Annotated in this window: 43 protein-coding genes (2 of these 43 cut by a window edge); 16 read left to right on the top strand and 27 right to left on the bottom strand. The window is 45.8% G+C overall.

Going from position 1 to position 57,671, the window contains the following annotated elements; all coding sequences use genetic code 11:
* Positions 1-2,155: the 3' portion of a Tex family protein gene (locus tag ACX5KA_RS08135; protein ID WP_168533755.1), read on the top strand. The gene continues 194 nt to the left of window position 1, outside the view; the window shows 2,155 of its 2,349 coding nt (coding positions 195-2,349); the start codon falls outside the window, past its left edge; its stop codon occupies positions 2,153-2,155.
* 441 nt (positions 2,156-2,596) lie between these two features.
* On the top strand, positions 2,597-4,375 hold the full coding sequence (locus tag ACX5KA_RS08130; protein ID WP_458730844.1) for a C1 family peptidase: 1,779 nt from the start codon (positions 2,597-2,599) through the stop codon (positions 4,373-4,375).
* A 119-nt stretch (positions 4,376-4,494) separates the two neighbouring features.
* Here ACX5KA_RS08130 and ACX5KA_RS08125 read toward each other — a convergent pair whose 3' ends face one another.
* From ACX5KA_RS08125 to bioH, 3 genes are all read right to left on the bottom strand, one after another.
* Positions 4,495-5,433, bottom strand: coding sequence for a putative metalloprotease CJM1_0395 family protein (locus tag ACX5KA_RS08125; RefSeq protein ID WP_039221420.1), 939 nt, complete (start codon positions 5,431-5,433; stop codon positions 4,495-4,497).
* Positions 5,434-5,447: 14 nt separating this feature from the next.
* On the bottom strand, positions 5,448-5,765 hold the full coding sequence (locus ACX5KA_RS08120; protein WP_039221417.1) for a hypothetical protein: 318 nt from the start codon (positions 5,763-5,765) through the stop codon (positions 5,448-5,450).
* Positions 5,766-5,942: 177 nt separating this feature from the next.
* Positions 5,943-6,752 (bottom strand): pimeloyl-ACP methyl ester esterase BioH, encoded by an 810-nt coding sequence (bioH, locus tag ACX5KA_RS08115; RefSeq protein WP_039221412.1) that lies wholly within the window; start codon positions 6,750-6,752, stop codon positions 5,943-5,945.
* 98 nt (positions 6,753-6,850) lie between these two features.
* Between bioH and ACX5KA_RS08110 the strand changes: the two genes are divergently transcribed.
* Complete coding sequence (locus ACX5KA_RS08110; RefSeq protein ID WP_039221410.1) at positions 6,851-7,564, top strand: ComF family protein; 714 nt, start codon at positions 6,851-6,853, stop codon at positions 7,562-7,564.
* Positions 7,565-7,621: 57 nt separating this feature from the next.
* On the opposite strand, the gene ACX5KA_RS08105 is transcribed toward ACX5KA_RS08110, so the two are convergent.
* Positions 7,622-10,279, bottom strand: a complete 2,658-nt coding sequence (locus ACX5KA_RS08105; protein WP_168533749.1) for a M14 family zinc carboxypeptidase — start codon at positions 10,277-10,279, stop codon at positions 7,622-7,624.
* 160 nt (positions 10,280-10,439) lie between these two features.
* Between ACX5KA_RS08105 and nfuA the strand changes: the two genes are divergently transcribed.
* The 4 genes from nfuA (at position 10,440) to ACX5KA_RS08085 (ending at position 13,689) form a co-directional block, all read left to right on the top strand.
* The gene (gene nfuA, locus ACX5KA_RS08100; protein ID WP_039221404.1) at positions 10,440-11,018 is read left to right on the top strand and encodes a Fe-S biogenesis protein NfuA; all 579 of its coding nucleotides are present in this window, start codon (positions 10,440-10,442) and stop codon (positions 11,016-11,018) included.
* Positions 11,019-11,491: 473 nt separating this feature from the next.
* The gene (locus tag ACX5KA_RS08095; RefSeq protein WP_084081872.1) at positions 11,492-12,196 is read left to right on the top strand and encodes an aspartate/glutamate racemase family protein; all 705 of its coding nucleotides are present in this window, start codon (positions 11,492-11,494) and stop codon (positions 12,194-12,196) included.
* Positions 12,197-12,283: 87 nt separating this feature from the next.
* Positions 12,284-12,667, top strand: coding sequence for a VOC family protein (locus ACX5KA_RS08090; protein WP_458730843.1), 384 nt, complete (start codon positions 12,284-12,286; stop codon positions 12,665-12,667).
* A gap of 287 nt (positions 12,668-12,954) precedes the next feature.
* Complete coding sequence (locus ACX5KA_RS08085) at positions 12,955-13,689, top strand: class I SAM-dependent methyltransferase (protein ID WP_458730842.1); 735 nt, start codon at positions 12,955-12,957, stop codon at positions 13,687-13,689.
* A 97-nt stretch (positions 13,690-13,786) separates the two neighbouring features.
* Here ACX5KA_RS08085 and ACX5KA_RS08080 read toward each other — a convergent pair whose 3' ends face one another.
* The gene (locus tag ACX5KA_RS08080; RefSeq protein ID WP_458730841.1) at positions 13,787-15,133 is read right to left on the bottom strand and encodes an MATE family efflux transporter; all 1,347 of its coding nucleotides are present in this window, start codon (positions 15,131-15,133) and stop codon (positions 13,787-13,789) included.
* Between the two features lie 121 nt (positions 15,134-15,254).
* Here ACX5KA_RS08080 and ACX5KA_RS08075 point away from each other — a divergent pair, with 121 nt between their 5' ends.
* Positions 15,255-16,481, top strand: coding sequence for a polysaccharide deacetylase family protein (locus tag ACX5KA_RS08075; RefSeq protein ID WP_458730840.1), 1,227 nt, complete (start codon positions 15,255-15,257; stop codon positions 16,479-16,481).
* Between the two features lie 80 nt (positions 16,482-16,561).
* Here ACX5KA_RS08075 and ACX5KA_RS08070 read toward each other — a convergent pair whose 3' ends face one another.
* Genes ACX5KA_RS08070 through ACX5KA_RS08045 form a run of 6 tightly spaced genes read right to left on the bottom strand, consistent with a single transcriptional unit; the run spans position 16,562 to position 21,161 of the window.
* On the bottom strand, positions 16,562-17,149 hold the full coding sequence (locus ACX5KA_RS08070; RefSeq protein WP_039221389.1) for a GNAT family N-acetyltransferase: 588 nt from the start codon (positions 17,147-17,149) through the stop codon (positions 16,562-16,564).
* 1 nt (position 17,150) lies between these two features.
* A complete protein-coding gene (locus tag ACX5KA_RS08065; RefSeq protein WP_014977801.1) occupies positions 17,151-17,795 on the bottom strand; it encodes an SCO family protein in 645 nt (214 codons plus the stop codon).
* Positions 17,792-18,709, bottom strand: coding sequence for a heme o synthase (gene cyoE, locus ACX5KA_RS08060; protein WP_039221385.1), 918 nt, complete (start codon positions 18,707-18,709; stop codon positions 17,792-17,794). The genes ACX5KA_RS08065 and cyoE overlap by 4 nt, the downstream gene beginning before the upstream one ends.
* Positions 18,702-19,919: a COX15/CtaA family protein gene (locus ACX5KA_RS08055; RefSeq protein ID WP_458730839.1), complete on the bottom strand. Its 1,218-nt coding sequence runs from the start codon at positions 19,917-19,919 to the stop codon at positions 18,702-18,704. Before ACX5KA_RS08055 ends, cyoE begins: the two co-directional genes overlap by 8 nt.
* 5 nt (positions 19,920-19,924) lie before the next feature.
* Positions 19,925-20,464 (bottom strand): hypothetical protein, encoded by a 540-nt coding sequence (locus ACX5KA_RS08050; RefSeq protein WP_014951380.1) that lies wholly within the window; start codon positions 20,462-20,464, stop codon positions 19,925-19,927.
* Positions 20,457-21,161 (bottom strand): SURF1 family protein, encoded by a 705-nt coding sequence (locus ACX5KA_RS08045; RefSeq protein WP_458730838.1) that lies wholly within the window; start codon positions 21,159-21,161, stop codon positions 20,457-20,459. The genes ACX5KA_RS08050 and ACX5KA_RS08045 overlap by 8 nt, the downstream gene beginning before the upstream one ends.
* 45 nt (positions 21,162-21,206) lie before the next feature.
* Between ACX5KA_RS08045 and ACX5KA_RS08040 the strand changes: the two genes are divergently transcribed.
* Positions 21,207-21,416: a DUF2909 domain-containing protein gene (locus ACX5KA_RS08040; RefSeq protein ID WP_458730837.1), complete on the top strand. Its 210-nt coding sequence runs from the start codon at positions 21,207-21,209 to the stop codon at positions 21,414-21,416.
* Between the two features lie 15 nt (positions 21,417-21,431).
* Here ACX5KA_RS08040 and ACX5KA_RS08035 read toward each other — a convergent pair whose 3' ends face one another.
* The 7 genes from ACX5KA_RS08035 to ACX5KA_RS08005 form a co-directional block, all read right to left on the bottom strand.
* Positions 21,432-22,325: a cytochrome c oxidase subunit 3 gene (locus ACX5KA_RS08035; RefSeq protein WP_136782458.1), complete on the bottom strand. Its 894-nt coding sequence runs from the start codon at positions 22,323-22,325 to the stop codon at positions 21,432-21,434.
* A gap of 23 nt (positions 22,326-22,348) precedes the next feature.
* Entirely contained in the window at positions 22,349-22,936 is a 588-nt protein-coding gene (locus ACX5KA_RS08030; protein ID WP_458730848.1) for a cytochrome c oxidase assembly protein, read from the bottom strand.
* 147 nt (positions 22,937-23,083) lie between these two features.
* Complete coding sequence (gene ctaD / locus ACX5KA_RS08025; RefSeq protein WP_039221368.1) at positions 23,084-24,727, bottom strand: cytochrome c oxidase subunit I; 1,644 nt, start codon at positions 24,725-24,727, stop codon at positions 23,084-23,086.
* Positions 24,728-24,737: 10 nt separating this feature from the next.
* Positions 24,738-25,901 (bottom strand): cytochrome c oxidase subunit II, encoded by a 1,164-nt coding sequence (gene coxB, locus ACX5KA_RS08020; protein ID WP_458730836.1) that lies wholly within the window; start codon positions 25,899-25,901, stop codon positions 24,738-24,740.
* Between the two features lie 581 nt (positions 25,902-26,482).
* A complete protein-coding gene (gene lexA, locus ACX5KA_RS08015; protein ID WP_039221362.1) occupies positions 26,483-27,109 on the bottom strand; it encodes a transcriptional repressor LexA in 627 nt (208 codons plus the stop codon).
* A 112-nt stretch (positions 27,110-27,221) separates the two neighbouring features.
* The gene (locus ACX5KA_RS08010; protein WP_458730835.1) at positions 27,222-30,782 is read right to left on the bottom strand and encodes a hypothetical protein; all 3,561 of its coding nucleotides are present in this window, start codon (positions 30,780-30,782) and stop codon (positions 27,222-27,224) included.
* A 175-nt stretch (positions 30,783-30,957) separates the two neighbouring features.
* A complete protein-coding gene (locus ACX5KA_RS08005; protein ID WP_458730834.1) occupies positions 30,958-33,246 on the bottom strand; it encodes a sensor domain-containing diguanylate cyclase in 2,289 nt (762 codons plus the stop codon).
* A 341-nt stretch (positions 33,247-33,587) separates the two neighbouring features.
* Here ACX5KA_RS08005 and plsB point away from each other — a divergent pair, with 341 nt between their 5' ends.
* Positions 33,588-36,041: a glycerol-3-phosphate 1-O-acyltransferase PlsB gene (plsB, locus tag ACX5KA_RS08000; protein ID WP_039221355.1), complete on the top strand. Its 2,454-nt coding sequence runs from the start codon at positions 33,588-33,590 to the stop codon at positions 36,039-36,041.
* Between the two features lie 280 nt (positions 36,042-36,321).
* On the opposite strand, the gene ilvA is transcribed toward plsB, so the two are convergent.
* Positions 36,322-37,869 carry a threonine ammonia-lyase, biosynthetic gene (gene ilvA / locus ACX5KA_RS07995; RefSeq protein WP_039221353.1) on the bottom strand — a complete coding sequence of 516 codons (1,548 nt, stop codon included), beginning with the start codon at positions 37,867-37,869 and terminating at the stop codon, positions 36,322-36,324.
* The gene (ilvD, locus tag ACX5KA_RS07990) at positions 37,869-39,719 is read right to left on the bottom strand and encodes a dihydroxy-acid dehydratase (protein WP_136782450.1); all 1,851 of its coding nucleotides are present in this window, start codon (positions 39,717-39,719) and stop codon (positions 37,869-37,871) included. Before ilvD ends, ilvA begins: the two co-directional genes overlap by 1 nt.
* Positions 39,720-40,147: 428 nt before the next feature.
* On the opposite strand from ilvD, the gene ACX5KA_RS07985 reads away from it, so the two are divergent.
* Positions 40,148-40,765 carry a trimeric intracellular cation channel family protein gene (locus ACX5KA_RS07985; protein WP_039221349.1) on the top strand — a complete coding sequence of 206 codons (618 nt, stop codon included), beginning with the start codon at positions 40,148-40,150 and terminating at the stop codon, positions 40,763-40,765.
* A gap of 204 nt (positions 40,766-40,969) precedes the next feature.
* A complete protein-coding gene (locus ACX5KA_RS07980) occupies positions 40,970-42,484 on the top strand; it encodes a YifB family Mg chelatase-like AAA ATPase (protein WP_458730833.1) in 1,515 nt (504 codons plus the stop codon).
* 20 nt (positions 42,485-42,504) lie between these two features.
* Here ACX5KA_RS07980 and ilvY read toward each other — a convergent pair whose 3' ends face one another.
* Entirely contained in the window at positions 42,505-43,377 is an 873-nt protein-coding gene (gene ilvY / locus ACX5KA_RS07975; RefSeq protein ID WP_039221882.1) for an HTH-type transcriptional activator IlvY, read from the bottom strand.
* 157 nt (positions 43,378-43,534) lie between these two features.
* Between ilvY and ilvC the strand changes: the two genes are divergently transcribed.
* A complete protein-coding gene (ilvC, locus tag ACX5KA_RS07970; RefSeq protein WP_039221344.1) occupies positions 43,535-45,013 on the top strand; it encodes a ketol-acid reductoisomerase in 1,479 nt (492 codons plus the stop codon).
* Positions 45,014-45,156: 143 nt separating this feature from the next.
* Here ilvC and ACX5KA_RS07965 read toward each other — a convergent pair whose 3' ends face one another.
* Both ACX5KA_RS07965 and ACX5KA_RS07960 read right to left on the bottom strand, forming a co-directional pair.
* Positions 45,157-46,407 (bottom strand): multidrug effflux MFS transporter, encoded by a 1,251-nt coding sequence (locus ACX5KA_RS07965; protein WP_205622716.1) that lies wholly within the window; start codon positions 46,405-46,407, stop codon positions 45,157-45,159.
* 137 nt (positions 46,408-46,544) lie between these two features.
* Positions 46,545-48,530, bottom strand: coding sequence for an alpha/beta hydrolase family protein (locus ACX5KA_RS07960; RefSeq protein WP_458730832.1), 1,986 nt, complete (start codon positions 48,528-48,530; stop codon positions 46,545-46,547).
* Positions 48,531-48,805: 275 nt separating this feature from the next.
* On the opposite strand from ACX5KA_RS07960, the gene ACX5KA_RS07955 reads away from it, so the two are divergent.
* Together ACX5KA_RS07955 and ACX5KA_RS07950 are read left to right on the top strand one after the other, a co-directional pair.
* Entirely contained in the window at positions 48,806-50,644 is a 1,839-nt protein-coding gene (locus tag ACX5KA_RS07955) for an autotransporter assembly complex protein TamA (protein ID WP_458730831.1), read from the top strand.
* Positions 50,641-54,525 (top strand): translocation/assembly module TamB domain-containing protein, encoded by a 3,885-nt coding sequence (locus ACX5KA_RS07950; protein WP_458730830.1) that lies wholly within the window; start codon positions 50,641-50,643, stop codon positions 54,523-54,525. Before ACX5KA_RS07955 ends, ACX5KA_RS07950 begins: the two co-directional genes overlap by 4 nt.
* A 42-nt stretch (positions 54,526-54,567) precedes the next feature.
* On the opposite strand, the gene ACX5KA_RS07945 is transcribed toward ACX5KA_RS07950, so the two are convergent.
* Together ACX5KA_RS07945 and ACX5KA_RS07940 are read right to left on the bottom strand one after the other, a co-directional pair.
* A complete protein-coding gene (locus tag ACX5KA_RS07945) occupies positions 54,568-55,188 on the bottom strand; it encodes a hypothetical protein (protein WP_458730829.1) in 621 nt (206 codons plus the stop codon).
* Complete coding sequence (locus ACX5KA_RS07940; RefSeq protein WP_458730847.1) at positions 55,181-55,687, bottom strand: RNA polymerase sigma factor; 507 nt, start codon at positions 55,685-55,687, stop codon at positions 55,181-55,183. Before ACX5KA_RS07940 ends, ACX5KA_RS07945 begins: the two co-directional genes overlap by 8 nt.
* 209 nt (positions 55,688-55,896) lie before the next feature.
* On the opposite strand from ACX5KA_RS07940, the gene ACX5KA_RS07935 reads away from it, so the two are divergent.
* Positions 55,897-56,172, top strand: a complete 276-nt coding sequence (locus ACX5KA_RS07935) for a hypothetical protein (RefSeq protein ID WP_458730828.1) — start codon at positions 55,897-55,899, stop codon at positions 56,170-56,172.
* Positions 56,173-56,188: 16 nt separating this feature from the next.
* On the opposite strand, the gene ACX5KA_RS07930 is transcribed toward ACX5KA_RS07935, so the two are convergent.
* Positions 56,189-57,091, bottom strand: a complete 903-nt coding sequence (locus tag ACX5KA_RS07930; protein ID WP_458730827.1) for a DMT family transporter — start codon at positions 57,089-57,091, stop codon at positions 56,189-56,191.
* Positions 57,092-57,099: 8 nt separating this feature from the next.
* Positions 57,100-57,671: the 3' portion of a D-2-hydroxyacid dehydrogenase gene (locus tag ACX5KA_RS07925; RefSeq protein ID WP_458730826.1), read on the bottom strand. It continues 445 nt past the right edge of the window; the window shows 572 of its 1,017 coding nt (coding positions 446-1,017); the start codon falls outside the window, past its right edge — the gene reads right to left on this strand; it ends in the stop codon at positions 57,100-57,102.

The raw sequence follows: 57,671 nt of genomic DNA, 5'->3' as shown, positions 1-57,671 counted from the left end.
CCGCGATGTGATCCTTAAATCTATCGAAGAACAGGGCAAACTAACCGACGAGCTTAAAAGCAATATTACCAGTGCTGACAGCAAAACTACCCTGGAAGATTTGTACTTACCGTATAAGCCGCGCCGACGTACCAAAGGCCAGATTGCTATTGAAGCAGGCCTTGAACCTTTAGCTGATGCCTTATTTTCTGACCCAGATACCGACGCTGAAAGTGCAGCAAGCGAATACGTTAATACAGACACTGGTATTGCTGATGCTAAAGCAGCGTTGGAAGGTGCCCGTTATATCTTAATGGAGCGTTTCGCTGAAGACGCCGCGCTCTTAGCAAAGGTGCGTAAGTACCTAACTGAAAACGCCCATGTAAAAAGCTCCGTTGTATCAGGTAAAGAACAAGAAGCCGCCAAATATAAAGACTATTTTGAACACAGTGAGAAGTACAAGAATGTACCATCTCACCGCGCGTTGGCGATGTTTAGAGGCCGCAACGAAGGCATGCTTCACATTCAGCTAGATGCCGACCCGCAGTCAGAAGACAACGGTCCGTCGCATTGCGAACAAATTATTGCCAGCCACTACGATATTATGCACCGCGGCCGTGGCGCAGATGACTTCTTGGCTCAAGTTGTACAGTGGACGTGGAAAATCAAAATTGGTTTACACATGGAAACTGAGCTATTCAGCGCCCTTAGAGAACGCGCTGAAGAGGAAGCCATTGAGGTATTTGCTAAAAACTTAAACGACCTGTTGATGGCTGCACCTGCAGGTGCAAAAACCACTATGGGTTTAGATCCAGGTTTGAGAACCGGCGTTAAGGTAGCGGTCGTAGACAGCACAGGAAAAGTGGTCGCAACCAACACCATTTTCCCGCATGCACCACAAAACCAGTGGGATAAATCTATTCGCACGCTCACCACGTTGTGTAAGCAATACAAAGTAGATTTAATCAGCATTGGCAACGGTACTGGCTCGCGCGAGACAGACAAACTCGTTGGTGAAATGCTCAAGAACAACAGCGAGCTTACTGCACAAAAAATTATGGTCAGTGAAGCGGGTGCATCGGTGTATTCAGCCTCTGAGCTTGCTTCAAAAGAATTGCCTGACCTTGATGTGTCAATCCGCGGCGCAGTGTCTATCGCTCGACGCTTGCAAGACCCGCTGGCAGAGCTGGTTAAAATTGAACCTAAAGCTATTGGTGTAGGCCAATATCAGCATGACGTAAGCCAAAGCCAGTTAGGCAAGTCGCTAGACCGTGTTATTGAAGACTGTGTAAACGCCGTTGGCGTTGACTTAAACACTGCATCGCCCGCGCTTTTGAGCTATGTATCGGGCTTAAACAAAACCCTAGCTCACAACATCGTGAATTTCAGAGACACCAACGGTGCTTTCCCAGACCGTAAAGCGCTATTGAAAGTAGAACGTTTAGGGCCTAAAGCCTTTGAGCAAGCGGCGGGCTTCCTTCGCATTGTAAACGGCACCAACCCACTTGATGCCTCTGCGGTTCACCCAGAAGCATACCCAGTGGTAGATAAGATTGTTGATACTACCGCTGTTGCGGTTAACGACATCATCGGCAATACCGAGCTTCTAAAAAGCCTGTCGCCAGATACCTTTACCAGCGACGCATTCGGTTTGCCAACGGTTAAAGACATTCTAAAAGAGCTGGATAAACCAGGCCGCGATCCTCGTCCAGAGTTTAAAACTGCCGCGTTTAAAGAAGGCGTTGAAACCATTAACGACCTTAAACCAGGTATGATTTTAGAGGGCGTGGTAAGCAACGTGGCCAACTTTGGTGCGTTCGTTGATGTAGGTGTGCATCAAGATGGACTGGTGCATATTTCAGCACTGACTAACAAGTTTATCTCAGACCCTCGCGAGGTGGTCAAAGCGGGCGATATCGTTAAAGTAAAAGTGCTTGAAGTAGACGTACCGCGCAAGCGTATTTCCTTCACCATGCGCTTAGACGATACACCGAGTCAAAGCAATAATGCAGGCGGCAAACCAGCAGCAGGAAAACCACAAAGTAAAGGGGCTGGGCGTGCTAACGCAAAAGCAAACCCTCGTTCAAATCAGGGTGGCGGCAATCGCAATAGCCAACCTCAAAATAGCGCTATGGGCAATGCCTTTGCCGATGCCTTTGCTAAAGCGAAAAAGTAAACGGTAGCGCTTAACCATTACTTACTCTTGTTTACAAAAGGGCGTGTTAGTTCACTAACACGCCCTTTTCGTATCGCACCTCCATTTTAACTGCCGTTTTTGCTACATTAGTTTGTGTTACATTAGATGGGACGCATGGAAATTCATGCACCCTGATACTCTTGAATAAAAAGTGTCAAACTACAAAATACCGAAACAGTGAAAAGGTGTGGGTCACACCGAAACCGAAGTTCGTATGTTGTTAGCGTTTAGCGAGGCCGTTGACATGCTTTTAGTGCCTTAACGTTTAGCGAAGGTAATGTCGCTCATTTGACCACAGCCTTTTTCAAGGCAGCACTTTCGGACAACCGTAATGAGCTAAGGGCCACTAACCTTTGGTGTACGAGCGTAATCATCCAACTGTACAGCAAAGATTATCTGCCCTCATCAAAGGATGATTTTATGAACTCGCCTGTCTCAAAAAATATGCTGAATGTCAGCGCCGATTACCCCGATCTTCGGGATCGTTATTACCAACCTAATCTTACGCCTCTTAAGCCTTTTATCGACCCGCCAGGCAATTTGGTTATTTTAGACCAAGGTAAAGATGGAGCGTGTACCGGCTTTGCATTGGCCGCTACCATTAATTTCATTTACCGTCAGCAGGGCCGAAAACATACCGTTAGCCCGTGGATGCTTTATGCCATGGCTAAACGTCATGATGAGTGGTTAGGTGAAGCGTATGAAGGCTCTAGCTGCCGCGGTGCAATTAAGGGGTGGTACAACAGTGGCGTATGTAACGAATCACTAACTGAAGATATTAAGCACAGCAACGAATTTGAGATGACCCTAGCCATTGCTAATAATGCCAGCAATCACAGGCTAGGAGCGTACTACCGTATTGAACGAGAAATTAGCGATTTTCATGCGGCGCTTAACGAAGTAGGCGTAATCTTTGTCTCTGCCAGAATTCATGAAGGCTGGAAAGATAGCGAAGGTGATGTAATAAGCCTAAGGCCTGAACCCATGGGTGGCCACGCGTTTGCCATTGTTGGCTATAACGACGAAGGTTTTTGGATCCAAAACTCTTGGGGGACGGATTGGAAAAAGTCAGGGCTGGCACTTTGGCGTTACGATGACTGGGCGTTAAACGTTATGGATGCGTGGGTTGTTCAACTTGCGCTTCCTATTTCAGGCTCAGGGACTTACCACCAAGCTACGCGCTCTATTGCACAGGGTTTGTTTTCTCGCTCCACACCACGGGTGAGCATTCAAGATCACTTCATTCATTTCGACGACGGACACTTTGACACCAGAAGCAAATATTGGAGCAATAAAAACCACGTCGATGCCATTATTGAAAAACTTTCTGACAGTAACCATCGTCATGTAATGTTATATGCACACGGCGGCTTAAATAGCATAAAAGCTTCGGCTAAACGCATTGCAGCCATGAAAGACACCTTCCTTAAAAACGATATTTACCCCATTCACTTCATGTACGACACGGGTATGCTAGAAGAACTCAAAGATATTCTGGGCTTTAAGAATAAAGAGATTAGCAATAAAGTTGGGGCTTTCACTGATTATACCGACCGCATTCTGGAATGGGCGACGCGCAAAGTAGGTGGTGCACTTTGGCGTGAAATGAAATCAGATGCTTGCACGCCCTTTACCCGTACCACGTCCGATGGTACGTATTTTCTAACACAATTGGCCGCCTACTTGAAAGACAATTCAGATATTAAGCTGCATGTTGTAGGGCATTCTGCTGGCTCTATCTTTCATGCTCACAGCTTATCTAGACTGTGTAAAGTAGATGAAAGCATAAAGGTTAAAGGTCTACACTTATTGGCCCCAGCCATCAGCTACCCCTTGTTCAACGAAAAGCTCTCTGCGCTTATAGAAGGTAAACATATTGAATCGACTACGGTTTACAACTTATCTGAAGCGTTGGAAAAAGATGACCACGTGGCGCGCATTTACCAAAAGTCGTTGCTCTATTTGGTATCAAATGCGTTTGAATCCAAACCAGAGATGCCCTTATTAGGTATGGCTGTGTTTAATCAGCCGCTGCCTAGCGTGACATTTAAGTACAGTGAGGGGAAAGAAGGTGAAGCCACCGCCGCCACGTCCCACGGTGGCTTCGATAGCGACGTAGATACCATGAACTCGGTGCTTTCAGACATCACTGGCGGCTCACCTAAATATCCGTTTACAAAGGCAATACTGGATTATTAAAGCCTGCTAACTGGGAAGGATGTTGAATAAATGAAAGTACTTCTCTAATGGTTTAGCTAAGGTTGTGATGGGCTAAATCGTTGGAGTAACACGAGGCAGACAAGACTAATTACACGTTATCATGCTTGAAATGATAGACCCTCTCTAGACGGAGTGTAAGCTTGCAAATACGCATTTTGAATGCGGCCTATTCGAGCCTGCATAAAGTCAGCACCACTGGCCTCAACAGCTTGTTCAGAAGAAGCGATTGCTAGTGTAGACTGAGCATCTAAAATAGTATTTACGTCAGCGCCTTTTGTTGAATTAGTGTCGATGTCCTGCTGGTCACTATCGTCAGCATCTGCAACTAGGTCGCTATCTGAAACACTTGTAGCACTATTCGTCGACGTTCCCTCAGCTGCGCCTTTGGCGATCTCACTACGGGCCTCTGTGGCTTTTTGAGAAGCCTCTGCAGCCACTTTTAAATCTTGTGATGATGGTTCAGCTGGGGCAAGAGCGGCTGCGCGCACCTGCTCCATTTTTTTCAGTGTTTCCTCAGGCGTTTTTTCTTCTGAAACATCAATAGACACTTCGCCATCGGTCACATAGCGTTTATTGTCAGGGCCTGTGGTGTATTCATATTGTGGTGCACCGGCGTACTGACCGCCTGTTGAAGCATGCGCTTGCTCGTGAACTCTTACTTCCTGATCCCGGGCTTTTAGCTGTTCAATTTCAGCCGCGTCTTGCTTCTCTTGTTGCTCTTGCTGCCTGTCTTTCGCGTCTTGTTTACCAGCACTCTCGTCTTGCGCATTGTCTTTCTCTTGCCCAAATACGTTTTGGAAGGCTGCTTGAAGCTCGGTTTGTATCTGTGGACGTTCATAGGTGACAGGAGCTGGCGGCTGGCCGGGGCTCTTCGCTTTATCGGCTTCTGACCCCAAGCCTTTTTGAGAAGCCCCTTGCTGGGAATCTGACGCTTGAGGAATAGTTTCACGCTGCACATTATCTCTACGTGCAGACTCTGTATTTATGTTCGCCGTGGGATAAGCAATGGCGTTAAGGATTGGTGTAACGATATTCACCGTAACTGTTCCACCTACGCAAGCACGTCTATGATGGTACCAAGCATCTCATCGGCAACACCTAATACTTTGGCAGAGGCTTGGGCATTACGTTCGTTTACATTGAGCGCAATTAAGTCGTCGGTGAGACGCGTGGAGGTAGACGTTGAATTCGATGACGTGTTTATTGTGTCGGTATTGGTCGCAATAGGTTGAGCGGGTGCTACCGCATCCTCAGCAGTTCGCTGAGCGATATTTGATGCTGCCTGCGAAATTCCGTCGCTGGCATTTTGTAAACCATATTGAGCCGCTGCAAATGCAGAGCCTGCACCTAAACCATCAACACTTGTCATACACTACCCCTAACCTCTCATGTGCAATTATTAACCAATTTCACACAAATGGAAAGACATGTATCACACCCTGTCATTAACTTATTGTAAGCAGGCGATTTTTATTAGGCTGTCAAAGATAAGAAAAGCTTCAAACAATCAGCAAGCCGCGGTTTGAAGCTTCATGTCATCACTGTTTTAAGACGCCTTTTGCTGATAAATGCCAGCGGCAAAGCGAAATAGAATGTCAGCAGTTTGCTGAGGATGTGAAATAAACGGCGCATGCGACGCATGAGGCAGAACAACGGTATCGGCCTGCGGATGTAGCTCACATATACGATCTATTCCGCTGGTCGGCACTAGACTATCTAACCTGCCATACAATCGTAACGTGGGTGTAGTTATTCGTCCCACGTCTTGGCGCATGTCTTCAGTAGACAATATGCGTAAACCTTTCTTAAGCGCTTCCTCGGCGGGATCTGGGAATTGGGTTACCTGTTCTCTGATCGCCTTAATATCCTGCTTTGCCGTTTCGCTGCCCATCGCTTGAATTGCCAAAAAACGTTCCAGTGTTTTCTGATAGTTCTTTTCAAGCTGAGTCTCGAACATTGAAAGTAAATCTGCAGCAATACCCGGCCAACAAGGCCCTGCTATAAATCGAGGTGTTGAAGCAATCGTTACCAGTCCGGTAAGTTTTTCTGGTGCTAACAGCGCTAACTTTTGCGCAACTAGGCCACCTAATGACCACCCAACCAACACACACTGGTTTGGAAGCTGGTTCACAATGGATTGAGCCAATGTTTCCACGTTATACGGTGACGGGACGAACTCTGCATTTTCCCCAAACCCAGGAAGATCTATGGTGGTGACGCGAAAATTATCGCTTAAATAAGGAATAAAGGATGTGAACGCTCCGCTGTTCATACCCCAACCATGAAGAAATACCACATCTACGCCTGTACCCTGAGTACGGGTGACAAGCTCGCCGTTTGTATGCAAACTTTCCATTTACACCTCCTTAGGCAGTCACGTGTTTTTGAGGCAACACGAAATAATGAAAACAGGTCGACGCTCGACAATTCAAGGAAGTTGATGGAATCAACACTATGAACCTTTCATGCTTGCTATGTTATCAGGCAAGTCCTACGCCAGTATGTCACTGGTGTGAAGATGACATATTTTTTTTCGATGCCACGTTGCACGGAAGTAACTTACTTCAATATGGCCCTGTGGCAGGCCACGTCAAGCATAGCCACTATGACGCGTTACGCGTTTTGGGACTTCATACGTGGCCAATGTCATCGCTGGTTCACCAGTTAAAGTTTACGCATTCCCTTACGGCAGGAAAAGTATTAAGTAACTGGTTTGTCCATAAAATGCGACAGTGCACTTTATCAGTGCCCAATGTGCTGCTTCCGGTGCCAATTAGTGCATGGCGACTTGCTACACGGCACTACAATCAGGCTACGCTTCTGTGTGAAAGCATAAGCAGTGAGCTGAATATTCCAGTTAACCAGTCGTGGGCCAAACGACGGGGCTTTAGCGTGCAGCATCACTTATCAAAAATGGCGAGAGCCGAAAACGCAAGCCGTGTATTCAGCCTATCGACGCAGTGTATCGATGATGAGATAGCGATAGCGCAAGGTAATAAAGATGGCTGCAACTTCAGCGTTGCAATTGTCGATGATGTACTCACCACCGGCGTGACCGTGAATACATTGAGTAAAAGGCTCAAAAAACGCTATCCAAATTTACACATTCAGGTGTGGGTAGCGGCATTTACGCCTCCGCCTAAAAGCAGTCTGTGTCAGAAAGCCTAGTGCTCAGAAGCGGTGATACTGAAAAGCGCGGCATTTCGCCGCGCGTTTCAAACTTATTTAGCGAATAAAGTGCGATTGGTAGATTGCATTAGCCAGCATCTTGTTCGTGCCATACCAGTACCCTCTAAACTGCGTATTGTCGGTAAAGCCAATGACAACGCCGCGACCCATTTTTTGAGTCGTCACAGCAGTTGATTCAGCCATTAGCGCAACCATTGCGTCATCACTAAACCCTGCCATAAGAGGCTCGTCGGTGTAGCGTGCAGGCGTAACAAAAGGTGAGTTACTTGCCTCCACTATCATATTGTTGGTTTTAAACATAGGCAGAGTATCGTCATCATAGCCGTAAAATAGCGGGTGAGTATTGTCGATATTGGCTTCAAACACAGCGCCAGCCACCAACTTTCTGGCGTATAGCGATGCGCCATCTTTATAGCTGAGTTCGCTTTCATCGAACGCGTTATCAATACTCTCTCGACTAACAATTTCTACGTCTAACCATTTATGTTGACCGAAATAACGCAACGCGGATTTCTGTCCCACGATCACGCCACCGGCTTTTACCCAGTCTTCAATTTTTGCTCTGTCGCTTTCCGTAAAACTATAGCGTCCGCTTGGAAACAAAATATGTGTGTAGTTGATACTAGGATCACTAAGCGCCTTGAGTAAATGTTGTTGCTCAACAATACTGGCAGGCAACCCTACCTTTGTATCGAAGTAATGCCACATTTCCCCGACTTCGTACTCGCTAGTACCTTCGCCTCCCACAATCAATACTTGTGGCAAGGTAACGGGTGCCATGCTTCGGCTACCCAAATCGTGCCCTGTGGGTGTTAACCCACTGCGCAAACTAAATACAGGCACCTGAAGTTGCTGTTGCGCATCGCGCAAAACGGCCGCCAAGTTTTCTGGCTGACCCAGTCCTTTTGGTACAACTATGCTGCCAGGCTGAAGCTCAATGCTGTTGCCATCGTATTTAATAGCGGAAAACGCTTCTTCACTACTACGCACCTTAACGCCAGCTTCCAATAACGTTTGCAGCATGGCTGGCGCATAATAATGCTGCCATGAAAACGCATACGCGTATGCGTCTGGGTGAATATCGTTAAGTGCCGGTTGCGCAAGTGCGGTGTTGTCGCTCAGTTTTAGGCTTCGCGCATCGCCCCTATCTAAAGGCGCGTAATCCAAATTGAAAGCCAAAGCTAAATTCCACGTTGATACATCGTAAAACGTGTTGTTCTCAAACGAGGTTTGGGTCGAGAAAATTGACTTTACTAAACGGTATTGAGGCTGGTTTGAAGGAATATAAATCGCGCTACCTGCACCATAGCGAACTTTGCTTACCTCAACATCTTTCGTTAACACCTCGTAATTAATATGATGCTGTTCAAGCAAGGCAACAAATGCATTAAATCGAGCAAGATCATTCGATGCACTAACAACAAAACCTACCTGCTCATCCTTTTCAGCCAGTGACTGTGTGCTCTTAACAAAACCCGATTGATAATCGAGAATCGCAGCCTTATTCGCCAATGCGCCTCTAAAAGTGCTTAAAGACGTGGTAATTTGATTTGCTATGGTATCTTTAAACGCAAGCTTGCCATTAATAGAGTCTTGAAGATGCCCCCGTGAGCTTGCTTGCTCAAAAAGAATACCCACACTGCCGTGTAAATCTGGATAGGTCGAGCCTTTGCCTGCGTAGAAGTCGTCAAATGCTTCTTGGGTAAAATAGAGCTCCCCTTGCTCATCAAACGCGGCAGCGTGATACTGGGCAAGCGCTTCTGTTAGCGTTACGTTCTCATCAGGCGTCAGTGGATTTTTACGCGAGCGCACACCAGGCTGGAAAAAATAGGTGCTGTCTGTCCCCATTTCATGAAAATCGGTGAGTATATGTGGGCGCCATTTATGAAACTGTTTAATTCGCGCCTGCGACTCTGGGTGCGCCAGCAATAGCCAGTCGCGGTTTAAATCGAACCAGTAGTGATTTGTTCTACCTGACGGCCACCCCTCATCGTGTTCACGGTGTCGACTGTCAGAAACCAGCTGCCTGCCCTTGTGCATATTTGCCCACTGAGCAAATCGAGAAAGTCCATCGGGGTTGAAAGACGGATCAAACAGCACAATATTGTTATTCAACAAGGCATCAATTTCTTTACCTTCAGCCGCGGCCAAATAATAAGCCAACGCAAGTGAAGCATTGGTACCGGAAGGCTCGTTACCGTGAATACTGTAGCCCATGTAAAAGATAAGGGGAGCATCGCTACCTACTTTCTTGCCGCTTTCCATTGCATCGATGTGTTGCTGCCTCATCGCCTCAATATTGTTTCTATTTGAGGGCGCTGTGATTGTTAGTAACAGAAGTGGGCGGTTTTCGTGAGTACGGCCGGTTTCTTCAATGGTGATACGGTCAGACTTCTCGGCAAGTAGCTTCATATAATTGACGACTTGGTCGTGACGCACATGCCACTCGCCAATGTTGGCGCCTAGTATCGATTCAGGCGTGGGAATAGCTGGGTTGTAGGATACCGTGTCAGGTAAGTATGCTGTCACCGGCTGCCCGCCTACATCAGGTGCAATAGTAACTGTTGAAGCAGAGGCGGGTTGTGCTAATGATTTCTGACTGGCTGTTGCCCCAAAGGCGATGGTACCAAGGGCTAAAAATGAAACGAGTGAGAATGGATTCTTTTTGGCGGTGTAATGCAATTTCGCGAACATAGCGCTTCCCGTCTTGTTGTTATGGTTGAGAATAGTGGCAACGTGCACGCCTCTCAACAAATTCGATTCACTGGAATAATTTATTTAATTAATACCCGACTGTTTTACTCAGGTAAATTTGATACAATAATCCAAATTTCAAAATATGTAGGACTTGCTGATGATAACTATATCAGAAGAAGCCCAGGCTCACTTCGTAAAACTGTTGAGTAAACAAGAGTCTGGCACGAATATTCGTGTGTTCGTCGTAAATCCAGGCACTTCGTCGGCTGAGTGTGGCGTGTCCTATTGCCCACCAGACGCGGTTGAAGAGACGGATACCCGTTTGCCATTTAATGGTTTCGATGCGGTTGTAGATGAAGAAAGCGCGCCTTATTTAGAGGAAGCGGAAATTGACTACGTTACCGATCAAATGGGCTCACAGTTAACCCTAAAAGCACCTAACGCTAAAGCGCGTAAAGTGTCTGACGACGCACCATTAATTGAGCGAATCAACTATATGATTGAATCGGAAATCAATCCTCAGTTGGCGAGCCATGGTGGCAATGTTGTATTGACAGAACTGACTGACGACGGCTATGCCATACTCCAGTTCGGCGGCGGCTGCAATGGTTGCTCAATGGTAGACGTAACGCTTAAAGAAGGTATCGAGAAGCAAATGATCGAGCAATTCGCTGGCGAGCTCAAGGGCGTGCGCGATGCGACTGAGCACCAGGCGGGTGAGCACTCTTACTACTAAGCGTAATATTGCACTTGCCTAAGTGCATATCTCGATAACTATCTCATGCTAAAGCAAGACATTCACAAAAGCTGGCAACTATTCAAAATAGGTCTATCTATTTTCGTTGTCGGCGTCTTGCTGTTGTTCACCTTAAGTGAACTTCATATCACGCTGCATTACCTGAGCCTTCTTATATTATTTGTCGGTTTCGCTATCGCCATGTTGGGTTACTGGGGAATTTTTATTCAGCGTTTTTCGTTTATAAAAAACAAAAAGCCACCGCATAAATTCTGATTACTTCCGGCTCTACGCCATACCTTCTTGCCCTATTCTTTATGTAAGCCAGTCAGATTGCTCTCAGTTTCACCCATACGCCATACTCTACATTACGCAGCTGTCTCCCGTTCATTTATGTTCGCCTAGCGCTTGTCTCGGGTTACAGGTAGATTAGAGGTTGCGCAAAGTGCCTAACAAAATAAAAAGGAGCTGTGGTGAATACAACAAAGAAGCTGGGCCTGCTTGGCGGAATGAGTTGGGAATCAACGGTCAGTTACTATCAAGCCATAAACCGTGGTGTAAACGCTCGACTTGGCGGCCTTCACAGCGCACCGCTGATAATAAGCAGCGTTGACTTTGCCCACATAGAGCAGCTTCAACATAAAGGCGAATGGGATAAAACCGCCGATATACTGATCCGCGAGGCGAAGCATTTAGAAACTGCGGGTGCAAAAGCCATATTAATTTGTACCAATACCATGCACAAGGTAGCAGCTGACATAGAGCAGAAGATCACCATTCCACTTATTCACATTGCCGACGCTACGGGGTGCGTGTTGCAACAAGATAGGGTTAAGAAAGTTGGGCTACTGGGCACCCGTTTCACCATGGAACAAACCTTTTACACATCGCGCCTTGAAGAGATGTTTGGCATTGAAGTTGTTATTCCAAATGACCAACAACGTAACACGGTTCATAACATTATTTATGAACAATTATGCAAGGGCGTGATTTGTGTTGAATCCCGTAACGCGTATATTGACATTATAAATGAACTGGCGGCCGAGGGTGCTGAAGGCATCATTTTAGGCTGCACAGAAATTGCCTTATTAGTTCAACAACATCACACCAAAGTTAAGTTATACGATACTACCGCTATCCATGCTTCAGCTGCGGTAGATTTTGCATTAGCTCCCTAAAGCGTTAGCAAAGGGTAAGTAGCGAAACACACATAACCTAACTTTGATAAAAGGGAATTAGCCCTACTATTTTCAGAGGACACAGCTATGTTTAGCCACGTAATGATTGGTGCGAACGACCTTGAAGCATCAAAGAAATTCTACGATGCCATATTAGGAGTATTAGGACACGAACCAGGTGTTTTTGATGAATACGGACGAGTGTTTTACTACACGTCTAAAGGCATTTTAGCACTAACAAAACCGATTAATGGCGAGGCAGCCACGCATGGTAATGGCACTACACTTGGCCTTGCTGCTCGAACACCAGACATCGTTGATGAATGGCACAAAGTAGGAAGCGAGAATGGGGGCGTGCCATGCGAGGACCCACCGGGTATTCGAGGCAATGGTGAACGCCAACTGTATCTTGCTTATCTGCGAGATCCCGCGGGCAACAAGCTCTGTGCCACGCACATCGTAAGAAAATAGCTGAAGTGCTGCCTGCTTAAATGATCATGCTCTTTTTGCAGGCTATTCGCTTTTAGCGGTCTATTTGGCCCAAAGCCCTTTGAAAAATAGCCCTTTGAATAATAGCGCTTTGGGTAATGCCTAGTTAAGTCTACATATAAGTACTAACCAAGCGAAACCGCATAGGCGTTACTGTCTGGCCACTCAATATCCTAAACGGGTTTCGCCTTTTCTTTGCACTTTGCACTATACATTGTTGCGAGATGAATTAACCTTGAACCAGTAAAAGCTCAGCTAACAGAGGGAATATGACACCTGAAGAAACTGGCAAGGCCTACGACACCATTACACACCTTTGGACTCGTCCTGAGTTTAATCAGAAAAATGGGTTAACCGCTTACCAAAAAGCACTGTCATTTTTAGCGGACACCCCATCACAAGAGCCTGATACGGTGCCAAGCGAAGCGCTTGATAAGGGAGAAGCGCTTGATAAGGGAGAGGCGCCTAATGAGGAAAAAGCGAGCAATAAAGACAAACTAGAGAAACGAGGTTACGCACTGGACATAGGTTGCGGATGCACCAATCGTTTTGTGCCGATTATCGAACGTGCAGGGCTAACTTACGAAGGCATTGATGTTTCCAAAGATATGCTTGCCATTGCGACGTCCCAATTACCCGCTCATACCTTCTATTGCGCCGACGTGTGTACATTCACTATCCCCAAGCACTATTCGTTTATTAGCGCTTGGGATAGCTTTTGGCATATTCCCCTAACTCAGCAAGAGCCTTTGCTTAAGAAGCTAGTGGATCATTTAAACGATGATGGTGTGTTGCTTTTTACCTGTGGGGGTACAGGTGAAAGCGGTCAACACACAAACAAAGTGATGGGCCCAGAAGTCTACTACGCCTCGCTGGGGCTACATAGATACATAGAAATATTGATAGAAGCAGGCGGGTTTGTTCGTCACGTTGAATTCGATCAGCACCCTGAACTACACACTATTATCATTGTGCAAAAAAGAACCGCGCAAAAAACACAGTAGCAAAAAAATAATACTGAATGATGCCCTAGAAAAACTGAGAGAGTCAGCGTGCTCAGCACGCCTTCCCAAAGTAAGGTCAGCGAAGCGTTATAAAACACTAGCTTTGCGGTGTCGCTAGCTCACCGCGTTTATCTAAACGATAAAAGCTCCAGGCCAATGTCACACCGCGAGCAAGTAAAAAGGCAAGAAGGGCGTACCACAGGCTGACATTACCTTGGTTTTTGGTGAGATACCAAACGGGGAAGTACACGCCTAGCGCACTAATTATCATGGTATTTCGCATTGCGCTGGCTCGGGTAAGGCCAACAAATACGCCATCGTACAAAAAACACCAATGCGCTAATAATGGAAGTAATACCATTAGACCAAGATAAGGTAGCGCAGCTTTTACAATGTCACTATGTTCGGTAAGCAGCGCGATAATGGCCTCACCGCCAGCGAAAAATATCAAGCTATAAATGAGGGCAAAAATACTCGACCAGACTAACCCTTGGTAGGTGCGTCGTTTCACTTCGCCGCTGTCAGACGCCCCCTTGGCTTCTCCCACCAGCGCTTCCACACCATAGGCTATGCCATCAAGTCCCAATGCAATAAGAACAAAGAACTGCATGAGTATGGCGTTGACGGCCGCCGACGTTTCACCGTAACGGGCACCTTGAATGGTGAGAAACGCTAAGCAACCCTGTAATGCTAAGTTACGTAATAGCATGTCACCGTTAAGCTTCATCAGTACCTTCCGAGCTGCAGGGTTAAACCACGATGCACTCACCGCGACACCGCCAACGCGCTTAAACGCCACCGCTAGCGCCATTATAGCCATGGTATACTCAGCGACAACACTGGCCAGCGCCACGCCAGCTACAGACAAACCAAGCCCGAACACAAACACTACATCGAGTCCCGCATTCAATAAATTTCCCACAATTTGAATAGCCATGACGCTGCGCGTTTTTTGCTGCCCTACTAACCATCCAACTAATGCCAGATTAAGCATGGCAGCTGGTGCGCCCCATACCCGCGTCGAAAAATAGTCTTGAAGATGCAGGGCAACGTCACTGTTTGGCTGAGTTAAAGCTAAGCCTATAGACAAGATAGGAGATTGAAGAGCAAGTACCACAGCCCCCAACACTAGAGCAACCGCCACCGTTTGCCACAATACTTTTGCTGACTCTAATGTATTGTTTGTCGACCCTTTAGCTTGTGCACTCAAGCCTGTTGATGACATGCGAAGAAACCCGCACACCCAGTATATTTGCGTTAAGATAAGTGCGCCCACCGAAGCCCCTGCAAGCATGGCTGGTAAAGACATGTGTCCTAAAACCGCGGTATCCACCAAACCTAATAGAGGCGTAGTAATATTCGCGAGGATCATGGGAAGCGCTAACGCCAACAGGCGGGAATGGTCGTCAAAAAAGGAGCGCTGAGTTAGTTGGGCAGGGGACATAAATGATCTCAGTAGGGGTTAATTTCGCTATATACTATCAACCTATGCAGCGGCATAAGTGAAATGCGTACCAGCTTGACCATGTATAAGATTGGCCAAGTCGCATTATTTGGAGTTTACCATGCTATTGAATTTGATTAGGCACTCAGTGGATGATGATATGAAAACCAACAATTTAATTCAAAACAGAGCGACGAGTCGTACGCGTTTGAAGATCTTATCTTCAATGCTTGCGGGAATTTTCAATGTTTTGTTGGTCTCACCTAGCATTGCTTCAGGCTCAGATGCAAACCCTGTTGCTGATGCGACTTCCACTAAAAAGGAACAAAGTGGTAGTAACATCGACTCTAGTGTGAGCACCACGCCTAACGCCGCCATTTTGCTTTATCACCATGTGTCGTCTTCAACACCAGCCAGTACCAGTATTTCGCCTGAAGCCTTTAAATCGCACATGGAATACTTGGACGCACACCACACTGTTGTTTCGCTTCAGGACGTTGTTTCTGCGATACAACACAACACTACACTGCCAGAAAATGCGGTTGCGATTACGTTTGACGATGGCTACGCAAACATTTTAGACAATGCTCACCCAATACTGGCTGACCTAGGTTTTCCCTATACCGTGTTTATCAACCCTGATGAAATTGGCGTAGGTCCTAAGCAGCTAACATGGGAGCAAGTTATTGCTATGCATAACGATGGCGTTGTTTTTGCCAACCACACGCTAGACCACCTTCATATGCTAAACGGTGAGCAAGCAATGGGCGAGCGCGCATGGCTGGAGAAAGTTTGGCAGAACGTAGAAAGTGCTGAAAAGAAGATTGAAGATAAATTGGATATTAGCCTTAAATATTTAGCGTACCCGTTTGGTGAATACAACACGGCGCTCGCTAATAAGCTCAAAGCTGAAGGTTACATAGGATTCGGGCAGCATTCCGGGGCTGTGGGTCCATCTAGCGACATGCAGGCACTACCGCGCTTCCCCGCGGCCGGTCCTTACGCCAATTTGGCAACGCTAAAGACCAAGCTTAATAGTCTTGCCATGCCAGTGACGCAAAGTTCACATAAAGACCCTCGTATGACAGCGCGAAACCTGTCATCGCCCATTAGTTTAACGATAGACAGTGACGATGTTCGCCTTACACAAGTAAATTGTTTTTTCGGCGGCGACCCTATCGAGACTAGCCTAGAAGAAAATGTGCTTACGTTTACCCTTGATGAAACGCTTCCAGTAGGACGTTCACGTGTGAATTGTACAGCACCGTCTAATGCGCAATCAGGGCGTTATTATTGGTACTCTACGCCCTTCTTTGTGGCAGATGAGAACGGCAATTACCCAGACTAGGGCATGTCGGACAGGCCAGGAAGAAAATTGGACGCTAGCCCATATTGGTTGGCTTCACATCTACATAAGAAAACGTTTAACTAAATAGACCGAGCAAAGCGGATAAAGCCTTTATTAATAGACTCTTCTACAAAGTCATTGCGTTGATAAAAACGGATAGCCGACACATTTGATACTTCAACATCAAGCACAAGCTTACGTTTTTTGAGCTTTTCCGCGCGCACCTGCATCGCATCTACTAGCATGGATCCCACCCCTGTTCGTCGGGCGCTTTCTTCAACGGAAAGATGTCCAATCATTAGTTCAGTATTGGTAGGTGGCGTTAGGTTTACCGCTACCGTTTGGTTACGCATGAGCACTGTAATAGCCTCATCGAGGGTAAAGTACGATGTGATGCTATCAAGGGTCGCCCTATCAAATGTTGCACCAAGTTTGCTGTGCCAAGAGGTCACAACACCGAGTACTTCGTCGCCGCTACACGCCACCCAATGATTCTTAAAGCCATATTGCCCGCCACCGAGTTCCCATGCATGAGACAGGTAGCCCTCAGCTGTTCTATTTTTATTTTGTCCAAAAATAGACGTTAACAAAGATTGCGCCGCATTCAATATAAGCGGCGTAGTTTGCGCAGCATCAGATGCCACACCTTGCCTTATTTTGATTTCCATATTACTGCTTCGAGATTATTATTGGCATATCTGCCAATATTTGCTGGGAATCACTTATCGATAGCTTTCCTGGCTCTCTTTTAGGTTTGAATCTTCCTATCACCCTAGCTTCAGGGTCGACAAGTACGACAGATGCACTGTGGTCAACTAAATAGTTGGGGTTATCGGTACTTTCAGCAATGGCATACATCATTCCTAAATTACGTACAAAGGGGAATAGCGCCTTGTGCTCTCCAGTAACGGCAATGAACTCCTCATTAAAATAGCTCACATACTCTGAAAGTCTTTCAATTGAATCGCGATTTGGATCAACGGATACAAAAACAATTCGAATAGGTTCGACACTATTTAATGCTTTTAGTTCAGGATATATACCGTTCAGTTCAGCCATGGTAGTTGGGCAAATATCGGGGCAGAAGGTATAGCCCACAAATACTAAGCTCCACTGCCCTTCAAGCGACGAATTATCAAACACTTCACCTTCATGAGATGTAAGTGAAAACGGTGATAATGCTCTCGGCTCTGGGTAAGTCTGAAAGTATTCAGGCTGACTTTCAACATTTGGGGGCGCGATATACAGCGCCCCTACGATGCCTGCACATAGCGCTAAAAATGCAACAAGGCCGACGGTAGTTCGTTGATTCATAAACTCAGTGGTATGTAGTGATCTAAGAGTAATACGACAAACAATACCATGAGATGAATAATTGAAAACCTAAAAGTTTTCATTGCAGTTTGTGGCTCTGCATCGAATTTTAGCTTTAATGCATAGTATAGAAATCCAATGTTAAGCACACTTGAGCCAATCAAATAAATGAGATCGCTCATGCCTGTAAGGTAGGGCAGCAAACATACAAGCCCCAACAATACTGTATACAGCAACACTGACGTTTTCGTAAATGACACACCGTGGGTTACCGGCAGCATGGGCACCTTAGCTTTGGCGTAATCTTTTTCTCTATGAATAGCGAGCGCCCAAAAATGCGGCGGCGTCCAAGTAAAGATAATCAGCACTAAAAGCAGGGCATGGGCATGTATTTCCCCTGTAACCGCGGTCCAACCTAGAAGCGGTGGAGCAGCCCCTGCTAAACCGCCAATCACGATGTTTTGTGGTGTCGCTCGCTTTAAATACATCGTGTAGATAAACGCGTAGCCTACTAAACTTGCTAAGGTTAACCACGCGGTTAGCATATTCACAAAAAGAGCCAACACTACAAATCCACCCACACCTAAAACGCCTGCAAACCACAGCGCGTTGTTTACGCTAACCTTGCCTTTTGCGACGGGGCGATTAAATGTACGCGCCATCACACTATCTATCTTATGGTCGACAACGTGATTAATAACCGCAGCAGAGGCAGACAACATACCAATACCCAATAAGCCACAGATAAGTACGGTTGCGTTTACCCACGAAGGCGTAGCTAAACACATGCCTACTAACGCGGTTAACAGCAACAACATGACGACATTAGGCTTAGTCATTTCATAGTAATCTCGCCACGTGACTACATTGTGCTGACGTGAAGTACGCGCATGTAAAGAGACCGATTTAGCCATGGAAACCTCCTGGAGCTTTAGGGAGAATATGAGAAGACGTTGACGCGTTTAAAGGGTCGTGCAAAGGCGCTTCGTGGATGCTAAATGCACCTGCACCCTGCAGTGGTTTCGAACTTGAGAATGAGCCTGTATTTCGTTTTTCTGTACCGAAGACGTTATCGTTTTCTAGTGCCAAAAATACGGTAAAAATGAGGTTGAGTAGGGAGAGAAGTAACACAGCTGCGACCGCGTTATGCATTACAGCGACAGCCAGTGGCAGCATAAAGATAATGTTGCTAAGTCCTAATGCCACTTGCGTGCATAATGCTACCAACATAAACGCACCCACATATTTTTGTTTACTTGTGGTGTAGCGGCTTACCAACACACTTATACCTAGTGCTAGCAAGTATAAAAACGTGATGACCGCGCCGAGCCTATGCACTATGTGCATGGTAACTCGTTCGCCGTAATCGTGAGCACCAAACTCATAGTTGTCTGCGTCAGGCACACTGAATGCACCTGCCAAATCAATTCTTTCCTGCCAACCGCTTTCACAGACCGGCATTTCCGTACAGGCTAACGCGGCATAATTGGCAGAAGTCCATCCACCAAGAGCAATCTGGGTAACAAGCACGCCAAGCCCAATGAAGGCGAAAAGTTTAAGGTTTCGCTGAAAGACCTTGGCTTGAGGTAAGTCGGTAATGTCTTGTTCATGCATAGCTGACGCGATGGGCGCTTGTTTAATTTTCGATGCATCGCCTGCGGTGTTGCGCAAACGGAGGTAGAGAATAAACAGGCAAGAGAGTACAGAGAAGCCCCCCAGCAAATGCCCCATAACTACAACGGGAAGGAGATTGAGCGTCACGGTCCACATACCAAGTGCTGCCTGGAAGATAATGAGCCCTAGCAGTAACAGAGGTAATTTAACGGGCGTGCTTTTGTCGCGTTGCCGAATAGCAATAATGGCAATAGCCAGTACACACAGCCCCAGCGTTCCTGCAAAATAGCGGTGAATCATTTCATTCCACGCCTTAAATGCCTCTACTGGACGTTCAGGAAAAGCGGCGTTAGCTTGTGCCACTTTTTCCTCACTCAAAGGCACGGTTAAGTTTCCGTAACACCCAGGCCAGTCGGGACATCCTAGCCCAGCGTCGGTCAAACGCGTATACGCACCGAGAATAATAACGACCGACGCCAGAAAAATACTGAATAGGGTTAATTTTTTCATGGCCATTATCCTATACGCGATAATTTTAGGAGCTTTCTCATATCTGCCAGCATGTTGCGGCTTTCCATCACGGCGTCTTTTCTATCGTCTTTAATGTCGTAAAAGAGCATGGCGTTATTTTGCGTATCAACAATATAAACACTGCTAGAGGCAAGCGCCGTTGGTGTAGTAACGGGTAAGGTTTCGACAAAAGGGTAGTCTTCTAGCGCGGCTATCGCAGTTTGGTCGCTTGAAGCGGTAGTAACGACCACTGCTTGAGCACGGTCCGATTCTTTACCTAGCGCAAGCCACACTTGGTTAATGCTAAAAAGTGCGTTCTCGCACACTGCGTCACATTTACTTGGCATCACATACAACAAACGCCATTTAGGTTCCGCGTTTTCTAAAAGCGCACTCATGTCGATGGTCGGCGCGAGCAGCTGACCTTTATTTGTCGCGCCTTTAGTAAACCAATCGTTATCAAGTGCGAGCTTTGCCAAAACAACAGGTAAAACAAACACGGCTACCATAATAATTAATGTTTTTTTCGAAGCAGCATTACTCATAACTACGTCCTTTCTTACTAATTGCAAAGCCGCCAATGGCTGCAGCGGCAATAGCTAAACCAAACCATTGAACTGCATAGCCAAGGTGCTTTTCAGGAGACATTACGACGGCCTGATGTTCACGAATAAACGCGGGGTCAGGCGTGGTAAGGTGAAGAATAAAGGGTAAAAGTTTGCGCTCTAAGGCGTTGCTTAGTGCAGGGAATTCTATGTGTTGTACCAGCGCGGGGCTTTGCGACAAAGCCATGTTGGTCTCTTTCACTAAGGGGTTGTTACCCGGCACGCTAAGCACGCCGATAAATTCGCGCGTTTGGCTTGTAAAACTTATATCCGGTAACGTGCGCGTTAAGTCTGGCGCAGGCACCCAGCCAAAGTTAACCAGGAGCCACCCGACATTGGTATTTACCGGTACAATGACGTCGAAACCCACCCGCTGATTGTGAATTTGATTATCTAATAACAGCACATGGTTAGCGTCTATTGCGCCGCTGAACGATACCAGTATATCCCTAGGGTCGTCATGAGACAGCGCCGTTTCTAAACTCAAGGTTCCATTACTTTGCTTTTGCGCTATGCTAGCTAAGCGTTGTTGCTTTTGGACCATGCGATCAAGTTGCCAGTACCCTAAACCGCACATAATCGCCACACTAAAGCCCGTGAGTAACCAAGGAATAACGTGGCGAGTGCGAGAAAACATGATTATTTCGCACCATGCAAAATTAGAATAAAAACAGAGGTGAATATGTTGATAAAAATAGTCCTTGTTGCGTTAGTGCTGTACATGATTGTGAATTTGTTTATGGCGATGCGAATCATGATGAAAAACGACACATCAAAAGGGCCTATGAGTAAGTACATTAGTCGACGCGTGCTCACTTCTGCCGTCATTGTTATTATTATTCTTATCGCTATTGGTACCGGTTTAATTACCCCAAACCCAAGGCCTTACTGAGTTTGGGGATTCCTTTTAAAGTACGTAAACAAAGATGTAGAGCATGACCCACACTACATCTACAAAGTGCCAGTACCAGCTCCCCGCCTGAAACGCGAAGTGGTTTTCAGGCGTGAAATGGCCTTTCAAGACCCTAAAAAACAATACAATTAGAATGATGGTGCCAAGGGTCACATGCATGCCGTGAAACCCTGTGAGCATAAAGAAGGTGTTGCCGTAAATGCCTGACTGAAGCGTAAGCCCCAAGTCGCGATACGCATGTATGTACTCTTCTACCTGTAGGAACAAGAACCCACATCCAAGTAAGATAGTGATACCCAGCATTAGGGTTAGCTGTTTGCGTTTGTTTTGCTCTAGTCCCACATGAGCGAAATGAAGTGTAATAGATGAGATAAGCAAAATAACCGTGTTAATAGTGGGCAAACCCGCAGCACTCATTTCCTGTGTGGTAGTGCCGCCTGGCGTTGACACCAGCGGCCACATGGCCTCAAAGGTCGGCCATAAAACTTCATTGGTCATAGCGTTATTCGATGCGCCACCAAGCCACGGAACGGAAATAAATCTCGCGTAGTAAAGAGCACCAAAAAACGCAGCGAAAAACATCACTTCTGAAAATATAAACCAGCTCATACCTTGTCGATACGAGCGCCCCAGCTGGTCGCTATAAAGCCCGGCCATAGATTCGTCAATTTGATTTTTAAACCAGCCAACAAGCATAACCAACAACACGGCTATTCCCGCTAGAAGAATATGACCGCCATAGCCGGTTTCACCTTTAGTTGCCTGCACCACATAATTCCCTGCGCCAACGGCGATAAGAAATAGAGCAACAGCCCCTACGATGGGCCATGGACTTTGTGCGGGTACATAGTATTTTTGGTATTCGTGATTCTGTACTTCGGTTTGCATTTTCATCTCCTTACCCCTTCGGCTTATTCGCCAGCTGATGGTGTGGAAGCCATAAAGGGATTCGGTGTTGTTGTTAGGTCACTGGCTCGCGCTGTGACGTCATAGAGTGTGTACTGCAAGGTAAAAAACGTAATTTCTTCAGGTAGCTGAGGGTCTACATAAAACTGCATGGGCATATAGGCTTCACTACCCGCATCTAATGGCTGCTGATTGAAGCAGAAGCATTCAGTCTTGTTCAGGTACAGTGCTGCCGTTCCTGGGGATACAGAGGGAATGGCCTGAGCTACGATATTGCTTGATGCAGGGTTTCTCACATAAAACGACACCGTATTAAGTTCGCCAGGGTGCACTTTCACGCGCTTGGTTTCAGCACGAAACTCCCAGGGCATACCGGTATTTGTGCGAGTAATAAACTCGACGGTCACTTCTCGCGAGTCATCAATCTCAACCGATTGATAAACCGCAGCCGTGCCTTCGGTTTTTCCGTTAATTCCCGTAACGTCGCAAAATACGTCGTACAAGGGAACAAGGGCAAAGCCGAAGCCAAACATGCCAATAACAATAGCAACAAGTTTGATAACCATCTTGTTATTTGCACTTTGCTGTGACATCACGTGACCTCCGGGTAAATCCATAGATGAAGGTTGATAAACGCTTGTTTAACCGCCTATCTACCTCACCACCTGCAATGTGTGAATGTCATTCCCGTCAGCTTTTGCCGATTGAAAGGAATGACCAATTCACAACTCCACCTACCGTTACTTAACGACAGGTGGTGTTTCAAACGTGTGATAAGGAGCGGGTGATGGAATTTCCCATTCCAATCCTTCTGCGCCGTCCCAAACTTGCGCCGATACCGGCTCACCTTGCTTTTTGCACGCCTTTATAAGCAGGGCAAGAAAGATGAGCTGAGATAAACCGAATGCGAAACCACCCAAGCTTATCCATTTGTTAAAATCAGCGAACTGTAATGCGTAGTCAGGAATACGACGCGGCATTCCAGCCAAACCAACAAAGTGCATAGGGAAGAACAACACATTGACCGATACTAGTGAGCACCAGAAATGCCATTTAGCTAAGGTTGTGTCGTACATTTTGCCTGTCCATTTAGGCAACCAGTAATACACGGCTGCCATGATAGAAAAGACCGCGCCAGTTACCAGTACATAGTGGAAATGGGCTACAACGAAATATGTGTCGTGATATTGAAAGTCCACGGGCGTGATCGCCAACATTAACCCTGACAACCCACCAATGGTAAACAGTACAATAAAGGCAATAGCAAACATCATAGGCATTTCAAAGCTCAGTGAGCCGCGCCACATGGTCGCTACCCAGTTAAACACTTTTACCCCAGTTGGCACCGAGATAAGCATGGTGGCAAACATGAAAAACATTTCCATGTACACCGGCATGCCCGTAGTAAACATATGGTGAGCCCACACAACGAATGAGAGCAGGGCAATAGACGCCGTGGCGTAAACCATAGACGCGTATCCAAACAGCTGCTTTCGAGAGAAGGTAGGAACAATTTGCGAGATAATGCCAAAGGCGGGCAAGATCATAATGTACACTTCAGGGTGCCCGAAGAACCAGAAAATATGCTGGAACATAACCGGGTCGCCGCCACCAGCAGCATCAAAAAAGCTGGTGCCAAAGAACTTGTCCGTTAACACCATGGTAACCGCGCCGGCGAGCACTGGCATTACCGCAATCAGCAAGAACGCTGTGATAAGCCACGTCCATACAAACAGCGGCATTTTCATCCAGGTCATGCCTGGTGCACGCATATTAAAGATGGTCACAATCACGTTAATCGCACCCATAATGGATGAAATACCCATGATGTGAACAGAGAACACAAACAATGCTGTCGAATCGCCACTGTAAGTCGTTGAAAGGGGGGCGTAGAAAGTCCAACCAAAAGCAGGGCCGCCGCCTTCCATAAAGAGCGAGCTCAGTAGAATGAGAAAGGCACCAGGTAAAATCCAGAAGCTCCAGTTATTCATGCGCGGTAACGCCATGTCAGGGGCGCCGATCATCATGGGAATAAGCCAGTTTGCGAGCCCAGTAAAGGCAGGCATTACTGCACCAAATACCATGATAAGTCCGTGTACCGTGGTCATTTGGTTAAAGAAGTTTGGCTCTACAATTTGTAGACCAGGTTGGAATAGTTCAGCGCGGATCACCATGGCCATCGCACCACCAACTAAAAACATGATAAAGGCAAACCACAGGTAAAGTGTGCCTATGTCTTTATGGTTAGTGGTAAACAACCAGCGCGTTATCCCTTTAGGAATATGATCGTGGTGTTCATGATCATCATGTAGGTGATCGCCATGTGCTTGACCGCTATGAGGCGCAGAGGTATCAGGCGAAATAACTTCAGTTGCTTTGCTCATTTTTCTGCTCCTAGTTTCCGTTTGCCACTGCATTGACGTCTTTGGCCTGAACCATGTCGCCAGTGTTATTGCCCCAAGCATTGCGCTCATAAGTCACTACCGCTGCAATTTCTTTAAGGCTTAGCATTTTGCTAAACGCCTGCATAGCAGTACCCGACTTACCGTGAAGTACAATATCAATGTGACCTTGCTGATCTTCTAACGCCATTTTGCTGCCTTTTAATGCCGGGAACACGCCAGGTAAACCTTCACCATTTGGCATATGGCAAGCAGCGCAGGTGGTGTTGTAAACACGCTCGCCAACTTTCATTAACTCATCCATCGACATGTTCATAGAAAGTAGACGCTGCTCTTCTTCTTTTGCTTTACGAACAATTTCTTCTTGTTCGCCCATCCATTTATCAAATTCAGCAGGCTCTTTAGCAATCACCACAACCGGCATATAGCCGTGGTCTTTCCCACAAAGTTCTGCGCACTGTCCGCGATAAATACCAGGCTCATTCACCTTGGCCCAAGACTCGTTAATAAAGCCGGGGTTGGCATCTTTTTTCACCGCAAAATCAGGAACCCACCAAGAGTGGATAACGTCGTCTGAAGTAATAAGAAAGCGTACTTTTTTTCCAGTCGGGATAACCAATGGGCGGTCTACTTCCAACAGGTAGTTATCTGTTTTCTGGAACTTGTTCTCTATCTGCTCGCGTTGAGTAGCAAGCAATGAATAAAACTCAACGTCGCTGTCCATGTACTTGTAGTGCCACTTCCACTGTGAGCCTGTTACTAGCACAGTCATGTCAGGCTCAGATGTGTCTTCCATCGCAATCAGCGTATTCGCTGCAGGCACAGCCATAAAAATAAGAATAAGAAAGGGGATAACGGTCCAAGCAATTTCAACTTTCACGTTCTCATGAAAATTTGCTGGCTTCGCGCCACGGGACTTTCTGTGCAGATACATCGAGGCAAACATAACCCCAAACACTACAACAGCAATGCCAACGCATATAAAAAACATCAGCATGTGGAGGTCGTAAACCTGGCCACTGATGTCAGTGGCACCGCGTCTTAAGTTTAGTGAAGAAGCCTCTTCACTGACTTCTTGGGCAAGAAGCAAAGGGGAAAGAAGCAAAAACGGTATTGTTGAACACCATTTTGCGAAAACGGTCGTTAGTTGTTTCACTCAGCACCTCCGTAATAGCAAGACCAAAAACGCTGATTATTTTGCGCGATGCCCTACCAAATGGTTTGCGAACGATTGACCCATTACCTCAACTTGTAAAACAAATTAAGAGTCATTGTTATTATTTTGTTAATCTTTGTCTAAGAATTGCGCAATAATGCCGTGCCGTCTAGTCTTTTCTGTTAAAAATTTAACGAAGTGTTCAATTTTTAATCATTTTATTTGGCAGCCTTACGTTACATATTGGATGGAAAAAGAAATGAGCATGTAGTAGCCGAGGATAAAATCAAACGCACATTTTGAACAACACAAAGGTTTTATCAGCAATCATTTGATCATAAAATCAACAACTAATAGGTTGCTAATATTTATTTTCAAACAGACTTTAAAATAATGAATGCATATTCATTAGTTCATTCACAGGCAAAATACGCTTAATACGTTTTCTGACAGTCATGTTTGGGTTCGTTTTTTAAAAGCGTGCTTAGTCACCCTAACTCCAGAAAACTGGTAGAAATAAAGCAATAAAAGGCATAAAAAAAGCGGCTAGTGCGCCGCTTTTCATTGAAGGTGTTAAAACCTTACATCCAATCCGCGTTTCTTATAACGCCCACTGCGATCCCCTCAATAGCAAAAGGTTCGTTGGCTAGGTCTACTCGAATAGGTGCGAATTCTTCGTTTTCGGCATGAAGTAATACTTCACGACCACGTTTCTCTAAACGCTTTACCGTAACGTCTTCGTCTACACGTGCCACAACAACCTGGCCATTGTGAACATCGGTGGTGCGATGCACAGCAAGGAGATCACCATCTAAAATACCTATGTCCTTCATGCTCATGCCGTTAACACGCAGTAAAAAGTCTGCTTGAGGTTGAAACAGTGCAGGGTCTACCTTGTAGTGTGATTCTACGTGCTCTTGCGCCAAAATTGGCTCACCCGCCGCCACACGCCCGATGAGAGGTAGGCCTTCTTCTTCAGGTACGTCATTTTCGAGGGGAATATTGAGTTTGATACCCCGAGAGGTACCCGGCAGAATTTCTATCACGCCTTTACGCGCCAAGGCTTTCAAATGTTCTTCTGCAGCGTTGGCAGAACGAAAACCAAGTTGACGAGCGATTTCCGCACGCGTAGGCGGCATCCCCGTTTCTTGCATGGTAGTTTTGATAAGTTCTAAAACTTCTGTTTGTCGAGCTGTGAGTGGGCGCATAAAAGACCTGTCTGTTCATACAGTTCCTGTAAGTATATACACCTAAAACTAAATAACAAGCACTTGCCGCGTCTTTTGCCATAAGCAATAGACAGCGACAAGTGTATTACCTTTATTTCACAAGAAGGGCCATGTTCGGATTACCTATTTGAAGCTCTACTTCACCGGCATTGTTCTTTCGGGTACGCATACCATCGACATGATTAATGCCAATGGAAGGGCTACGCCAAATGACATGTCCTTTGTTATCTATTTCAGTGACTCGGTAAGCAACGTTGTCATAATATCCATACGATGAGTCATATTCTTCAGCTTGGTAAATGCCAAGTATTGATTGATTAGACGATGTCGTTGGAATAACGGCTATATTCTGAAGATTGAATGTAGGCGTTATGGCCTCTTTAAGTACCAAGGCGTCATTTGTTACGTCATAAATATTTATTCTATTGTAGTTTCTATCTAAGCATGCGAACTCAGAGGCGTCGTCACCATCAGCATTAATTCTTATCAATTGACTACAAGAAACATCTAGTGCATTTAGTCCGACAAACTCGCCATCTTGCATTGTATAGAGCTTTAATGATTCATAGCCACTAACAGCAAAGAAGTGTTCGCCATTATTGGTGAGCTCAGCGACAGTATCAATTGAAAACTCATTAATGACAGCGTCGATGAGAACTTGGTTCTCAATATCGAATGCTTTAAGTCGATTGTTTTCAACAATGACCGCATCAACAAAATTATCGTCATTAACGTCTATTGCTTCGATGAGTGAGATTTGGCTGTTTTGATTTTGGCTCAGTGACCACTGAATTGAGTTATCTGACAACTTAACTACGTTGAATGATGTATTGCTATTCAAAGCTCCTGTGAATAATTCACCCACGCCATCATTGTTATAGTCAGTAACAACGGGTCTGCTATAGTCAAAAACATCGTCGCCAAGTTCGTCGCTGATGGTAAGTTCATTCTTCGTGTTAACTGACAGCACCTGAATTGATGTGTAGTAGTTAGTTGTCTCACTAACAAAGACTGCTCTTTCATCATTATCACCAAAAGGGGCCCAGCCGGCAGCAAAGTAATTAGAAGAGTGTGCTTCAGTTTGTATATCTGATAAGACGTAGTCGCCCTCAGCATCTTGCTGTGCAACCTGAATTTCGCTGTCGCCGGTCCAGATTATTTCGTTTCGGCTATCGTTATTCAGGTCGCCGATTAAAAGCGACATACCGCTATACGTATTATGAATAACGCTCCATTGTTCCGAAATTTGACCACCTTCAAGCGTGAAAGCTTTCACCTCTCCCCACTGGCACTCAGAAATTACAAACATTCCCTTATTTGTATGGTCATCTTTGCTATAGCTCAAATCGCAGATATCGTTATGCTCAGCTGTCGCCAAATTACTTTTCGATACCGCTGAATAGACTGAAATATTCTCCCAACGGTCGGCACCAATGATTTCATCGACACCGTCGTTGTTCATATCACCGACAGCGACGTAAGCGTCGCTAAACCCATTGCCAAAAAGCCATTGATTAGCGCCGCTATTAATATCGAAGACGTAACCATTGTTAGTCACCAACTCGATAGACGCGTCGTCGTCCACATTACCAAAAGAAAGGGTTGATACACCATCGACATCGAACTGCTGTAACTTCTCACCAGTTGTTACATTATGAATGGAGATAGAAGTCGCATCGTAATAATGATCGCCGTGAAGGTATGCAATTTCTTCAATACCGTCGCTATCAATATCGTAAAACCATCCTGACGTAATTTTATCCTCTGCTACAAATACAGTTTCCGCGTTGTCGTTACGATCTTTTATAACTGACAAGCCTTGTTCAGTAAGGATATAGATTTCATCATTGCTATCACCGTCAGCATCTTGTGTATAAACGCCTTTAATTTCTCCTCTGGTAGGTAACTTGTAAGGGTACACATAGGTATTTTCTAGTTTATTCCCGTTTAACGAGAAGGCGCCCACATTTCGATGATTGACGGATATGAGTTCATTCCCACCCTTGGTTGAGGCAATCGCAAAACCTCTATTATAAATTGGTGTTATTGAAGTTGTGCGAGCAAACGCCGGCGCTTTATCTGCATAAGCAGTTATTTCTACGGTTTGCAGGCTCTCATCGCCATCCAGACTCGCAAAGCTAAAGATATATGTTTGCGCATTGAACAGTTGACTGTCGGGCACCTGCCACGTTAGTAAGCCGTTGTCGTTTAAGGTAACTCCTGTAGGTGCAGCGACAAGCTGGCCTGCAACATCACTATTAATTTGATCGGGGTCAGTCATGCTTACCGTGAACTCGACGTAACCACCAGCAGTTACCGATTCAGGCATATTGGAGACGACAAGTGTCATTGGAGAGTCACTGATAGTGATAAAAACGGGTTGTGATTCAACGATATTAACACCGTCGGACACTACCATAGTTACTTTCAGTTCATCGCCGAATACCGCGTTATAAGCAGGCAGTGTGCTGCCGCTAACACCCTCTATAACAACGTTATTAATGTACCAGCGGTAAGATACTGACAGGTCAGATTCAGGCGTATCAGAGTCGTAATAATACCCCTCATCAACGGTTATATCGTCAGACGTGTAAACAGGGTCATAAGCATAATAATAGGGTTCACCAGCAACGGGAGGCGCTGAAATAGTTTCTATATCGGATAGAACGATGTTCGCGGTATTGCTGCTTGCAAATGTCTCGATACTGCTGAAAAACACGCCAACATCATAGGTGTCATCCCCGTTCGTATCTTCACCATAGCGAACCGCACCTTGCATAATATCAATGCCTGCGGTTCTATTGCCTTTAACTACAAGAGAACCTTGGGAAGCATAAGGTAGTCCTCCTTCCTCTGAGAAGTAAGAAAAATCAAGCTTACCTTTTGAGCCAATATGCATTGTCCCCTCGAACTCAGAGGAATACCCCAACCCATTAAAGCCATCGAAAGCAGTTCCATTTATTTTATAGGCTTCACCGTTAAAGGTCGCGGCCATGTACTGAATGAGTTCTTCGTTGTAGTAACCCGTGCGTGGGTCGTAACTTATTTCAGCTTTCATTAACCCTTTTAGCGTTGCACGTTGACTCCCTCTTCCTATCGAAAGACTCGTAAAATAGGACGTTGCCTCGAAATTGTCGTCATCTGATTTCGTAATAGCCACAGAAAATTGACCATCGTGATACGCGCTCAAATAATAGTGTAGGCATTGGTCATAATCGACAATTATAGTTCCGAGGCCTGTGCTTAAATCGAGTTTTCCAGAGTACTTGATTGAGCCACTATCTGAGCATTGTATAACGCCATCAATGTTGCCGTTAGCATCGACAAGTTCAGAAACTTCAAATATGTCAAGATAAGGTGAACTAGCGAGATCTTCACCAAAAAGCGTAATATATACATTTTGCACAGCGCTGATGTCAGCGATTGCAACGTTTGTTTCACCCGTATAGCTATTATCAGCATAACGCTTAGCTGCAGTGTCTAGCTGTGCTATCGAGTAGTCTAAGGGGTTCGATAAAATTTCTAATGAAGTGGGCTCTGGGGGCGGTGCAGGTGTCGGGTTAGTCGGAGAGTCCGAGCCCCCTCCACCACCACAGGCTGTAAGAGCTAGAATAGAAAAAAGGCCAGAGAAACCCAAGCGCGAAGTGTTCATACATCGTCCCTGATTTGTAAGGCATGGTGGCCTAACATCAGCCAAAAGTACGACACATGCCTAGTTTGTTTATAACATTAAAATGTTCGGTTTTTATAACTTATCTTCGTTTTCCTGGCAATATCTCTGTTGCCTGATACACAAGTCGCTAGCGGTTATCGACATGCAGTGACGGTCAATCGTCTCCCCAGACAACGCGATTTCGGCCTTGCTCTTTTGCTTTATAAAGGGCTCTGTCAGCGGTTGATAACAGCGCGCTAAAGTCTGCGCCGTGGGTACTATCGACAAAAGTAGCTCCTATGCTGATGGTAAGGTTTATTTGATCGGTTTTATAGTTAACAACACTTTCTTCAACGGCTATACGCAGCGCCTCTAGCTGCGTGTTAATTTCTTTTCTATTTTTGCCCAGCATCACAACAGCGAATTCTTCTCCGCCAAGTCGCGCAACCACGTTGGGTGAACGATTTTGTTTCGCTATTTTTTGCGCAACAGTAATTAACGCTTGGTCACCCGCGTCATGACCGTACGTGTCGTTTACCTGTTTAAAATAGTCGATATCTATAATTGCCACACACGCACTATGATGCTGTTTTGAAAACACGATGCACTCGTTAATAAATGCTCTTCGGTTATACAAACCCGTTAATGAGTCAGTCATAGCTAATTGCCGCAGCTTTTCTTCAGCGACAGCGCGTGCATCTTCTAATTCTACTGCATAGAATAGACCGGCTAATGCATCTAAAAGAGGCTGTAGAAATTTGGCATCTTCTATAGAGTAGGGTTCAAACTTATTGGCCAAACCAATCATACCCACGACTCTGTCTTTGACTTTGATAGGCAAACCTAAAAAACGGCTAATTCGCGGATGCCCTTGGGGCACACCTTTAGATTTCGGATGACTCCCAGAAGCATTACTTATCGTAATTTCTCCCGTTACAATAGTGGTACCGAAGAGGTTATCAAAACTGCTGAAGTATAAATTGCGCTTTTTATACTCGTTATATTGTGTGAAGCTGCTGGTGTCCCAAACGATTTCGGAAATGGCATGGATAAACAGCCTCGATGCATCGCCTTCATTTTTCATTTGCCCTACGAAAGCAAACTGACTGTCCGAAATATCAATGAGTTCGGGCAATACTGTTTGACAGGCCAAGGTCAAATCGTTGTTTTGAAGGTATGAAGCTCGGGTCTTATTAATAAATTGCAGGAGCTGAGTTTTCTTTCTCTCGTGAAGCTCGCTTTCCATTCGTTGGGTGATGTCACGATGAATTCCGGCAACCCGGGTGGGTTTACCCAGAATGTCAGATTCTACAGTTTTTCCATAGCTTTCGACCCAAACCCAAGAGCCGTTAGTATGCCTCATGCGAAACGTAGTATTGAAAACCTTGCTCTTTCCAGCAATATGTTCGTGTAACTGCTTTTCTACTTTCACATAATCCGCAGGGTGAATCAGCTGTCTGAAAAAGCGCGAACTGGTGTCATAGTATTCATATTCAAGACCGACAATATCGCACCAGCGTTTGTTGACTTGGTTTACATCAGCGGTCAAATTCCAATCCCACGTACCTAACTCAGAGGCCTCCAATAATAGTCGCATACGCTGGTTTGTTTTGTTGAGCTTGTCTTCCACATATTTTTGGTCGCTGGTATCAAATAGAAATGCCTGAACGGAATACAACATACCGTCTTCACGGAAACTAGCCGTAGAGATCATACTTACCCAAATGGTACGTGTGGGCGTGGCAATTTGAAGACGACAGGTATGCGTTTCCACGCCCTCCATATGGGCCTGCATGGCGAATGTAAAGTCGCCCTCAGCGTCTTGTGTCAAAACATCGCCAAGCTCGACTGCGCCGCTCAGTAAATCTTGGGACGATATGCCCAATACGCGCTCGCTATTCTTTGAGATATGAACCAGTTTGAGCGACGTAGTATTTCGCCACGTAGCCAGAACAATAGGGGACTTTTCTATTAACCCATGCTCACGCTTGAGTGCTTCGTGTTCTTTTGAAAGAGAAATATGCTGACTGACAAGCGCGCCAATTCGATCTAGAACTTCTAGACATTTCTTGTCAATTTCTCTTGGAACGGTATCAATAAGACAGACAGCACCGATAACCTCGTCATTAATTTCAATGGGTGTGCCTGCATAAAAGCAGATGTGCGGCTCACCCGTCACTAGAGGGTTGTCTTTAAATCTTGGGTCTTCTTGGGCATTGTTTACAACAACTTGTTGACGCTCTTGCACGACATGACTACAAAATGCATGTTCCCTACTCACCTTGGAAAGTGAAGTCCCATATCGCGCTTTGAAAACCTCTTCAAACTCACCAACGATGCCAATTAGCGCAATAGGCACTTTGTATGCCGCAGCTAACACCACCATAAGATCGTTGAGATCTAATGGCACCTCGTTGTTAAGCATAAATTCATCAATTGTCTTCAGGCGGTTTTGATCATCCACTACATCTTGCTCATATTCATTGACCTTTATAAAAGTAGTAACAGTCTCAACTTATCGCAATGAAATACCAATCTGTATAGATAATTTTCCATTCAGAAGGCGCTGGCTAGTTTCCTAGCGAAGCGCGGGAATGCAAGAATGGCTGCTCCCTTACAAATTCCCAGAATGAAGTTAGGAAGCTTGCCAGATCTTCCCGAACACGAAAGACGCAAGCTCTTGTGAACTTTCTGTGCAACAAAGAGTCTGTAACGCCAGAAAAGCGATAAGATTGGCGAGTCGCGAGATTGTGATGCGATTGTGTTACACTTCACCCGTTTTTATTTCATAGGATTACATAATTCATGTCGTGGATGCGAAAAGCCCTTCTGTCGGTGTTTCATTATCCTGTTAAGTTGCTGGTCAAAGCTCACAGTATTCCAGTTAACGTTGAAACCGAACTAGGAATAGATAAAAGCAAACCTATTGTTTATCTACTTCCCAACAACTCAGTGACAGACCAACTTGCACTGAGAATGTCGACAAAAGCGCTAGGTTTACCTAGTCCTACAGATACGCTCACATTGGCAGGGCGAGAATATTCGTCGACGCTGTTCTTACGTAAAACCCAGCCTATTTTTCGCTCGTCAGTCGAAGATACTGGGATTGAAGAGGTTTTCACTGACCTTTTTCATTTACATCGAGACCATGAAAATCTAGATTTACAGGTCGTACCTGTCTACGTCACGTGGGGTCGTGCCCCGGGGCGCGGGAACCCTGGTTTAAGCGATTTAATTACGGAAGCTGCAGCTCCAAGCTGGCTTCGCAAATTGTTCATCGTGCTATTTTTAGGCCGTGATAACTTCATTAACTATTCTAAAGCCGTTTCTGCACGTGCCATGTCTAACCAACACGGCAGCGATCAAAGCATTGCTCACAAACTCGTACGTGTGGCGAGTACTCACTTTCAGCGTAAGCGTCAAAGCATGACCGGCCCCACCTTGCTAGAGCGTCAGGAACTAAATAACAGTGTGTTAGGTTCAGATGCAGTGCGTCGAGCCATTGCTGAAGAATCGCGAAGCAAAAAAGTGACGCATGAAAAAGCAAAGGAAACTGCACAGAGCTATATCACTGAGATTGCTGCAGATTACCGTGAAGGACTTATCCGTTTTGGTGACAGACTGCTCACACGCATTTGGAACAAGATTTATAACGGGATTAGTGTAGGTCACGCTGATCGCATTCGTGAACTCGCCGCCAATGGTCATGAGATCATTTATGTACCGTGTCACCGCAGTCACATGGACTATCTGCTATTAACCTACGTGATTTATCACGAAGGTATGGTAACACCGCATATTGCAGCAGGTATTAATCTAAATTTCTGGCCTGTGGGCAAGGTATTCCGCCGTGGCGGAGCATTCTTCCTACGTCGCAGTTTTGCAGGCAACAAGCTCTACACCGCGGTATTTAGAGAGTATTTAGAGCTGCTGTTTAACAAAGGCTATTCAGTAAAATACTATCCTGAAGGTGGTCGTAGCCGAACGGGTCGCTTAATACCGCCTAAAACCGGTATGCTAGCCATGACTATTCAAGCCATGCTTAAAGGTGTTAACCGCCCTGTAAGCATAGTGCCTGTCTACATTGGCTATGAAAATGTGATGGAAGTGAAGAGCTATTTGAACGAGCTTAAAGGCTCTAAGAAGAAGAAAGAATCTAACCTTCAGGTGTTCTCTGCCATTCGTAAACTTAAAAATTACGGGCACGGTTATGTAAACTTTGGTGAGCCTATTGCGCTTAACCAGTTTCTTGAAAGCCATGTACCAAACTGGCGAGATTGCCGCGACGCCGAACCTGAGAAAAAGCCGGCTTGGTTAACCCCTGCCGTTAATGAGTTGGCTAACAACGTAATGACCCGCATTAACCGTGCGGCTGCATTAAACGGTATGGCGTTAGCCTCGTTATGTCTATTATCTTCTAAAAGACAAACCATGAGCGAAGCCGAGCTTAAACAAGCCATGGGCGATTTCATGGATTTATTTAAAGCCGTGCCGTTCAGCGATGATGCCACCATTCCAGATTCGTCGGCGGAAGAACTACTGCGCGATACGCTCAAGTTAGGTCGCTTTGATATCAACGAAGATGATTACGGGCGCTTGATCAGTCCACAGCCAAAGTCCGCGGTGTACCTGACCTATTACCGCAACAACATTTTGCACTTATTCGCAATCCCTGGTCTTATTATGGCCTCTATATTTGCGAAGAAAGGCACTACGAAGAGCAGCATTTTTCAGCTTATTGCTGCACTTTATCCGTTGCTGCAAAAAGAGCTGTTCTTGCACCTTACCCAAGATGAAGCGCTTGCGCACACTGACGCACTGATCACAGCGATGCTCGACAACGGGCTATTACGCCAAAAAGATGGCGAGCTTTTACCGCCAGATGCACACTGCAAACAATTCCATTCATCATGGCTATTAAGCCGTTGTATGCAGGAAACATTACAGCGTTATGCCGTGGTATTAACTATTTTAGATAAAGAAAAAATAATTAGCCGCAGTGCATTAGAACGAGAAAGTAAACAAGTCGCCGAGCGTTTATCAGCGCTTTACGGGCTTAGCTCACCTGAATTCTACGATAAGAACGTACTGTCTAGCTTTATCAGTGCTCTAAAAGATAACCATTGGTTAGATTCTGAAAAAGACGGTAGCCTAAAATACTCGGAAGAGTGTGAGGCGTTGCGCGCTGATGTTATGGACTTAATATGGCCTGAAATGATTCAGCATTTGGAAAATGTTGCCCTCAACTCTGCAAATTAGCGATATTGTCGCAGGCAGCAGCTTTGCATTAGTCTTAGCAAAAACCCATGCATTAGCATGGGTTTTTTATTGTGCGCCTACCTAGTCAATGGCCTCTTTTGATGCAGATACGCAACGCTCTACAAATGCGAAGCCAATAAGGTCAAAATAGTGCCGCTTTGTATCGCTCCTCGGTAAACTTGCGCTTAACGTGAAGCAGTACAAAGCGAAAACGGTTAAAAACGAGCCATTGTTCGTATATGTATTGTTATCAAAGCCTTTTCGGCATACCAATAAGACTTTACGCTGGTTGCGACAGGAAAAAGCGATATGCAGGATTATCCGTTACTTCTTCAACCTTATAACCTAACTCGGCAACATGCTGGTTAAAGTCATCTCGACTTTCTGGGGCGATATCAAAGCCAGCCAGTACCAAACCTTCTGCTGCGCCGTGGTTACGATAGTGAAATAGCGTAATGTTCCACTGTTCACCCAACGTATTTAAGAAATTCAATAACGCACCCGGGCGCTCCGGAAACTCAAAGCTAAATACTTGCTCGTTAAGTATTGTCGGCGGCCTACCACCAACCATGTGACGAACATGGAGTTTGGCTAACTCATTATCCGTTAAGTTAACGCAGTCATACCCCTTGCTTTCAAGGTCGCTTTGCAGTGCAGCAAACTCTTGCTGCCCGCCTTTAAGCTTAACGCCAACAAAAATATGTGCTTCGCTCTCACTAGCATAGCGATAATTAAATTCGGTTATTGCTTTTGCCCCAACGCACTCGCAAAACTGTTTAAACGCACCTTTGGTTTCGGGAATTTTAACCGCAAAGACGGCTTCTTTCTGCTCGCCTAACTCACAGCGTTCAGACACGTAGCGCAGGGTGTGAAAGTTAATGTTTGCACCACACAGAATACCGCCCAGCTTTTTACCTTTTAGGTCATGTTGCTTTGCGTATTTACGAATTGCCGCCACCGACAATGCGCCCGCAGGCTCAGCAATAACACGGGTGTCATCGAAGATATCTTTTATAGCCCCGCAGATTTCATCATTGGTAACGGTAATGGTTTCGTCGACTAAACGATTACACAGGCGGAAGGTCTCTTGCCCCATTACTTTAACAGCTACCCCATCGGCAAAAATGCCGACGCTTTCAAGCTCTGTTGGCGCGCCTTGCGCTTTTGCTTTAATAAAACAGGCCGACTCTTCTGACTCTACTGCTACAATTTTTATACTTGGCTTTAATTGCTTTAGGTACACCGCAATACCCGCGGCTAAACCACCGCCGCCAACAGCTATAAACAAAATATCAAGATTGGGGTTTTGCTCTAGCAGTTCTCGCGCAACTGTGCCTTGCCCCGCGATGACATCGGGATCGTCAAAAGGCGGAACAAAGGTATAGCCATGGGTTTCGCACAATGCTTTAGCGTGGTTACTCGCTTGGTCAAAGCTGGTGCCATGCAATACCACATTCACGTTATCACCACCGAAGCGGCGTACTGCATCTACCTTGATATCAGGCGTGGTTTCAGGCATGACAATGGTCGCCTGAATGCCCTTCATTTTTGCGCTGTACGCTAAGCCTTGTGCATGATTACCCGCCGAGGCGCCAATTACGCCAGCTTGCAATTGCTCGTCGCTTAGTGAACAAATACGGTTATAGGCACCGCGCAGCTTAAAGCTTTTTACCGGCTGCTGATCTTCCCGTTTCAGAAAAATTTCATTGCCAAGCTCGGCTGAAAGCAAAGACATATAGGAAAGTTCACTTGCCACTGCTACATCGTAAACAGGGGCAAGTAGGATTTTCTTTAAGTATTCATGATCGCTAACGTGTTCGGCTGCCATTATAGATTTTCCAGCTTAGTCACATCACGCACTGCACCTTTGTCGGCACTGGTTGCTAACGCCGCAAAGGTTTTAAGTGATGTGGAGACTTCACGAACGCGATCTTTCGGCTTCCAAGGCTTATCACTGGCTTCCATTTTCGCGCGACGCTCTGCTAGTTCTTCATCGCTAATAGCAATGTTGATGCTTCGGTTAGGGATATCTATTTCAATTTTATCCCCATCTTCCACTAGGCCAATGCCTCCGCCACTGGCAGCTTCGGGGGAGCAGTGTCCAATAGACAAGCCACTAGTGCCGCCGCTAAAACGCCCGTCTGTTACTAAGGCGCAGTGTTTACCCAATCCTTTAGATTTCAAGTACGACGTTGGATACAACATTTCTTGCATACCCGGCCCGCCACGAGGGCCTTCGTAGCGAATAAAGACCACATCACCGGCTTTTACTTCATCGCCCAAGATACCTGCTACCGCGTCGTCTTGGCTTTCGTAAATACGGGCAGTACCGTTGAATTTTAAAATAGACTCGTCCACACCTGCGGTTTTAACAATACAGCCATCTTCTGCTAAGTTGCCATAAAGCACCGCTAGGCCGCCTTCTTGGCTAAACGCATTCTCGATGGAACGGATACAGCCGTTTTCGCGGTCATCATCAGCTTCATCCCAGCGACAATCTTGGCTAAAGGCTTTAGTTGTACGAATACCCGCAGGGCCCGCACGATAGAAAGTAATTGCGTCTTTATTTTCTGGATTAGTGATATCCCACTCGCTAATAACGTCAGTAAGCGGTTTACCTAAAACATGGTTAACATCGGTGTTCAGCAAACCCGCTTTATTAAGTTCGTTTAAGATACCTAAAACGCCACCCGCTCGGTGTACATCTTCCATGTGATATTTCGGCGTAGAAGGCGCCACTTTACAAAGGTGAGGCACTTTGCGAGACAAACGGTCGATATCATCCATAGTGAAAGGCACTTCACCTTCCATTGCTGCTGCTAGCAAATGCAGAATAGTATTGGTTGAGCCGCCCATAGCAATGTCTAGGCTCATGGCGTTTTCGAAAGCTTTAAAGTTGGCGATATTGCGTGGCAATACGCTTTCATCATCATCGCCGTAGTAACGCTTACAAAGCTCAACAATCTGCTTTCCGGCCTGCTTAAACAAGCCTTCACGGTCGGCGTGGGTAGCCAGCATAGAGCCGTTGCCCGGCAAGGATAAACCTAACGCTTCGGTTAGACAGTTCATGGAGTTCGCAGTGAACATCCCTGAACATGAGCCGCAGGTAGGGCAGGCAGAGCGCTCAATTTCATCAGTATCAGCATCGCTAACCTTGTCGTCTGCTGCCGCGACCATGGCGTCAACCAAGTCTAGTTTAATAAGCTGGTCTGAAAGCTTGGTTTTACCCGCCTCCATTGGACCGCCAGATACGAAAATAACGGGCACGTTCAAGCGCATAGACGCCATTAGCATTCCCGGGGTAATTTTGTCGCAGTTAGAAATACAAACGATGGCATCGGCGCAATGTGCGTTCACCATGTATTCCACTGCATCAGCAATAATTTCTCGAGATGGAAGGCTGTACAGCATGCCGCTATGACCCATGGCGATACCGTCATCCACTGCGATAGTGTTGAATTCTTTCGCCACACCACCCGCTTCTTCAACGCTGCGCGCCACTAACTGGCCGAGATCTTTTAGGTGAACGTGCCCAGGTACAAACTGCGTAAATGAGTTAGCAATAGCAATAATAGGCTTGCCGAAATCAGAGTCTTTCATTCCTGTTGCACGCCATAGCGCACGAGCGCCGGCCATATTTCTACCTTGCGTGGTAGTTGCAGAACGTAACTTGGGCATAAATCCTTCCCGTTAATTTAAGGTTCTAGGTTTAGGCGCTAGACCTTTTTGTGAAACTAAAAAACAGTGGTAAACCAGTAATGTTTTGGCTAGTTTTCCAATACGCGCTGTTTTACTCAAAATTGCATGTCATACTGATGATGTATTAAATCATCTTAGGTCGTTCAAGCGAAGGGCGACAAAGCCTAACTGCTTACAGACCAGTAGCGCTTTGTTTTATATGATATCTTTGACTTATAATGCCGTATTCCTCTGGCATTACAAAAATGAAATGTTGTTCGTTCGGGGTTATGGCTTTACCCCTCCACGCAATGCGCGGCAGACCGCGAATTGGTATTGCGCAAAGAAATAGCATGAAACACACAGCGTGATCAAGTTTTTTGCGGCAGAAATAGCGAGTTCTTACTAGTAGTAAAAGGGTAAAAAGCATGTTCGATTGGTTTCACTGGTTAAACCTAGCAGGCGTTGCTGTATGTGCAATTTCCGGCACCCTTATGGCTTATCAAAAACGCATGGATGGATTTGGCGTGGTGGTCCTCGCCAGTGCTACCGCTATTGGCGGAGGAACACTTCGCGATGTGATGTTAGATGTCCCCGTGTTTTGGATCGCTGATACCGATTACTTATATACCACGCTCATTGCCGCTTTTATTCCCATTATTTGGCTACGAGTAAGTCCACGCTTCCCGTTTCACTATTTATTAATCGCCGATGCTTTTGGACTGGCGCTATTTAACGTGGTTGGCATAGAGAAAGCCCTAACCAACGACACAGGCATGGCAGTGGCGGTTGCCATGGGCACCATTACTGGTGTATTTGGCGGCTTGTTACGGGACGTTATTTGCCGAGAGGTACCTCTGGTACTCAACGGAGAACTGTATGCCATGACCTGTATTGCAGGGGGCGTGGTTTATGGAATAGGCATGCAAATGGAACTCGCTACACAGTGGTGTGGTATTGCGGCCCTTGTCACAACCGTATTGTTTAGGCTTGGTGCCATGCGCTGGCATTGGCAGCTGCCTGTATTCTATAACGACCATCATTAACGCCAAGCACCTGTTTTATGGGGAGGGCTGCCACAGGCCAAGCTTTTCGTGCGCTATCCGTAATTCCCACCGTTAGTACAGTTACATCTCCACTTCACTCTTACTAGAGTTTAAGCCTAGTGCGTCGGCTATTTGGCCGCGCCAATGCTTTAAGGTTTCATTAAGGCGAACAATAAGCGACTAGCAAGAGGGGGTGTTCACAATATGGGAATGGCTGTTGTTAAAACCTTTGCAGGGCAGGGCGTGTCTGCGCCAGAGGTAAGTGTAGAGATTCACCTAGCTAATGGTTTACCTGCTTTTCAACTGGTCGGCATGGCAGAAACCAGCGTTAAAGAAGCGCGAGAAAGAGTACGTAGCGCCCTGATAAACAGTGGTTTTGAGTTTCCCGCAAAACGAATAACCGTCAATTTAGCGCCGGCAGATATTCCCAAGTTTGGCGGGCGGTTCGACCTTCCCATCGCTGTAGGCATTTTAGCTGCGTCGGGCTACATATCAGACATTAGCTTGCTGAATATTGCCTTTGTAGGGGAGCTTGCATTAAACGGTGAAATAAAGCCGGTGAACGGGCTGATTCCTGTAGTCATGGCAGCAGCAAACGAAGATATTGCGCTCGTATACCCGGGTGATAATGACGTAGAGGCTGCATTGGTTTCTCACGCAACGCGCTATCCCGCTTTCGATTTACTGTCTGTTTATGAACACCTTACCGGCAACAAAAAACTTGCTAAAGGCCAACCTTTCACTTCTCATTCATCACGCAACTCTTCAACTGGTTGGGACGATATTATCGGCCAAGAGCAAGCCAAACGAGCCCTGATCATCGCTGCAAGTGGTGCACATAATCTTTTGATGGTTGGCCCTCCGGGCACAGGCAAAAGTTTACTCGCTAGCCGAATGCTGTCGCTATTACCCGATATGAGCGAAGAAGAAGCGCTGGAAGTTGCTGCCATCTATTCGGTGAAAGGCGAAAAGCTGCATGCAGAGCGGTTTTTAACCCGCCACTTGCGTTCGCCCCACCATACTAGCTCTGCGGTGGCACTTACTGGCGGCGGCTCAAACCCTGTACCGGGTGAAATATCGCTGGCTCATAATGGCATTTTGTTTCTAGACGAACTCCCTGAATTTGGGCGAAAAGCACTGGATGTTTTACGCGAACCGCTAGAAACCGGCGATGTGCATTTATCTCGTGCTTCAGGAAGCGCAACATACCCCGCCAACTTTCAACTAGTTGCGGCGATGAACCCAAGCCCGACGGGTGATATTGATGATAACCGACTAACCCCGCAGCAACAGCTCAACTACTTGAACCGATTATCGGGCCCACTGCTTGATAGAATTGATATCCAAGTCGAAGTGCCTCGGCTACCTGACTACGACCTGCCAGAGCGTGCCAATAGCCCTAACGACTCGTTACACGCAACGCGAGAGCGAGTCATTGCAGCTCGTCACAAACAAGAGCTTCGGCAAGGCAAACCAAATGGTGCACTGCACGCGGGTGAGCTTGCCGATATATGCTTACTTGATGACGCTGATTTACAGTTTTTACAAGCCGCTGCTAAACAGCTTAATTTGTCTATGCGTGTGTTTCATCGCACATTAAAAGTAGCAAGAACTATTGCTGATATTGAAGAGGAAAACGCCGTATCGCGGGCACACATTGCTGAAGCATTAGGCTATCGCGCTCTCGATAACCTTATTAAACAGTTAAGCGCTAGCTGAGCACCAGCTATGCCTTAAACTTACCCACGCGTTTGCAAATTAAGCTGCATAAAGGCGTTAACAAGCGGTTCGTTTTGCTTGTCTTGAAGACAGCACAAACCAAGTGCGTAAGGCTCGATATCTTCAACAGGTATTTGGGTTACCGCATTGGCCATACTGGAGTGATCTAGTACCACTTTAGGCACAAAACCCACACCACATTCAAGTGCCACCATACTTACAATGGCTTCGTTTCCCCCTACATAGGCATATACGTTAGGGCGAATACCGTGTTCGGCAAACCAATGATAGGCGGTACGGCGGGTTGGGCCGGTTTCAGGCATGATCACCTGATGTTTGGTCCAGTCCAACTGGCTTAGTTGAGTAAGCCGCCACTCCTTTGGGGCAATAAGTACCAAAGGCACATTATCAAGCGCGGTGAAATGTAAATCTGTCGGCATATCAGGGGTGTAGATTGCAATAGATAAATCACACTGTTTCCCTTTCACTTTTTCGATGGCAAGGGCAGGGTCACCGGTTATTAGTCGTATATCAACTCCAGGGTGCTGCTGTCTAAATTGTCTTAGCATTGCAGGCAAATGACTTTGACTGGCGGTAACAGAGCAAAATACGCTGAGCTCCCCCTGTAGTGCGTCGTTGTCCTCTTTTAAATCTATTTTTAATTGCTGCCAATCTGCCAGCGCTTGCTTTGAAAAAGACAGCAGCTTGTGCCCACTGTGAGTTAGCGCCACTTTGCGGTTATCACGTTTAAACAACGTGCAGCCTAGCTCGTCCTCAAGGCGTTGAATAACCCGGCTTAACGTAGAAGGCGACACATACATGGCCTCGGCGGTAATGCCAAAATGTAGGCTGGTAGCTAGGTGATTAAAGAGCTGTAGACTACGAAAATCCATATACATTTCACTTTTTGCAATATTATCTTGCAAATATATCATTTTCCAAAACAAAAGAAATCTTTTAGTCTCAACACCAAGTCGTCATAGACGAGGTCTGTCAACGCCAAGGTCGGTGTTTGATATTGACAAAAATGAATGTTGTTCGGAAATTTTTATGGCTAATTATTTCAACACCCTGTCACTTCGCCAGCAGTTAGATCAGCTTGGCCGCTGCCGTTTCATGGCACGCGATGAATTCGCTGACGGTTGTCAGTTCTTAAAAGGCAAGAAAATTGTCATTGTAGGCTGCGGCGCGCAAGGTCTTAACCAAGGCCTGAATATGCGTGACTCAGGGTTAGATGTCTCTTATGCGCTGCGTCAAGCGGCCATTGATGAGCAACGCGACTCTTACAAACGCGCTTCAAGTAACGGATTTACTGTTGGTACATATCAACAACTTATTCCAGAAGCAGATGTGGTTTACAACCTAACACCTGATAAGCAGCACGCTAGCGTTGTAGAAGCCGTTATGCCGCTTATGAAAGAAGGTGCGACATTAGGTTACTCTCACGGTTTCAACATTGTTGAAGAAGGCCAGCAGATTCGTAGCGATATCACAGTCATTATGTGTGCGCCGAAAAGCCCGGGTTCTGAAGTACGTGAAGAATATAAGCGTGGCTTTGGTGTACCAACACTTATTGCTGTACACCCAGAAAACGACCCTGAAGGTAAAGGTTGGGATCAAGCCAAAGCACTTGCAAGTGCAACGGGCGGTGACCGCGCAGGTGTACTTGAGTCATCATTTGTGGCTGAAGTTAAATCTGACCTTATGGGCGAGCAAACCATTTTATGTGGTATGCAACAAGTTGCAGCAGTACTTGCGTTTGAAAAAATGGTTGATGACGGTATTGACCCAGGTTACGCAGGTGCACTTATTCAGTACGGCCTAGAAGCTATTACTGAAGCACTTAAGATTGGCGGTGTGACTAACATGATGGACCGTCTTTCAAACCCTGCGAAAGTGAAAGCGTTTGAGCTTTCTGAGCAGTTAACTGATTTACTTCGTCCGCTATTTGAAAAGCACCAAGACGACATCATCAGCGGTGAGTTCTCTCGCACCATGATGGAAGACTGGGCCAACGGCGATGCGAACCTACTTAAGTGGCGTGAAGAAACCGGTGAGACCGCGTTTGAAAACGCACCAGCTTACGAAGGCGAAATCAGCGAACAAGAATTCTTTGACCACGGCATCTTATTAGTTGCCATGATCAAGTGTGGTGTTGAAGTGGCGTTCGACGTAATGGTTGAAGCTGGAATTCTGCCTGAGTCTGCGTACTACGAATCACTGCATGAAACACCGCTAATTTCTAACACAATCGCACGTAAGCGTTTGTATGAAATGAACGTGGTTATTTCCGACACAGCAGAATACGGAAACTATTTGTTTGCCAACGCAGCAATTCCGATTTTGCGTGAGAAATTTATGCCTACCATTGATACCAGCGTTATCGGTAAGGGTTTAGCAGCTACTTCTAATCAAGTAGAGAACAAACGCCTTGTTGAAATTAACGAAGCCATCCGCTCACACGGTGTGGAATCAGTAGGTAAGACCTTACGTGGCTACATGACTGACATGAAAGCTATCATAGGTTAAGACAGTTTCTGTCGTTAGGTGCTTAACTAAGCCCTCTTGCCCGACCATTTTGGTCGGGCTTTTTTATGCCTGCAATTCAGTAAGTCACATCTCTCTTTACACCGAGTCTAACCCGAAGCGGTTACTGACAAATGCTTACCTAGTTAAGAAACAACCACTTCCCGAACGCGTTCAGCGAAGCGAACTGACACATAAGCCAGTGCAAAAAAGATAAGAAAACCCCAACCTATTGGCATCAAGTTCCCATTTAAAAAACTATCGACAATAAGCGCAACGGGCACTGAAAATAAGCTTGAAAAGCAGCCAATAATTGCAGCACCTAAGCCTGCCATATCGCCAAGAGGCTGCATTGCCATAGCGTTTAAGTTACCAAACAGTATGCCCACGAAGAAAAAGCCAACGAACATAACGGCCACAGTCGGAATTAACGGCGGCAGACCATCGTAAGCAAATAACAGTGCCAAATACACCACCGCAAAACAATTTACTCCTTTAAGCGCAAATCGACAGAGCTTGCGCATGCCGAAGCGCATAACCATTTTCCCGTTAAAGTAAGAGGCAAGACCGATAGAAAAGGCAAGGGTAGCGAAGATATAAGGAAACCATTCACCTACATTGTAAAACACAGTAAAGATGGTTTGTGACGCGCTTAAATATGCCAAAAACGCCCCAAAAATACAGCCCATCGCAAAGGTGTAACCCATCACTTCGGGGTGGGTCAGGATAAATTTTGAGGATTTAAAAAAATGTGCGCGCGAGAATTTTCTGCGCTTCGCCCGAGGCAAGGTTTCTCCCTGGCGAGAGAAAAACCAGATTCCAGCCATAGTAGCCACTATGAGGAACATAGTGAAAATATGAAACCATGACGTCAATTCCATCACCGTTTGTCCGATAATGGGGGCCAACATGGGCACCAATATAAACACCATCATGATGAACGACATGACTTTTGCCATGGCATCACCCACGTATAAATCACGAATAATGGCCATGGAGGCTATGCGAGGACCAGAAACTCCAAACGCTTGAATAACCCGCCCCACCAGCATGGTCTCTAGGTTGGTAGCCAGCATGCACACAAAGGTACCAAGAGCAAAAATACACAGCCCCACAAGAATAGTTAAACGACGACCACGGCTGTCTGAAAACGGACCAAAGAACATTTGCCCAAACGCCATTCCTAAAAAGAACACGGTTACAATCAAATGAGTTTGGTGGGCCTCCTCTACATTTAGAGCTTCACCAATTTGAATAAGCGCGGGCAACATAGCATCTATACTGAGTGCCACCAGCGATGTCATGGTCGCCATCAACGCAACAAATTCAACAAGGCCAAGGGCAGGCTTTTGCATAACTGCAGTATCATCAGATACGCCATTAGATGTTTGGGGCATAAAGTCTCGAATATGAAATAAAGTGGGGAAATTAAAAAGGCGCGAATATTCGCACCTTGTATAGTATACCTGAAATTTGGTTAAAAAGCCGTCAGCTCACACGCGTTTGTCGTAAATACTGACATGTTTAACGGGAGCTATTCGGTTGTAAGGTCTGCTGCCATCGTCTCGCCGCTTTTGGCTGGTTTCAAATGCGCATCCAAAAATGCATCCATTTCTTTAAAAAACAAATGTCGATTACGCTGAATAGAAAGGTGGTGATCGCCACTTTCAAGCTCTACATACTTAAAGACTTTATCGAGGTCTTCTAATTCATCAGCCATGTAACGACTGTGAAGAGGCGGAACAATACGGTCTTCTTCGCCATGTACAAGTAAAATAGGTGTCTTGATACTTTCCGCATTGTAATAAGGTGAACGCGCTTCTAAATCATCGTAGTCATCCCCAATCTGATTTTTAACGAATTCATTGTTCAGGAAACGGCGAGAATGAATGACGACGTGTTTAAGTGAACTTACGCCGGCAAAACTCACAGCGCATTTAAATAAATCAGGGGTTTTAACCGTTGCCATTAAAGCTGCATATCCACCGTAGCTTGCGCCAACAATGCACATATTATCCTGTTCCGCATAACCTTGTTTAACCATCCAGCCTGCCGCGTCCGTGATGTCGTCTTGCATAGCTAAGCCCCAGCCTTTCATTTGGCTTTGGGCGAAGCTGTACCCATAACCTCTAGAGCCTCTAAAGTTGGGACGTAAAACTGCATAGCCCTTCGAGGTGAAGTATGCTGTCCAGTAATCGAAACCTCTGAAATCGCGAGCCCCCGGGCCTCCGTGGGGGTGAATGATAGTTGGGAAAGGTCCGTCACCCTTTGGTAGAGTTAAATACGCTTCAATCTTGATCCCATCTCGAGCTTCGTACTCAATCAACTGATGCTCGGATAATTGCGTCGAGTCTATTTGGCTGTATTGCTGAAATAGCACATCGAGCGTACCTTCTTTGCGATTTCCTAACAAATAAACGCCAGGTAGGATGTCAGATTCAGAGTAAACAATATAGGTCTGTTCATCGTCACTGAAACTGACTAGCGTATTATCATAATCAGGAAGTCCTACATCGATACCATTTTGTAAGGCAACATAGCGTTCATCCCAATAAAAACGGCCGTCATGTCGCACCCCTATCGCATCTCGCGTGACCGGTGAGTAGATAAGGCTACCGTTTACGTCGTAGCCTTCATCAGCATAAACTTCCGTTCGCTCATTGGTTTTAAGGTTTAGGGTGTAAAGTGCGCGGTAGTCGCCTTTGTAGCCCTTGAAGTATAAAATATTAGGGTCTTTTGCAAAGCCGACAGGGTATTCTCCCTTCTCCGTCATGGCGTTATAGGCAAACAAGGTTCGCCAGTCGTCACCTTCTTTTAGAAAAACCTCTCGTTCGCCAGTGTCATAGTTAAGAGAAATACCGATACGTACGTTACTCTGTTGATCCGTAAGCCAGTCTCTAATACGTTTTTTACCACGCACGACTCGGCTTACTCCACCAGTGTTTACATTAACTTTATATACCGAAGGTAAGCCTAACACCTCGGCATCTAATGCTATTAAAATATGCTCGGGATCATCGGGTAGCCAATCAATGACATCATCGTGAAATTGTGGAATATGACTAGGATTGCCAGCACGGCGCTTAATGCGTTCCCATTCAACCATGTTAAATGCGCCGCCCTCTCCATCAAATTTAACACTTAGCAAGCGCGTGTCGTGCACTTTGGTTGTGCCACGCCGCGTCTCGTAACGAGCACTGACTACCAAGCGCTCGTTGTTTACCCAGTGGTACCAATTAATCTTTACGCGTTCATTGTCAGAGCGCAGCAGGTAATGCTTTTCCCCCTTTTTTAAGTCGTAAGTTGCGAGCATGGCAAATGCTTCTTCTTGCTCAACATTTTGAACAAAAGCGATTTTCGTTCCATCGGGTGACAATGACGGTGTCCAATAGGTTGGCAACGAGCTAAACGCTTCGTAGGTACTTTTTTCTGTCGCAGGCGCTGCACTCAAATACGTTGAAATAGTAAGCAGCAATATGGCAATAAATGATGCCGGTGAGAAAGCCTTGAAATAAGACATAACATTCCCTTGTAAATTTTTATTGTTGGCGGAACTTAGCTAACGGGTAAACCTCAAAGCTATGCAAGCTTGAGTATACAAACTCAGGCCATAATGTACAAAAACAAACCTACCTAGGCTTAAAGTATCAACATTAGCGCAATTATTTGATCTCTCGTCGTAGTTTGCGAATACAAACTGTATATGTGGTACTATTAACCATAGATAGAACATGGATTTTACCCTCTAGTGGTAAGCTTCTAAGCCCAGCGTTACCTTAAGGATTTAGCCTTTTCATGCCTTCAACTTGGAGCAGGCTTGCCAGTTTGCAAGACCTATTTTTCCGACAATTTATGCTCAGAACATCCCAAGCAACGCCTTTACTGACCAAAGCTGCATGCTGCACGCTGTTGTGGTTACTGTGCATGGCATCGTTTGCTCAAGAGTCAATCACTTACGACATCAAAGGCGTAGACGACTCAAAGCTTCGTAATAATATTCGTCTGCATTTAAATGGGCTTGATGTAGAAAAGGCGCTATTGACGGACCCCTATTGGCAAAACGAAGTTGCAGAAGCGGTGGCAACAGCAGTACAGCCTTATGGCTTTTACAACAGTGAGACAAACGTACGCATACTAGAAGGTGACAAGGTCGCCGTAGATGTTGCGTTAAATGCGCCGCTCACGATAAATAAAGTGACCCGTGAAATTATTGGTGCAGGGCGTGAAGACAAAGCCTTTAGAGAGCGATTTAATTCGTTACAACTTAAAGAAGGCGATGTACTCAACCAAACCATTTATGAATCGTTTAAATCTTCTATGTTCAACTATGCGCTATCCAACGGCTATTTTGACTATTTCTGGCAGGCAACTCGCTTGGATTTGGTTCGCGACGAAAAACAAGCGAACGTGCTTTTAATTGCACAAAGCGGGCCTCAATATCAATTTGGCGAGTTAAAGTTTGTAGGGGATGACAAGGCTAAGGACATTATTGAACGATTAAAGCCTTTCAAAGCGGGCGATGCCTACTCGTCTGCATTACTTGGTGATTTCAACCGCAGATTGAATCAATCTGGGTATTTTACTAGGGTTATTGCCCGCCCCGTTGTCAGTGAAGCTGAAGGCTTACTTGTGCCAGTAGAAGTATCATTACTTCATAGACCCACAGATGCGTTTAACGTATCAATGGGTGCCGCCACTGATACAGGACCAAGGGTTCGCTTGGGATGGGAGCGTCCTTGGGTAAACGATAAAGGGCATTCGGTCTCATCTGATATCTTCATTTCTGAACCCGAACAATCGGTTACCGCCGACTACCGCATTCCTATGAAAAACATAACCCGAGATTACGCCAGCATCGAGGCGGGTTACCAATTTATAGAGTACAACAACACTTCCTTTGAGAGTGAAACCTTATCTTTGTCTGCACATCGTTATTGGCAACAGGATGGATCGCCTTGGCAACAGGATTATTCACTCACTTACCTTAGAGAGACTTACGACCAGGGTGAGCTTGAAGCTAATACCACATCGCTCGTATTACCAGGCTACTCACTAACCTATAGCAAAAAAGACAGTGAGTTGAATATAAGTAACGGCAACTATTTTCAAGTGCTAGCGCAATACGGGAAAGAAGGTTTAGGCTCAGACATCGACTATATCAAAACGGTAGTTGAGGCTATGTTCATTCGTACATATAACAATAAACACAGAATAACTCTACGCGGGGAACTAGGCGCCATTAAAACAAATTCCTTTGATGATGTACCCGCATCACTGCGGTTTTACGCCGGTGGAGATCAAAGCGTTAGAGGGTTTAGCTTTCGTGACTTATCACCCAAAGCAGAGCTCATCAACCCAGAGACTGGTAAGTTATACGTTGAGTCTATTGGTGGTAAATACTTGGCCACATCAAGCGTTGAATACGCATACTCGATTGCTGATAACTGGCGAATAGCTGCGTTCTTAGACGCTGGCAAAGCTGCCGATGATATCAGTGACTCCCTCGCTTATGGTATAGGACCAGGGGTTCACTGGCTGTCGCCCATAGGTGCAGTTAGAGTTTATCTAGCCAGAGGACTATCTAAAGAAGAGAATGATTGGCGTGTTCACATCATCTTGGGGCCTGAGCTATGAGAAAACGTACGCTTTCGGCTATTTTGCTGTCACCTATTTTTATACTGGTGGGCATATATGCAGTATTAATCAGCCCGCTAGGGGGCCCTACCGTCAAGTTAATCGCCAACACATTTGTTGATAATCTTTCTATTGATGCCATTGAAGGCGGGTTCGCTGACACCTTAGAAGTGCATAATGTTGCATGGGAAAACCCGCAATGGAAGGTAACTGCACAATATGCCTATATTGATGTAACGTGGCGTTGTTTGTTTGAGCCCAGAGTATGTGTCAATGAAGTCACGCTGGAAAACGCTACGCTTACACAGCGCTCAAACGCGCCTGACTCTTCCGATGATGCACCTTCAGGTGGCCAGATTGAATTACCGCTGCCTATTGATGTTGGGTATTTAGCGCTAACGAATATCAAACTTGCTCTAATTACGACAACAGTAGAAATTGATGAACTAGAGCTGACCGATTTTGAAGGAAATAGCGCCCTTGTACTCGACAGCATAGCCGCGAAAGGTGTTCGCATTGCTCTGCTAAACCAAGATGAAGCTGCCAGCTCTTCACCGGCAGCCATGACCAATGCACCGGACACTAATAGTGAGCAGCCTGCTCAAAAACCTGCTTTAAAAAAAGAACAGGCTCCAAGTACTGATAGCGCTTTGCCTACGTCATACTCACTAAGCTACGACGTCCCCGTACTACCAAATATAGCTACGCCTATTCCTTTGTCTCTTGGTACTTTTTTAGTAGAAGATCTACACATAATTCAAGGGGAGAGCAAACAACACATTTCACTCATCTCGCTGTTAGAGGCTCACTTTAAGGGCAGCGATGTCGCTATTGAAGAAATGACCGTTGTACATGAACAAGGTGAGGTGAAAGGAAAAGCGAGCGCAACACTTGACGGAAACTTCCCATTAAATGTGGCTATTAACGCGAAAACGAAGCTTGGCGACACACCACAAGAACTGAGTGTAGCGGCCGCAGGTGCGTTGGACGATTTAACGCTGTCAGTTGTAGCCAGAGGCGCGGTTACCGCAAACGCTAACCTAATGGCCAACATTCTAGACAGTAACCTTCCCATAGAATTCACTGCGAACTGGCAAGAACAAGCCATACCGACACTTGAAAACACTACGCTCAAAGAAGGACAGTTAACGCTTTCCGGCACCATGGGTGATTACGTACTAAAAGGAGCGGGAGCCGTTACATTACCAGACATTGGCAATGTACCGGTATCACTTGATGTGGTACTGAAAAAGAACAATATTTTCGTTAATAAAGCTAACATAAACGCATTGGAAGGGAGCTTAACCAACACAGGTACCCTTTATCTAAATGAAAGTATTGCGTGGGAAGGTAAGACAACGCTCAAGAATGTATCAGGGCGACAGTTCAGCATTTATGCGCCTGAAAAAATTAGCGGAGAAATAGACAGTATATTGCAATACTCTGAGCGCGGCGGATTACACATGAGCCTTAGAGATATGACGGTATCAGGCGTGCTTCAAAGCAAACCACTGCAAGTAAAAGGGAATGCAGTTTATGCCGGCCCCAGTGATTTATTTGTAACTAATATTAATGTTACGCAAGAAAATGAGCAGGAAAGAAATACTATCCGCGCCGTCGCTCAAGTGCTCAATAAACGTCACTTAAATGCTGATATTGCAATCAGCGTTAATGCTATTTCAAGCCTATACCCAGAAATAACCGGCGGGATAAATGGCAAGATAAATGCCACCGGCCCCTGGCAGAACCCGAGCGCAAACGGAACCCTAGCTCTCACTGATATTGCCATTTCGCCTAATCTAAACGCTGCCGCAGCCCAGCAAGGGCCGTTAAATGGCGAAATTGCAATCAATGGAACCTATCGCGATCACACAGCAAAACTTGACTTGGCATTGCCCGACAACAAGATTGCGCTTTCGCTCAAAGGCGCGTGGACCAATAACCATTGGATTGGTGAAATCAGCGATACCGCATTAAAACTCGCTAATATGCAATGGACACTATCAAGCCCTTTTAGCGTAGATATTGGCACCACACCGGTAACAGCCAAAATAGGCCAACACTGCTGGTCCTCTAGAAAAGAAGGGGAGCTGTGTATTGCAAATGTGAATTATCAGGAAGATAAAGCCAGTTGGGACATAAGCGCTACCTCACTACCGATTGGGTTATGGGCAAATGAATTAGCGCCCACCCTTGTTTCAAGCCCTTCGCAAGCAACGCTTACGGTAAAAACAAAGGGCAATTATTCACCCAAGGATCCTATAGATGCGACGTTTACGGCGTCGATGAGCGCTGCCCCGTGGCAATTAGGTGAAACACGCCCCCTTACACTTACTATTAATTCCATAGAAACCAACGGAAAAATCAAGCAAGGCCAACTAACGTCGACATCCTTAATCTCTAGTCAAGACATTGGCGATGCTACGCTTTCTTTAAATACCCGACCGTTTGATGAGCGCATACCGCTAGAGGGCAAGTTAGTGATGGAAGGGCTTAACGTTGCGCCTTTTAAACCGCTTTCCCCAGCTATCAGAACCCTGACCGGAAAGCTTAATGGAGATATTAGGCTAAGTGGTTATGTTGACGACCCGGCGCTTAATGGTGAATTAGCTATTTCAAATGGCGCTATTGATATACAAGATACCCCCGTGACATTGGCAGATTGGAATCAAAAAGTGGTACTTGATGGCCAGACCGCAGCACTAGACGGTGCGTTTGTGCTAGGTGGGGGTAAAGGAGCGCTTAAGGGCAATATAGACTGGTCATCTGATCCAAGCGCGACATTCAATTTAAAAGGGAATGGTTTCGAAATTCGTCAGCCAAATATCAGGCTAAAGGTATCTCCGAATATTGATATTGCTGCCACAAAAGAAAAGGTTGATGTTACCGGCGAAGTGAATATACCGTGGGCACGAATTGAAATAGAGTCGCTCCCCGAAAGCGCTGTTTCTCCTTCAAAAGACGTGCACCTGCGAGGCGAACCCGATAGAGAAGATCCGCTAGATATCGTTCACGCATCGGTGCTAGTTAATATAGATAAAAACAAAACCGAAGAAGTGAAGCTTGAGGCGTTTGGACTGACCGCAAGCTTATATGGCGGAATTCGCGTGAACACCCAGCCAGCGCTTGTGGGTTACGGTGATCTTCAAATATTGAACGGACGCTACAGTGCTTACGGGCAACAGTTAATTATTCAAACCGGTGAGGTTCAGTTCAACGGCCCCATCGACCAGCCATTGTTACTGGTTGAAGCCATCCGCGACCCGGCTAAAACCGATGACGACGTAATTGCGGGAATTCGCATTGACGGGGCTGCCGATTCGCCAAGTATCAACCTGTTCTCTGAGCCTGCAATGGATCAACAGGGCGTATTGTCATATCTACTCACAGGTTCTGGACCGAACTCGGGCACACAAGATCCAAACTATGCTGCGCTGCTAGTAGGTTTTGGTTTATCCAACACCAAAACCCTGACAGGACAAGTGGGAAGCGCACTAGGTATTGATGATTTTAGTTTAAGCACTAACGAAGACTTACTGTCGGTAAGAGGGCAGATTAACGAGCGATTATCTGTGGAATACAACGTGGACGTTGGTCTAAGTAACAACGACGCCAATAGCACGCTAAGACGCAGACAACTACCGCCTGACTTGGCGGTAAAATATCAGCTTCTACCTAGTTTATATTTAGAAGCCATTCAAACCACACTGGAAGACCAATCTGAGTTCGCGTTAGACCTTTATTATGAGTTTTTCTTGGGTGATAACAGAACCCGTAGAGATAGTGATGAAGACGACAGTGAAGCTGAAGAGTCCAATGAAAGCGCAGAGCAAGCGATGAAAGATAATGTGAGCACTCCGAGCACAAGTAATAAGAATTAAGCGCTCAAAGTTAAAACATCGTACTTTTGCACTCATGCGCCCTTATCGCTGCTGCGCCATCTTCTCAAGCGTTTCTAGTTGACGCTCAAAACGCTTTTGTCTTTTGCTAGCCCACACATACCACACTAGCATCACAATGCTCATGGAAGTCATAATTATAGCCATCTTCATAATTTTCTCTGGGGTAAGCTCCCCATAAAAATAGCGTTCCACCAGAAAGCCATATCCAAATAACACTGCAGTCCATGTCGAGTGTTTAGTGATTACAGCAATCTTCACGTTATTCTTAATTTGTTTTATGAGCTGCATCAGGTGGTCAGCGGTTTGAGTGTCTTTTGAAAATGCAGCCACTCTTCTTAACCACAGCTGATAAACAAGCAAGGGAAGAGCCGTGACCAGCATAAAAACATACATCGCGTGGGCGATAAAAGTGAACTTTTCCCAAGTAACAACTAGCAAGTAGATCGCAGGGATAAACGCTGAGGAGTCAACCACCATATACCAACGCTGTTTGGTTCGTTCACTGCTTAGGCTGGCTTTTACTTCCGAGAGGTTGATAGTCGTAACTGGCTGAGCTTGCCATAGCGCAGAAAGGCCATCATTTTGCTCATCGTCTACTGATACCGGCGGGTTCGTTTGATTCTCTTTATCTGAATTATGCATGCGGTTGCTCCTGCATGATACTTTGCTTGGCGCGCTTTAATATCACACCAACATGATTTTTAGTCAGACCACAGACGTCTGCAATTTCATCGTAACTTAAGCCTTCAAGAGAAAGCGTTAGCACTTGTCTTGATTGCAATGGAAGTGCCCGTACCGCGCGCAACAAGTGCTCTAGCGACTGGTGTTGACTAGACATTTCCTCTGGTGATTGGGTAGTACTCGCGAACCCGTCAGAGCCCAAATCATCGTAGTCATATTGATGGGTATCGAGACGCTTCACTTGATTTGCTACGTGAGTAACTGCGCGGTTGTGAGCTATCTTCAAAATATAGGTTTTCACGCTGCTATCGCCCTTAAAGCGAGACAGCCCCTGCCAGACGGCAATAGCAATCTCTTGCAATAATTCTTGCTGCATCGCTTCGTTTGCTTCATAGCTGTTGGCTACACGGCTCAGTATTGCCCCGTATTGCGCAAAAACATCTTCAAAACCCTGACCCAACGTCACATCCCTAATCACAAAAACTGTTGTTATTTTATTGTGTTACTTCTATCAGTCTGCCCCCACGAATTTTTATTACAAACTTTTTTCATCAATACTGTAATTTTTTTAAGCAACCAATGACTAGTTAAAACAGTAAGTGCAGTAACGTGCGTTTAGGGCATTTCCCTAAAAGCCTTCAACCTTGAAATTTGGATTAGGAAAAAATTATGTCTACGTTAAGTATAGTTTTGTTAATTGGCAGCCTGACGTCGCTTGTGCTTTTGGCAAGCTACTTAGACGCAAAATTTCAGTGGCGACTAAACGACTGGATGAACGGCGAGTGCAGCAATCCGTTCGTTAAAAGCATGACCGACAAACAGCAGCAGCGTTTAGAGGAAAAAGATGCGCAGATTGAAGCTTTGATGGCGCGGATCGAAGCCCTTGAAACCATTGTTACCGAGCCTGCTTACGAACTGAATAAGAAAATCAACGCACTCAAATAAACGGTTTTATCAGACTTTAGCTCGACACCGGTGGGCGACGCATAAAGCGGGGAACTTTTCCCATTGCAATGGCGTTGCCTACCAGCACAATGACCACCCCAACCACAGATAAAACGCTCCAGGTATAGCCTTCGAAAAAGGTAGAAATAACCAGTGCAACCATGGGGTATACCAAGACCACATATGCAGCCTTGTCAGCGCCCATTTGCTTTAACAGTTTCATGTACGCGCCAAACGCAAACACAGAGCCAAAGATAGCCAGATAAAGCAGCGACAGATAGAACTCGGTATGGGTAGGAATGACCAACTTACCCGGCATTGCCAGTGAGGTGATGAAAAGCAGCACCATGGCATAGCTCATGGCATAGAAGTTCATTTGGATTACCGGCGTACCCGAGGTCAAAATACGCTCGGAGATAACGTTACCTGTTGAGGCGCAGAAAAAGCTGACAAACGCTATGGCGAGGCCGGTGGCAAGCGCCGCATCCATGGAAACTTTGGAAAACTCCGGCACAAACAAACACACAATGCCCAGCAAGCCAAATGTCGCACCTACAACCACTTCTTTTCTTATAGGCTCTTTAAGCCACCACCGCCGAAGCACAACATTAATGTAGATAATACAAGAACTCATAAGGGCTAACAGCGCGCTAATTATATGCGCTTGCGCCATATACAGCAGCGTGTAATTTAAGCTGTATAAAAAGAGACCGACTGCGGCCATTTTCACATGAACATGTACCGGTAGCTTAAGCGGCAAACGCCTAATAACACAGTAAATCCCTAAACAGGCCGACGCCAATAAATAACGCAGCCCAATGGCAAACGTTTCAGAGGTATGCCCTATTTGGTAAGTGATGGCTATCCAGGTTGAGCCCCAAATCAGGCAGCACAGAGCAAATAAGGTTGCGTTATTCATAGCGGTGTCTAGCCCTGGGGAGCTGATAAACAAGAAGATAAGTGGGCAGATAAATGGTCGATAGCACTATCGAGCAGTTTTTGCCTAGCGCCATTACCAATCCACGCATTATGCGGTGTTACCAGCAAGTTAGGTAACGCCTCTTTTAGCAATATATGGTCAACAGGCGGGGGCTCGACGCTTAGTACATCTAATCCCGCGCCACCAATTTGGTTGTTTTTAAGCGCATAATAGAGTGCCTCCTCATCAATCAAGCCGCCGCGAGCCGTATTAATGAGAAAAGCGGTTGGCTGCATCAGCGACAATGTATCGGCATTAATAAGCTTGTCGGTGGCTTCAGTAAGCGGGCAATGAAGACTTACCACATCGGCATTTGGTAAAAGCGATGCAAGACTTGGACGAGGGTCGTCTTGTTTACCTGGGCGAGCAGCGATACTCACCTGCATACCCATAGCCTTAAACAATGCCTCTACACGCTTGCCAAGCTCGCCATGCCCAACAATTACCGCATGCTTACCCGCCAATTCCACCACGGGATGATTGAGTAAGCAGAAATGAGAAGAACTAGACCATGCTTGGT

The sequence above is a fragment of the Alteromonas alvinellae genome (assembly GCF_902705805.1).
This window is presented reverse-complemented; position numbering and strand designations above follow the sequence as displayed.

Bases quoted from the DNA above. Each gene is read 5' to 3' on its own strand.
- ilvC (WP_039221344.1), top strand. From the start codon at position 43,535: ATGGCTAATTATTTCAACACCCTGTCACTTCGCCAGCAGTTAGATCAG.
- ACX5KA_RS08080 (WP_458730841.1), bottom strand. From the start codon at position 15,133: ATGTCCCCTGCCCAACTAACTCAGCGCTCCTTTTTTGACGACCATTCC.
- ACX5KA_RS08085 (WP_458730842.1), top strand. From the start codon at position 12,955: ATGACACCTGAAGAAACTGGCAAGGCCTACGACACCATTACACACCTT.
- lexA (WP_039221362.1), bottom strand. From the start codon at position 27,109: ATGCGCCCACTCACAGCTCGACAAACAGAAGTTTTAGAACTTATCAAA.
- ACX5KA_RS08075 (WP_458730840.1), top strand. From the start codon at position 15,255: ATGCTATTGAATTTGATTAGGCACTCAGTGGATGATGATATGAAAACC.
- ACX5KA_RS08130 (WP_458730844.1), top strand. From the start codon at position 2,597: ATGAACTCGCCTGTCTCAAAAAATATGCTGAATGTCAGCGCCGATTAC.
- ACX5KA_RS08090 (WP_458730843.1), top strand. From the start codon at position 12,284: ATGTTTAGCCACGTAATGATTGGTGCGAACGACCTTGAAGCATCAAAG.
- ctaD (WP_039221368.1), bottom strand. From the start codon at position 24,727: ATGAGCAAAGCAACTGAAGTTATTTCGCCTGATACCTCTGCGCCTCAT.
- nfuA (WP_039221404.1), top strand. From the start codon at position 10,440: ATGATAACTATATCAGAAGAAGCCCAGGCTCACTTCGTAAAACTGTTG.
- ACX5KA_RS07965 (WP_205622716.1), bottom strand. From the start codon at position 46,407: ATGCCCCAAACATCTAATGGCGTATCTGATGATACTGCAGTTATGCAA.
- bioH (WP_039221412.1), bottom strand. From the start codon at position 6,752: ATGGAAAGTTTGCATACAAACGGCGAGCTTGTCACCCGTACTCAGGGT.
- ACX5KA_RS08110 (WP_039221410.1), top strand. From the start codon at position 6,851: ATGAACCTTTCATGCTTGCTATGTTATCAGGCAAGTCCTACGCCAGTA.
- cyoE (WP_039221385.1), bottom strand. From the start codon at position 18,709: ATGGCTAAATCGGTCTCTTTACATGCGCGTACTTCACGTCAGCACAAT.
- ACX5KA_RS08010 (WP_458730835.1), bottom strand. From the start codon at position 30,782: ATGAACACTTCGCGCTTGGGTTTCTCTGGCCTTTTTTCTATTCTAGCT.
- ilvD (WP_136782450.1), bottom strand. From the start codon at position 39,719: ATGCCCAAGTTACGTTCTGCAACTACCACGCAAGGTAGAAATATGGCC.
- ACX5KA_RS07950 (WP_458730830.1), top strand. From the start codon at position 50,641: ATGAGAAAACGTACGCTTTCGGCTATTTTGCTGTCACCTATTTTTATA.
- ACX5KA_RS07960 (WP_458730832.1), bottom strand. From the start codon at position 48,530: ATGTCTTATTTCAAGGCTTTCTCACCGGCATCATTTATTGCCATATTG.
- ACX5KA_RS08105 (WP_168533749.1), bottom strand. From the start codon at position 10,279: ATGTTCGCGAAATTGCATTACACCGCCAAAAAGAATCCATTCTCACTC.
- ACX5KA_RS08120 (WP_039221417.1), bottom strand. From the start codon at position 5,765: ATGACAAGTGTTGATGGTTTAGGTGCAGGCTCTGCATTTGCAGCGGCT.
- ACX5KA_RS07985 (WP_039221349.1), top strand. From the start codon at position 40,148: ATGTTCGATTGGTTTCACTGGTTAAACCTAGCAGGCGTTGCTGTATGT.
- ACX5KA_RS07980 (WP_458730833.1), top strand. From the start codon at position 40,970: ATGGGAATGGCTGTTGTTAAAACCTTTGCAGGGCAGGGCGTGTCTGCG.
- ACX5KA_RS08050 (WP_014951380.1), bottom strand. From the start codon at position 20,464: ATGAGTAATGCTGCTTCGAAAAAAACATTAATTATTATGGTAGCCGTG.
- ACX5KA_RS07945 (WP_458730829.1), bottom strand. From the start codon at position 55,188: ATGCATAATTCAGATAAAGAGAATCAAACGAACCCGCCGGTATCAGTA.
- ACX5KA_RS08055 (WP_458730839.1), bottom strand. From the start codon at position 19,919: ATGAAAAAATTAACCCTATTCAGTATTTTTCTGGCGTCGGTCGTTATT.
- ACX5KA_RS08045 (WP_458730838.1), bottom strand. From the start codon at position 21,161: ATGTTTTCTCGCACTCGCCACGTTATTCCTTGGTTACTCACGGGCTTT.
- ACX5KA_RS08030 (WP_458730848.1), bottom strand. From the start codon at position 22,936: ATGTCACAGCAAAGTGCAAATAACAAGATGGTTATCAAACTTGTTGCT.
- ACX5KA_RS07930 (WP_458730827.1), bottom strand. From the start codon at position 57,091: ATGAATAACGCAACCTTATTTGCTCTGTGCTGCCTGATTTGGGGCTCA.
- ACX5KA_RS08035 (WP_136782458.1), bottom strand. From the start codon at position 22,325: ATGCAAACCGAAGTACAGAATCACGAATACCAAAAATACTATGTACCC.
- ACX5KA_RS08070 (WP_039221389.1), bottom strand. From the start codon at position 17,149: ATGGAAATCAAAATAAGGCAAGGTGTGGCATCTGATGCTGCGCAAACT.
- ilvY (WP_039221882.1), bottom strand. From the start codon at position 43,377: ATGGATTTTCGTAGTCTACAGCTCTTTAATCACCTAGCTACCAGCCTA.
- ACX5KA_RS08040 (WP_458730837.1), top strand. From the start codon at position 21,207: ATGTTGATAAAAATAGTCCTTGTTGCGTTAGTGCTGTACATGATTGTG.
- ACX5KA_RS07955 (WP_458730831.1), top strand. From the start codon at position 48,806: ATGCCTTCAACTTGGAGCAGGCTTGCCAGTTTGCAAGACCTATTTTTC.
- ilvA (WP_039221353.1), bottom strand. From the start codon at position 37,869: ATGGCAGCCGAACACGTTAGCGATCATGAATACTTAAAGAAAATCCTA.
- ACX5KA_RS07935 (WP_458730828.1), top strand. From the start codon at position 55,897: ATGTCTACGTTAAGTATAGTTTTGTTAATTGGCAGCCTGACGTCGCTT.
- plsB (WP_039221355.1), top strand. From the start codon at position 33,588: ATGTCGTGGATGCGAAAAGCCCTTCTGTCGGTGTTTCATTATCCTGTT.
- ACX5KA_RS08065 (WP_014977801.1), bottom strand. From the start codon at position 17,795: ATGAATCAACGAACTACCGTCGGCCTTGTTGCATTTTTAGCGCTATGT.